Below are 57,671 nucleotides of genomic sequence, written 5' to 3' on the forward strand. Positions count from 1 at the left end.
GCTTCACCTTGCCACCCGAGCCGTTCTGTCGAGGCACCAACCCGAGATAGGCGGCAAATTCGCGTCCCGACCTGAAGGCCTGCGCGTTGCCGATGACGGCGACAGCTGCGGTGGCGGTAAGTAATCCCACGCCGGGAATCTCGGAGATACGACGGCATGCTTCATCGCCTCGACGCCATTCGGTGATGCGCTGTTCAATGCGCTGGATCTGCTCGTCGAGTACAAGTAAGCGCGAAATCTGGTCCTGAAGGCTGTCTGTCAACATGGCCGGCAACTGATCCGCGAGGGACGCAATCGATGCCCTGGCTGCCTCGATTGCTGTGCGCCGACCCTGTGGCAACACGACACCGAATTCGTATAACAGCCCGCGTAGCTGGTTGACCTGCATGACCCGGATTCTCACGAGTTGCTGGCGCATCCGGTGCAGTGCAAGCATCGCCTGCTGATCTTCCGTCTTGACGGCAACGAACCGCATGCCGGGCCGCTGGGCAGCTTCCCAGATCGCTGCAGCATCCGCGGCATCGTTCTTGTTCGATTTGACAAACGGACGGACGAACTGCGCCGCGATCAACTGGACGTCGTGACCAAGCGCGGCCAGTTGACGGGCCCAGTGGTGAGCGCTCCCGCAGGCTTCCATGACAACCCGGCATCGGGAACGATTGGCGAAGAACGGTTTGAGCTGGGCGCGCTTCAGTACCTTGCTGTGAATCGTGCCGGTGTCATGTTCAACGAAGTGCACCTGGAAGACGCGTTTGGCCAGGTCAATGGCAATGGTCGTGGGTTCCATCAGCTTTCTCCTTAACGGGATGTCCTAATGGAAACGATACTCGGGCTCGACGCCGTCGCCGGGGTCGCTGCGGCGTCTGGACGACCGCTAAGGCGGGAGGCGACCATTCCATCTACTTGGGGCCTACAGCCAGACTGTTGATAATTTATATTATGTCAAACAACAAGCACTCGACGACACCATCACGCCAAACATCTGGCATGAAGGTGTGTTCACGCTTAGAGGGACACAGCGGTAAAGCGCAGACAATCGGCGTTTTTATGCGGCGATTCGGCCATCGAGCGACCGGTTCAAACCCTCAAATCAGCCAGAATCTGTTCAGCAAGAAAATCGCAGGGTGGTCGCCTAGACCGCGCACTGCGGGCCAAAACGACTTCGAGGTCATTCAATGCCGGCAACCCTTCGTTCTGCGATACCTGAACGAGGTGCGCCGGTACGCTGCATCTTGCAAGAGGTGCGATCGCGAGCCCTGCTTCGACCATGCTGATAAGGCCCAACAAACTCGGGCTTTCGTAGGACATCCGGTATTTGATATTTTCGCGCTGGAGCGCGCTGATGGCGTGGGCACGCGCAGTACTGCCATGTGCGAAAACGGCAATCGAAAGCGGGCGCTCTTTCCACACTTTTCTTGCTGGCGACCCGACCCACACCATTGGCTCGAATCGGATGAATTCGCCCGCGACGCCCCTTGTTTTCGTAAAGCAAGCCAGGTCGAGCGTGTTGTCTTTAAGCAATGGAACAAGCTCACTGCTTGGCAAACCGATCACCCGAATTTCCACACGCGGATGAGCAACCGCGAACTTTGCCAGAACCTGCGGCAGCAACGATGAAGCGTAGTCGTCAGGAACACCGATGGTTACGCGGCCCTTCATCTCCGGGCGAACTACCGACGCCCATGCTTCCTCGCGCATCGCGAGCATTCGACGGCCATAGTCCAGGAGCGTCTTGCCCTCTGCGGTAATCGCTACGTTGCGGGTGCTACGCACGAAGAGCGGTTTTCCCAGCGCTTCTTCAAGCGCCTTTATCTGCATGCTCACCGCCGACGGCGACCGACGCACGGACTCCGCACCTCGAACAAACGATCCTGTATCGGCGACCGCCACCAACATTTCAAGCACGTCCAGATCGAGCTTTTTCACTTTAGTCAGAAAATCTGAGTAATAGATTCAGTTTAATGCGTTTTACTGGAGTATGCATCAAAGCGATACTACGTCCGATGACCACTTGGGGGAGCCCGGGAAAATGCACGGTACGGTTTCGATTTACGGATTTCTGGCGGTCGGCGGCATGCTTGCTGTGACACCGGGGCCGAACATGACTATCTGGCATGGCAGGCTGTGAAGCCTGGTGGCCGCTCTCCCCTGGAGGTTCGTGAGTTGCCTCGCGAACAACCTCGCCGGCTCTTCGCGATGGGCGCAACGACTAGTCTGCTGAATCCCAAGCTCGCGATGATCTTTCTGTCCCTGCTGCCGCAATTCATCAACTACCAGGACGGCAGCGTTCTCAGGCAATCGCTCGTGCTCGGTTCGTCGTTGATTGTCGCGTTCGCATCCGTCAATGGTTTCGTGGCGGTCTGCTCTGGGAGCATGGCGACGTTCCTCTCCAGTCGCCCGGGACTCCTGCAGGCTCAACGCTGGACTATGGGCGTTGTTCTGGTTGCCCTCGGCGCACATATGACCATCGATGCATTGAAGCTGGGCGGCATCATCTGATTGCTGCTCTCTGAATAGATTTGCCGCGAGCACGCGAGGTGGGGCATCTTCGATATAGAGCTACGCCTCGCGCCAGGTCGAGAGCGACCGCTACGCCCGGCTCTGTCAACGCCCTTCCCCGGCGACATATTGAACGCTGCGTCTGTATTGGCTGGGTGTCACGCCTTGCTGACGAACAAAGAAACGCGTGAAATTTCCCGGCGAGTCAAAGCCCAGATCGAGCGCGATATCCCGAAGTGCCATTTCCTGCTGCGAAACACTTTCGATCGACAGGTCCATCCTCAGCATGCTGCTGAAAGTCGCGGGCGTCATGCCTGTCTGCTTGTGGAATAGATGGAAGAAATGCGGACGCGATAGCCCAACCCGTTGTGCAAGATCGTCGAAGTCGGGTGTAAGGCCCATCGCCTGTTTCATTGCTTCGATCGCACGACGAATCCTGATGTCGTACGCGATACCGCCAACGAGTCCGGCTGCTGAAAGTACGTTCCCGTGGGGCGATTTGCCGACCAGTTCGCCTGTCATCTCGGCGATCAGCCCTTGGACCGCTTCAAGCGACCGGCCCTCACGGTCGGTCAGAATATCGAGCAGGTCAGAATGAAGGCGGCTGAGCTTCCCCTGCAACAGCACGGAAGAACTCGGAAAGAACCGGGGATGAATACTGTACGCGAAACGCCGGTCGACATCCCTCAACCAATCCGGCTCGAGATAAAGTGCGAGCAGCACCGTCGACTGCGATTGTGGGCGATGCTCATAGAAATGCGGCTCCCACGCATTCACGAGTAGCACGTTCTTGTCTGACAAAACATACTCACGATTGCGGACCCCGAACTGGATGTCAGGACCGCCTTCCTTGAAGATGACGTGGGAAACCCGATGTGCATGGAGGACCATGCTCTTGTCCAGCAGCAGCAACGCCACTCTTCCGAACGGCCCGTGAATGATTCGTAAAGGTTCCGACATGTAATCGCCTCCTGCCGTCCTGATGAATTCAAAGCGTTCGCAGTGTCTCGGCCGCATCGCGCAAAAAAGTCACCATACGGAATGATAAATCGGCCTCGTCCGTGACAAGTCTGCATACGGCCGGAGCCACTGCAAGTGGGACATTCGCCTACTCTGCGTACAGGCCCTCTTGCACCGCAGCTATCGAAGTACGGCCTGACGGCCGACCAACACGTTTTGAAGTCCGAACGTGAATGGCGCTTGCTGCAATGCAGGATGCCTCTCGCTACATTCGCACACTCAAGGAGACGATCATGGCTGGTGTCGGCAGTGAAAAGGTATTTGAGAATGACAAAGTTATTGTGTGGAACTTCGTTCTCGCTCCAGGCGAGGAAACGCCGGTACATACCCACACGCTTTCATACATGTGGTACGCGATCGAAGGTGCGCCCTTGCATATCTTCGACGAAAACGGCGGGGACCTCGGCATCTTCGAAGTGCCGACGGGCGCGATTTACTCACTCAAATGCGAGAACGGGTATCTGGAAGTGCTGTCCGAAATCGGCAAGGGCGCCAAGGTCCCCGCGACGCACAAGGCACGCAACGAGGGTAGCAACCCATACCGCGAAGTGCTGGTCGAGTATAAATAGCAGTACACCTGACTGAGTCTGTCTTGGCAGTATTCCCGAACGCCCCTTGATGCGAGGCGGCGTTCGGGCGATGCTGCAACTCCGCAGAAAACGCGATGCGAGCTTCACGCGCCGCTCGATGACGCGATATGGAAAACCGGTGGCTCCAGATCGGACAATGACTTAAGCGCGATGCTGCAGCAATGCGGTTATGTTGCGAGTCTCGAGTTCCGTGAACTGCTCCACGGCCTCGGCACCCTCCAGCGACAGATCCGGGTCGAGCCCGTCTGCCAGACGCTCAAGCTGCATGTTATTCCATGGCAGAAGATGAAACGGATGGAGCGCAGCCTCGGGACTAAGCGCACGATCAACTTCACCAGCGAGAATGCGTTTCGGAATCTCAGGATCGGCAATGATCGGACGGCCGAGCCCGATGACATCCAGTTCACCACGCTCCAGCGATTCGATCATGGCTGCCGTCGTGCGAAATCCGCCGACCACCATCACGGGCATCTTCGCTGCGGCACGAACGGAGGCGGCAAAATCCACGAAAAAGGCTTCACGCTTGACGGTGCTTTCGCGCGGTGCGTCTTCCCCCTCGTCCATTAGCGTAAGGCCCGCGATCTTCGGCTGCTCAAGCGAACCGCCCGATAGCTCGAGCAGATCGAGCGAAGAATCGTTGAGCTTCTTCACGAGTTCGATGCACTCGGCGTTGGTGAACCCGCCCTTCTGAAAATCAGATGAATTGAGCTTCAGCGCAACCGGAAAGTCCGGACCAACGGCGGAGCGAACCGCAGCCAGCACCTCGAGCACGAAACGGGAGCGGTTTTCAAGCGAACCTCCCCAGCGGTCCGTGCGCTTGTTGGCGAGCGGGCTAAGGAACTGCGAAATCAGGTAGCCGTGCGCCCCATGCAACGAGACACCGGTGAAACCCGCCTCGCGCACTTTCCTTGCTGCGAAGGCGAATTGCCCGATGGCCTGCTGAATCTGCTCTTCCGTCATTTCGCGCGGCGTGGCGAACGAAAAGCCGGCGCCCCGCATCACGTCGATATCCACTGAAGAAGGCGCAAGGGGTGACGTGTTGATCGCGTCTTGCACCTGCCGTCCGGTATGACTGAGTTGAGCCCAGAAATGCGCGCCTTCCGACGTCCCCGCAGCGGCGAGCCGTGCGAGTTGCTCCTGTCCACTGTCATCGTCGATCACGATATTGCCCGGGCGCTCGAGATGCCACCGGTCCACCTGAATATTGCCGGAGAGAAGCAGCCCGGCGCCAGAACGCGCCCAGCGCCTATACAACGCTTCAAGGCGCGGCGTGGAATGATTGTTAGCGTCGGCCATGCCTTCGCTCATGGCCGCCTTGACGAGGCGGTTTGCGAGAATCGCGCCGCTGGGCAGCCGCAACGATTGTGAAAGAGGATTACTCATCTGAATGTCCATCGGGAAACGGTCACATGTAAGCCGAACCCTTGCCCAGAAAGGCAAAGTTGACCCGGCACAGTAACGACAGCGGTCGCTGTCGTTTGTTGTATAGTGATCGCTGTCGTATCATTCGTCAAGCAGATAAAAGAGGGACACTTATGGTCAAAACCTGGTCGGACGACAATCCGAAAGCCGCGTTGATGTCGCGCAAGCGAACGATGATCGTCGACGCTGCGCTGCGGGCCTTCCTTGAAAGCGGCTATGCCGAAAGCTCGGTCAACCGCATTGCCGCGGACGCCGGTGTGTCCATCAAGACGCTATATCGTCACTTCGAGAGCAAGGACGATCTGTTCAGTGCAGTGATGCAGGCGGCCTGCTCGCCTTCCGGCGCACAGTCGGCTGACTCGTCGGAACCCGCAGAGCCAGGCGAACCAACCTGGTTTCGCGAACCTCCGGCCGTCGCATTGCCAATTGCGGGCAGCGATTATTTACGACACGCTCTTTCGAAAGAGCAGTTGGACCTTTATCGCGTCGTCACGCGGGACGCACCTCGCTTCCCCGAACTGGCGCGCCGCTATCGCGAGGAGGTGACGGGCACGCGCGACGCATTGTTCACGAGCTATCTTGATCGATGGCTGCCTGTCACGGGCTGGGAAGTAAGAGATAAGTACGGCGCCGGTGCAACCTTCGCGGCACTCCTGAAAGCCACGCTTTTCGACGATGCATTGCTTGGTTTAAAAAGCCCCAGCGAACAAGATATCGCCGAATGTGCGGGTGATGCGGCCGTCCAGATGCTCGCGCTCATGGAAGCCGGTCGGCTCTAGCCTAGTAATCCGCCCAACCGTCCTCACCAATTAGCGGCACGAAGCTCACTTCGCCCAACCAGCACTCGTGATAATCCTGTTCGCCGTGACGCACAAGTTTGATCAATCGTTGATGATGACGCTCGCGCCCTACCGGCATCACGATCCGGCCACCAATCGACAGTTGCAAACACCACGTCCGCGGGATACGCGGGCCGCCAGCCCCGGCAATAATCGCGTCATACGGCGCATAGTCACTCAAACCGACCGTGCCGTCGCCAAGATGAACGGTCACGTTAGAAATGCCCAACCGCGCGAGCGTCTCGCGAGCGGAGTCGGCGAGCACCGGATCGCGTTCAACGGAATGGACGTGCTGCACGATTGCCGCCGCAATTGCGGCGGCATACCCCGACCCCGTGCCGACGTCGAGAACCCGGTCGCGCGGACCCAGTTCGGCCGCCTCCATCATCTGCGCGACGATTGCGGGCTGCGAAATCGCTTGCTGGCTCGCGATAGGCAACGCGCTATCGTCGTACGCGAATTCACGGAGTTGCGCAGGTACGAATTCTTCGCGCGGCACACTGCGCATCGCGGATAGCACGTTGGAATCGCGGATGCCCCGCCCTGCGATTTGCCGTACAACCATCCGCTCCCGGGCTTCCCTGAAATCGATCATTGTGGCCTCCGTCTGAGGGTCGACGCAGACTTTGCAGCAGGCTGCGCATAGCTTCCACCGGACGATTCAATTTTGCGCCTCGTTCGACGTTGGCGAACGCGCATCGGCCTTGCGTTCAACGCGGCCAGACGAATCACGTATTCGATGGCCACGCGCCTAAGGGTCCGCACTGATGGCGTCGTATGGCACACCGGTCCGTTTTCGCCAATAATGGCCCCACATCCACTACTGGACGAGGGCGGCCATGCATTACAGCCCCGACGCCATCCGCACCATCGCTCTGGTCGGCCATGCCGGATGTGGCAAGACATCGCTTGTCGAAGCCCTGCTCCACCAGGGTGGTGAGTTACGCGCCCCCGGCAGCGTGGAACGCGGCAACACGGTCTGCGATTTCGACCCGCTCGAACGCAAATATCACCACTCCCTTAACTCCGCCGTCGCCCATCTGCACTACCGGGATACCCGCATCTATCTGCTGGATACGCCCGGCTATCCGGACTTTTCCGGGCTGTCGATCAGCGCCCTGCCCGCTGTAGAAACCGTCGCCATTGTCATCAACGCGCAGACCGGCATCGAAATGACCACCCGGCGCATGATGGCGTGGGCGGAAAAACGCAAGCTCTGCAGAATGATCATTGTGAATGGTATCGATCGCGAAAAGGTCGATCTTCCGGGGCTTCTGACGCAAATCCAGGAGACCTTCGGCAAGGAATGCCTGCCCATCAACCTGCCGACGCAAAGCGGCGGCCAGGTGGTGGACTGCTTTTTCACCCCCGCCGGCGAGGCCGACTTCCTGTCTGTTGCGGCGGCGCACAATGCGCTGGTCGATCAAGTGGTCGAGATCGATCCCGCCTTGATGGAGCTTTACCTGGAACAAGGCGAAGCCATCAGCCCGGAGCAGTTGCATGAGCCCTTCGAGCGGGCGCTGCGCGAAGCTCATCTGGTGCCGATCTGCTTCACGTCAGCGGCCAACGGTGCCGGCATCGCGGAATTGCTCGACGTGTTCGTCCGGCTCCTGCCCAATCCCATGGAAGGCAACCCACCCCTCTTCTACCGCGATGCCCGCGGCGGCCAGGAAATCGTGCGTGCCGAACCGGTCGCCGACAAGCATGTATTGGCCCACGCCTTCAAGATCGTCATGGACCCTTACATCGGCAAGATGGCCGTGTTTCGCGTCCATCAGGGCACGATCAGGCGGGATAGCCAGCTCTATATCGGCGACGCGCGCCAGCCGTTCAAAGTCGCCCATCTGATGATGCTGCAGGGCAAGGAACACGTGGATGTTCCACAAGCCGGCCCAGGCGATATCTGCGCCACGGCCAAGATCGACGAGATCGGCTTCGATGCCGTCCTGCACGACGCCCCTGAGGACGGCAACATCCACCTGACCCCGCTCGACTTCCCCACGCCCATCTATGGGCTGGCGATCGAGCCTGCGCGCCGGGGCAACGAGCAGCGCCTCTGGGAGATTCTGCAAAAGCTGAGTGCGGAAGACCCATGTCTGCGCATCGACCACCCGGCCGGCACCAACGAGACGGTGGTGCGCGGTCTGGGCGAGTTGCACCTGCGCCTCATGCTGGAGCGACTATCCGAGCAGTACAAGCTCGAGGTCGTGACGCGGCCACCGAAGATCGCCTATCGGGAAACCATCGGCGCCAAAGCCGAGGGACACCATCGCCACAAGAAGCAAACCGGTGGCGCCGGGCAATTCGGCGAAGTGATGCTGCGCGTGGAGCCACTGCCGCGCGGTACGGGGTTCGAGTTCGTCGACGCCGTCAAGGGCGGCGCCATCCCCGGCCAGTTCATGCCCGCCGTGGAAAAAGGCATTCTTCAGGTCATCGATAGCGGGCCGCTGGCCGGCTTCCCGATGCAGGACGTGCGCGTCACCGTGTTCGACGGCAAGAGCCATTCAGTCGACTCCAAGGAAGTGGCATTCATTTCCGCCGGCCGCAAGGCTTTCATCGATGCGGTGCTGAAAGCTCAGCCCGTCCTGCTCGAACCTATCGTGGACATCGAGGTCATGACGCCGGAGGCCGCGATGGGTGACATCATCGGCGACCTGTCCGCCAAGCGCGGGCAAGTCCACGGCACACGCTCGGCCGCGGGCAACGCCGTAGTCGTCGCAGGCCAGGTGCCGTTGTCCGAACTCAACGACTATCAGTCGCGGCTGAACGCCATCGCGGGCGGGCACGGTAACTACAGCATCCAGCTCAGCCACTACGATCCGGTACCTCCCGCCCAGCAGGAGCGGATGGCGTCGCAACACAAGAAACAGGGCGACGGCGCGGCGCAGTGACCGCCCGCGCGTGCCCTTCCCCATGCTTCTGCACGACAACAGAAGGTCCGCAGGTGGCCGACCTGAACATGTGGAATCGGCACGATCCGCGCGAGCGCATGTGGGCCTCGCGCACGCGTCAGTTGCAGCAAGCGCACGCGCCAGTCACAGCGCAAACAACCTCCCACGCTGAGGTTCGCGGTCTTCCACGCCCGCGAGTCGCAACGCGTGCCAGGCCATCGCGAAGTTGCTCGATATCACCGGCTTGCCGATCCTCGATTCAAGTTCTGGAACGAGTTCGGCGATCCGCAAGCTCGTGCACGACACGAAAACGGCGTCCACGTCCGGGTGCCGTGCAAGGCGCTCGACAGCAGATTGCAGAGACGCAGTGTCGATCCGTGCCACTTCGTTATCGTTTGCATGCTCGAACGACGCCATGCGCGTTATGCCGACGCCGCGCGCCTCGATGTAGTCGCGCATATAGTCGTTGATCGAACGCACATAGGGCGTCAACAGTGCCGCGCGCTGGACACCCAGCGCGCGTAGCGCAGCAAGCGCAGCGGTAATCGGCGTGGTGCACGCCACGCCCGGGCGCGCTTCGCGAATGCGCGCGAACACGTTTTCCTCGCCGATCACCATCGAGGCCGACGTGCAGCCAAACGCCACGACATCGACCCGCTCCGCCGGACGAATCAGCGCGACCGCCGAAGCGATGCGCGCGTCCATTTCCGCGAGGCGCTCCGGCGTGATGTCCGGCGAGTTGAGCACGCGGCTCTCATAGAAAGCCACCCCATCCTGAGTCAGCAGCTTGCGCCACTCGTATTCGATCGTATGGTCGGTGGCGAGCACCACCAGTCCAATCGCGGCGCGCCGGCAGATGCCGCCGTCCAGCGCGAATTCGAGCCTGACGTAGGCATCGTCCTGCTGTGGTTTCGTGCTCATTTCAGTGTCATCCCTGTCATGTCGAGTTCGGGCTGGCGACCGGCCATGATGTCGGCCAGCAGTTTTGCAGTGCCGCACGACATCGTCCATCCCATGTGCCCGTGGCCGGTGTTCAGGTACAGGTTCCGGTGACGCGTGCGGCCGATCAGCGGTATCCCTTCGGGGGTCATCGGGCGCAGACCGGCCCAGTAGGACGCGCGGCTGTAGTCGGCGCCGTCGGGGAACAACTCGCGGGCGGCCTGCAGCATCTGCGTGAAATCAGCGGGCGTGTGGCGAGTGTCGTAGCCGGTGAACTCGGCGGTCGCGGTAAAGCGCAGCCGTTGGCCAAAACGCGCCCACGCCACGAGATTGTTTTCGTCGACGCCTCCCAGATCCGGCGGACGATGCTCGGGTCCGACAGGAAACGTGGCGGAATAGCCCTTTACCGGGTACACCGGCAACCGGTAGCCCAGGCGGCGCGCCAGGATGGGCGACCAGGAACCGAGTGCGAGGACGAACTCGTCGCCCTGGATGAGGCCCGTCGGCGTGTGCACGCCAACGACCCGATCGCCGGACGCTTCGATCGCGCTAATGGGTGTATCGAATTCGAAACGCACGCCGACACGCTCACACGCCGCCTTCAGCTCGCGGGTGAACAAATGCGCATCGCCGCTTTCATCGGTTGGACAATAAATCGCGCCCGCGATCCTGTCACGGGCATGCGCGAGCGCCGGCTCGCGCGCGGCCACCTGCGCCGCATCGAGCGTTTTGAGCGGCAGTCCGTTGTCCGCCAGGATCGACATGTTCTGCGTGCCTCGCGCGAAAGAAGCTTCGTCGCGATACAGGTACAACAGGCCGCGACTGATGCGATCGTATTGCAGGTGTTCGGCCGCGGTCAGTTGCTGCAGTTGACTCTGTGCGTAGCGGCACAGCCGCACCTTACGCGTGGTGTTCAGACGTGAACGCTCCGCCGTGCAATTGCGCAGGAACTGAAAGCACCAGGCCCACATGTGAGGGTCCGCGTTCAGCTTGAGGCGCAGCGCCTGCCCGTCGACGAAGAGTGATTTCAGCAGAATTTTCGGCGCCCGCGGAGAGGCCCACGTGTACGAATGTCCGGGCGCGACCAGTCCGGCGTTGGCAAAGCTGGTCTCGAGCGCGACGCTCGGCTGGCGGTCGATCACCGTCACCTCGCGGCCCTCCCTGGCGAGGTACCAGGCGGCCGTGACGCCCGCAATTCCGCCCCCCAGCACAACGGTTTTCATGGCTGACTCAAGCCCCATGCAGAGCACTTACTCAATATAACGTGGTCGCTACGTTTTTGTACGGTGTCCTATACGCGGATACCCTATACCAGCGAAAGGTGCGGCGAGTTCTATCATGAAAAAACACGCTTTCATGGTAGCGCTGCGATGAGACCGCGAGTCGGGCCGTTGAACTGGCAGATTACAACTTGCATGCGACGTACGTTTCCATCCGTTTTCTGATGCCACCGGGATAGCCGTGTGGTGGATCGCACCGATCCCTTTCACAATAAGGAGTTTCCAACATGATTGCTCAGAAGAATGGCAGGCCGGCCGCAAGTCGCGTCCTGCGCCAAACGACAATCGCGGCATCGGTGGCTCTGGCCGCGCTCGCCGGCATGGCCCCCAGTCCGGCACAAAGCCAGACCATCAAGATCGGCGTGCCCGTGCCGCTATCGGGCAGTTCCGCCAATGCCGGCACGGACATTCTCAACGGCGCCAAGCTTGCCGCCGCCAAGGTCAATGCCGCGGGTGGTGTGCTCGGCAAGCAGATCGAACTGGTGCCCGAGGACGACGCCTGCGACGCGCAGACTGCCGTGCAGGCGGCACAGAAGCTCGTGGACGCGGGCGTCGTTGCAGTGGCTGGCGGGTACTGCTCCAGTGCGGCGCTGCCGGAACTGACGACCTTTCATCGCGCCGGGATTCCCTACGTGCTGGACGCGTCGACCAATCCCAAGCTGACCGAGATGGGCTACGACAACGTGTTCCGCACGATTGGCCGAGACGACGAACAGGGGCCGTTTGCAGCCAGTTTCATGAAAAACTCGCTACACGCGAAACGCGCGGCCGTGATCAACGACAACACGACCTATGCCAAGGGCCTCGCCGACAACACCGTGGCCGCCCTGAAAAAGGACGGTGTCGAGGTCGTCTACGACGACGCCATCACGCCCGGTCAGATGGACTACTCGCCAACGCTGACCCATGTCGCATCACTGAAGCCGGACGTGATCTACTACACCGGCTATTTCTCCGAAGCTGGCCTGCTCGTGAAAGAAGCTCGGCAACTCGGTCTGAAGATGACCCTGATGGGCGGCGACGGCACCAACGACCCAACGCTGATGAAGACAGCCGGCCCAGCGGCCAATGACATGATCATCACCACGGCGCCGCTGGCGCAGTTCCTGAGCGGCGCGCACAGCTTCGTCGACGACTATACGAAGGCCTACGGGCAAGGGCCAGGACCCTATTCGGTCTACGAATACGATGCCGTCGGCGTCACGGCGAAGGCGATCGCGGACGCAAAGTCGGCGACGCCCGCCGCGATCACGGCCGCCCTGCACAAGATCTCGAACTACCAGGGCGCGACCGGGACGATCGGCTTTAATCCGAAGGGCGACCGCAGCGTGGCGGTGTACATCACCATCATCGTTCGCGGCGACAATTTCGCGCCCTATCAGAAGCAGGATGCCGCGGGGCACTGGATGGCGATGAAATAGGCCCCGTCGCGCCGCGCGCCTCGCCATGAGCAACTTCTTCCAGTTCGTCATCGAAGGGCTGACGATCGGCTCGTTCTATGCGCTCGTCGCCCTCGGCTACACGATGGTCTACGGGATTATCCGGCTGATCAACTTCGCTCACGGCGACTTGTTCATGGTGGGTGCGTTCATCGGCTGGACCGGTCTGACGGTGCTTGCCGCAGCACACCTGCCGCTCGCGTTGGCGCTGCTGATTGCCCTTGTGGCCGCGATGACGGTCACGGGCACACTCGGCCTCGCCATCGAACGCGTGGCCTACCAGCCGCTGCTGCGCGCGCCGCGGCTATCCATTCTGATCACCGCACTCGGCGTCTCGCTGGCACTGGAAAACGGCGTGCTGCTGCTTTACGGCGCCGGTTTCAACACATATCCCCATGTGCTCAGCCAGGCAGGACTCGAATTCCAGGGCGTACAGATCACGTTCGCCCAGGTCAGCATCATCGTCGCCAGCTTTGCGTTGATGCTCGCGTTGTATTTCTTCGTTCACCGCACCTTCGTCGGCACAGCGATGCGCGCGCTGGCGATCGATCAGGACGCGGCGCGTCTGATGGGTATCAACGTTGAGCGACTGATCCAGTTGACCTTCTTCCTGGGCTCGGCGCTGGCCGCCGTGGCCGGCGTCATGGAAGGGCTTTACTACACGCAGATCAATTTCTTCATGGGCTTCGTGCTGGGCCTGCGCGCCTTCACTGCTGCCGTGCTTGGCGGCATCGGCAATATCCCGGGCGCAATGGCGGGCGGCATCCTGATTGGTCTGCTGGAGTCCTTTAGCGCGGGCTATGTCTCATCGCGGTGGACCGATGTGCTCGTGTTCGGCGTCCTGATCGCCGTGCTCGTGATCAAACCGACGGGTTTGTTCGGCGAGCGCGTCGTCGAGAGAATGTAGCGCTATGAGCGCCATGCAGGGGTTATCGCGTCGATCTCGTCCTGCCGGCGTCGCGCTGCTTGTCGCCGCCGTGGCGCTACCCGCTGTCGCCAGCAACTATATCGTCGATGTCGGCCTGACCATCGCCACCTATTCGATCCTGGGCCTCGGGCTGAACATCGTGGTGGGGTATGCCGGCTTGCTGGATCTGGGCTATGCCGCCTTCTTCGCCATCGGCGCCTACACGACGGCGCTGCTGGAAACGCTGTTGCACTTCTCGTTCTGGGAAACGCTGCCGTTCAGCCTCGTATTTGCCGGTGCTTCCGGCATCGTCATCGGCTACCCTACCCTGCGCCTGCGCAGCGACTATCTGGCCATCGTCACGCTCGGGTTCGGCGAGATCACGCGCATCGTTGCCACCAATCTCAACATCACGGGCGGCCCAAACGGGATCTACGGCATCGCCAGCCCCAGCCTGTTCGGTTATGAAATCAGCTCGCCGGCTGCGGTCTACGAACTGGGCATCGCGTTCCTCGTGTTGGTGCTCGTGTTTGCGATCCGGCTTGGCCAGTCGCGGCTCGGGCGCGCCTGGACGAGTATCCGCGAGGATGAGGCGGCTGCCGAGGCCGTCGGCGTGCCGACACTGCGCGTCAAAATGCTTGCGTACATCCTCGGCGCGTTGATCGGCGGCCTCGCCGGCAGCCTGTTCTCCGCACGCTTCGGGACCATCGACCCGACCGGCTTCACTTATCTGCAGTCCGTGACGATCCTGATCGTCGTCGTGCTGGGCGGCCGGGGAAGCATTCCGGGCGTGATACTCGGTGCAGTCATCGTCGCCGGCCTACCCGAGGTGCTGCGTTTCCTCAACCTCTGGCGCATCTTCGGTTTTGCGATCGGGCTCGTGATCCTGATGCTGCTCAGGCCGCAAGGGCTATGGCCGGCACCGCTGCGCCGGGTGGCGGCACCGCGCGCGAGTACGGGCGATCCCGAAGCCCTGCCGCCCCGGGAAAAGGTCACCGATGAAATCCTGCTCGATGTGCGCAACATGCAGCGCCGCTTCGGCGGCGTGCAGGCGGTCGGCGGTATCAGCTTCACCGTGCGCAACGGGGAAATTCTTAGCCTTATCGGCCCTAACGGTGCGGGCAAGACGACGGTGTTCAACTGCATGACCGGTGTGATCCGCCCGACCGGCGGCCAGGTGCTTTGGCGCGGGGCCTCGCTGGCAGGCGGCGCGCCGCATCGCATCGTCCACGCCGGGATGGCGCGCACCTTCCAGGGCATCCGTCTGTTTGCCAACATGACGGCCTTCGAGAACGTGCTGATCGGCATGGATCATCGCCTTCATACGCCGCTCGTCGCCGAATTGCTGGCGTTGCCCTCCGCTCGCGCCGAAGAAGCGGATCATGCGGCAGAGGGCCTGCGCTGGCTCACGTTTGTCGGGCTCGAGGCGCGCGCGGGCGAACGCGCGGCCGACCTGCCCTATGGCGATCAACGCCGGCTGGAGATCGCCCGCGCCCTTGCCAGCAACCCGCACCTGCTGCTACTGGACGAGCCGGCAGCGGGGATGAACCCGACCGAGAAGCACGCGCTGATGGAATTGATCCGGCGGATCCGGGATTTCGGCGTGACCGTGCTACTGATCGAACACGACATGATGCTGGTGATGAGCGTGTCAGACCGGATCATCGTCATGGACCACGGCGTCATCATCGCCGAGGGGACGCCATCCGAGATCCAGGCCGACCCGCGCGTGATCGACGCCTATCTCGGCACGGCCGAGGCCGACGAAGCAGCCGACGATGCCGCCGGGGAGAAATCGCTGTGGGACTCCTAGAAATACGCGATCTGCACGTGGGCTATGGGAACGTGGAGGTTCTCCATGGCATCTCGCTGGACGTCGGAGAAGGCGAGATCGTGGCGTTGCTCGGCAGCAACGGGGCAGGCAAGACCACAACACTGCGCGCCATTTCCGGCCTGATTCGCCCCCGTGCAGGACAGATCGTGATGGCCGGGCACGCTCTTGCCGGACTGCGCGCACACCAGATCGTGGCGCTCGGTCTTGGTCATGTGCCGGAAGGCCGCCGCATGTTCGGGGCACTGACGGTGGAGGAAAATCTGCGGCTGGGAGGCTATCTGATCCGGCGCGACAGCGCGGTACTCGAGCAGCGAATAATGGACGTGTATCAGACGTTCCCGCGGCTTGGCGAGCGGCGCAGCCAGCTTGCGGGGACGCTGAGCGGCGGCGAGCAACAGATGCTGGCGATCGCCCGCGCACTGATGCTGCGGCCACGCATCATCGTGCTCGACGAACCGTCCATGGGGCTGGCGCCGAAGCTGGTTCGAGCGATTTTCGGCATGATCGCCGACATCTGCAAGGAAGGTACGTCGATCCTTCTTGTCGAACAGAACGCGCGCCAGGCGCTGCGCATCGCGCAGCGGGCCTATGTGCTGGAAAGCGGCCGCATCGCACTCGCCGGCCCGGCCCACGAATTGGCACAGGACAACCGGGTTCGCGCAGCCTATCTGGGCGGCAGCGCTGTCGCCACGGAGTGACGCCGGCCCTGACGGGGTGTTGCTCCGAGTTCCACAGTGCCTGGCTGGCACTTGAGTGCCAGCCCCACCGCAGATGCGTCAGAACGAATGCCGCATCCCGATCCGCACATCGGACTGCGTATTCGACGACGACGGCGCGAAGCTATAGCCGATCACCGCGTTCACGCCATTCGACGCACGCAGATAGTCGCCGGAAATATACACATCGGTCCGTTTGGACAACAGGTAGTGCAGTCCGAGCGAGCCCTGGTTCCAGTGATTGCCTTCGAAGCTCGTGTGCTGATAGCCGCCATACAGCGAAAGCGCAGGCGTGAAGTTATACGACGCGCCCCCTTCATAAACCTGCATGTGCGAAGTCTGCCCGAAGCCCTTGATCGTCGTGTAGGTGAAATCGCCGGTGAGCATCAGGTCGCCGATCGTGTAGGCGGCGCCGACCGCAAACGCGCCTTGCTTGTCCACCGGGAATGCCGACGAGCTAAACAGATCCGTCACCGCGCCAGTGGCCGGATCGACGGAAACGGTCGGCTGGCCGAGGAAGGTGCGCGTGCCGATCATCGCGTACGGGTCGAACGCATAGATGCCGAACGGATTGTTCAACTGGGTATACGCCAAGCCCATGTTGAACGGACCGTGGTCATAATGCGCGCCCACACTCCATGCGCTCTTCTGATGGAAGTCGCCTGCGGTGTTGCCGAACGAGTACATGCCGCCGAAGGTGAAGCCGGCAAAATCATTGGACAGGAACTTCACCGAGTTCGGCAGACGGTCGCCGTTCATCCGGTCGAAGTCGCCCTGGTGAATCGCGTAGCCGCTCGCCCATGCGGAGATGTTGTACAGATAGACGAACTCTTCGGTCATATCGAGCTGGTTACCGAACGAGAAAGTCCCCCACGAGTTCTTGATGCCGACATAGGCCTGACGTCCGAATTCAGCACCGCCGAATCCCAATTGCCCATTGCCCAGGTGGAAACCCGATTCGAGTACAAAAACCGCTTGCAGGCCGCCGCCGAGATCTTCCACGCCTTTGAAGCCGATCCGGTTGCCGTACGAAATGCCGTCGTCGAATTTGAACTGGTGTGCGCCACCGGCATTGTTCACGTAGGTGATACCGGCGTCCAGAATCCCGTACAGGGTGACGCTGCTTTGCGCATGGACCGCCGTCGGTGCGCATACCGCGCTTGCCGCGAGGGCGAGTCCCGAAAGACTAACGGCATTTCTCTTCTTCATCTAATTCTCCCCTGCTCTTTGCCTGCGTATTTCGTTAGATAAAGCGATCCCTGCTGCGTGCTGTCTTCCAACGCGCGGCGCTTCTCGCATGACGGGCAGTTCGAAATCGGCTGAGACTGATTGAAACGATTGAAGCTCACTAACGCTGACCAGGCCGGCCAAAACTGACTCAGCCGGCCAGGCTGATTGAAGCTATCGGCACTGCATACGATCATCTGCATGCCTGCATCGACGGGTCAAGAATAAGTGTCCAGATTTAAGAGGATTCGACCGGATGCGACATGAATCTGTCGAGTAGCGACCTCGTAGTCAGGAATGCCGGGGTTATTTCACACCGAGTGCGGTTTGCACCGCTTGCAAGCCATTGGCGCCGCTGGCGGTGTTCACGCCGTCGAGCCATGACTTCAGCAATTCGGGGTGGCGCTTGAGCGCTTCGGTGGCGGCCGTGTCGACACCGGTCTTCCTCTCGAGCACTTCGGTGATCACGCCGTTTTCCAGATCGACATTGAATGTGAGTTGCCTGAACAGGCGGCCGACATTCGGACACTGCTCGGCGTACCCGCTACGCGCAACGGTATTGACCGTGGCGCCTCCGTAGTTCGGCCCGAAGTACCTGTCACCGCCGTCGAGGTAAGTCAGCTTGAACTTCGTGTTCATCAGATGCGGCTCCCATGCAAGGAACACGATCCATTTCTTCTCACGCACCGCGCGGTCGACCTGCGTGAGCATGCCGGTCTCGCTCGATTCGACGAGCTTCCAGTTGCCGAGCCCGTATGCCTTGTCGTCGACCATCTTCTTGATGTTCTGATTGGCCGGCGCCCCCGGTTCGATGCCATAGATCTTGCTGTCGAACTTGTCGGCGTTCTTCGCAAGGTCCGCGAATGAATGCACGCCCGCGGCCGCCACGTAGTCCGGCACCGCGAGCGTGAACTTCGCGTTGCTCAGATTCGGATGCACGACCTCGATCGATTTTTCATCCTCGAACGGCTTCACGACCGGTGCTTGCGCCGGCATCCAGTTGCCGAGAAACACGTCGATCTGCCCTTTCTTCAGGCCTTGATAGGTGATCGGCACCGACAGGTTCGACACGTTCTGATGGTAGCCGAGCGCCTTCAACAGCACACCGGTCATCGCATTGGTCGCGTCGATGTCGGTCCAGCCGGGCCCCGCCATGTTGACCTGCGTGCAGGACTGCGGTTCGGCAGCCGCGGCAAAGGTGGCTGCCGCGCACAGCAGCGCAACGCCGGATACAGCCTGTTTGAAGAGCTTTTTCATCATGTCGGCTTCCTGTAGATGGGTTGAATCGTGAGCGGAGACGTCAGCGCGTTACAGCGGGAAAACGCGCCATCGCTTCGAGCGTGTCGAGGTCGATGTGATTGCGCATGTAGCGCTGGCTCGCATCGACGTGCGGCTGCCAGTCCCATGACGCGACCGTGCCCTGCGTCGTGGCCTCGAAATGGAAGCGGCGGCGGCGCTGGCTTTTCAGTACGTCGTTGTGCAGCGCGGCGAGGTTCCAGCGTTGTGCGATCTCCTCGCGAAATGCCACGACCTGTGATGCATATTCGGCGCGCGCGGCGAGGTTCTCGCGTTCGAGCGGGTCCGTTGCCACGTCGTACAGTTGGTCAGGATCGGCAGGTGTGTGAATGAATTTGAAGCGCCCGCGTCGTAGCATCACGATTGGCGCTATAGCGCCTTCCGCCAGGTATTCACCGATCGCTTCGTCGTGGCCGCCGCGGGTGCCTTGTGTGCCACGCAGATGCGGTACGAGACTTTGGCCATCGAGCGAATCCGGCCAGACTTTTGGCTGTTCGCCGCGCGCCAATTCCACCAACGTGGGCAGCAGATCGAGATGCGAAACCGACTCGTGCACACGATGTGCGTCGAAACGCTGCGGCGCATGAACGATCAAGGGTACGCGGCAGCCGCCTTCGAAGAACGTCATCTTGTACCAGAGTCCACGCTCGCCGAGCATCTCACCGTGGTCGGACGTCACCACGATAACAGTGTCTTTCGCGAGCCCTGACTGTTCGAGCGCCTCGAGGATCGCACCGAACTGGTCATCGACGTAAGAGATCGCACCGTAGTAAGCGCGTCTTGCATTGCGGATCTGCTGGTCGGTCGGGGGCGTGCGGTCGGTTTCGCACACGTGGCGCAGGCGCTTCGAATGCGGATCGACTTCATCGAGCGAGTCGCGATGCGCGGGCAGATCGATGTCTTCATCCGCATAGATGTCCCAGTACTTCCGCGGAATTGCGTACGGATCATGCGGATGCGTCAGCGAGGCGACCATGCAGAACGGCCGTGCATCTTTGCCGGCATGCCGCTCACGTGCGATATCGAAGAGCTTCTGCCGCGTGGTGAAAGTGACTTCATCGTCGAAGTCCAGTTGGTTCGTGCGCACGCACGGACCCGCGTCGATCACCGAACTCATGTTGTGGTACCACGTGGGGCGCGTTTCGAAATCGTCCCAATTGGGTGTCCAACCGAAATCGGCGGGATAAATGTCTGTGGTGAGCCGCTCTTCAAATCCGTGCAGTTGATCGGCCCCGCAGAAATGCATTTTGCCGGACAGGATCGTGCGATACCCTTCGGCGCGAAGATAATGTGCGAACGTCAGCGTTTGCGACGGAAATTCTGCTGCATTGTCATAGGCGCCAATCGCGGACGGCAGCTTGCCCGATAAAAAAGAAAAGCGCGACGGTGCGCACAGCGGACTGGCGCAATACGCCGAGTCGAATACCACGCCCTGCTTCGCAAGGCGATCGAGATTGGGAGTCTTCGTTAGACGATGTCCGTATGCGGCAAGCGCAAACGGCGTCATCTGGTCGGCCATCAGAATAAGGATATTCTGTTTCGTGTCATGCATTGGAGCGCGCCTCGAATAGAATCGCAAATAGGGGTGCGGGTGTCGCTGCAAGCGGGAAACCGGTGTGCCGGTCCCCGCGTGAACACCACTATTGCCGTCCAATTCGCTGCTGTGAAGACGGCAAATCGTTATGTGCCTATAAGGGGGCCTTATGTCGAGGCAGGATCGCTTGCCGCCGATGCAGGCGTTGACGATGTTCGAATCCGCAGCGCGTCTCGCGAGCTTCACAGCGGCTGCACGCGAGCTGGGCTCGACGCAGCCAGCGGTTAGTCAGCGTGTGGTGCAACTCGAAGAAGCACTCGGTGTACCGCTGTTCGAACGCGGCCATCGCGGCGTCACGCTGACGGAAGACGGTGTGCGTCTATTCGAAGCGGTGCGCAACGCCCTCGACACCATCCGCCTCGCCACCGCCGAGATCCGCGCGCGGCGCACGCCGCAAACTCTCACGCTATCCACCGACTTCGGTTTCGCGACCTACTGGCTGATGCCGCGCCTTTCGCAGTTCAAAGCGTTGATGCCGGACGTCGACGTCAAGATCATCACGTCGCAGAGCGTGTTCGATCCGTCACACGATCAGGCGGACATTGCGATTGCGTTCGGCGATGAAGATGCGGACCTGAGCGCGCGAGGCGCGCTCAAACTATTTCCTGAGCGCGTCACGCCGGTGTGCAGTCCGGTTTTTCTCGCGGCGCATCCGCAATTGCGCACGCCGTCGGACCTGTTGAGCTTGCCGCTGCTGCATCTAGAACCTACCCAGCCGGCGCGCTGGCTGTCGTGGGCCGACTGGTTCGCCGCGCAGGGTCTCGATGCGCCGGCCGCACATCGCGGCATCACGTTCAACAGCTTTACGCTCGTGGCCCACGCGGCGATCATGGGCCAAGGCGTCGCGCTTGGTTGGGCGCCACTGGTCGACGAGCTTCTTGCCACGGGGCAACTCGTAGAACTGTTCGACACGCCGGTGGTGACCGAGCGCGGCTATCTGCTCGTCACCCAGCGCGCGGCGACACCCGCCGTCAGCGCATTTCGTCAATGGTTGCTCGGCGAATGTGGGCGCGATGCTGAGTGAGGGCGGCGCCTCAGAAAAGCGATGACGGGCCGTGAACCATGGTTGACGCACATGTAATCCATGGATTACACTTTCTGCATGTTGAATATCCGCACTACCGAGACATTTGATGCCTGGTTCGACGGCTTGAAAGACCGGATCGCCAAGCGCCGCGTTCAGGCCCGCATCGACCGTCTGGCGATGGGTAATCCCGGCGACACGAATTCCGCAGGCGCGCCGATTACCGAACTGCGGATCGATCACGGTCCCGGCTATCGCGTCTACTACGTGCAGCGCGGCGCAGTGCTGGTGATCCTGCTGTGTGGTGGAGACAAGTCGACTCAACCTGCAGATATCAAAGCCGCACACAAGATGCTGGCGAACCTTGAATCGGAGTGAACAATGGAAAAGATCAAAACCCGGCAGTGGAATTCGGCCGAACACCTGAAGACCGAAACGGACATGGCTGAATATTTCGAGGCCTGTCTGCTTGAAGGCGGCGACGACCCTGCATTCCTCGCGCATGCGTTGGGCGTGATCGCGCGTGCACGTGGCATGGCGCAGCTCGCCCGCGACACCGGAATTTCGCGCGAAGGTCTCTACAAGGCGCTGTCCGAAGATGGCAATCCCAGCTTCGCGACGATCATCAAGGTGATCCGCGCCCTCGGTCTGGAGCTGCACGCGGCACGTGCCCACGCCTGAGATTGATTTGCGCTTGGGGCGCGCGGCCCATCCTCCCAACCTCCCCTGACGCTCCCATTCCAGCGCGACGGCGGTTAGCTTCTATCCCCCTGTACCGCTGATTTGCTCTACTGCGATGATGCATGCCGCGTCCCGCGGCGTTGCCCTATTGCCTAAGTGGAGAGCGCATGTCCGCCGATTCCCGTCCCGATCAACTGGTTCTCACGGTCGCCTGTCCGAGCGCGGCGGGCCAGGTTGCCGCCGTCGTCGGCTTTCTCGACCGGCATCATTGCTATATCGACGAACTGACCGTTTTCGACGACGACCTCAGCGAGCACTTTTTCGTACGCTGCGTGTTTCATGGCGTCGACACCAATGAGACCCTGCACATCGCTGCACTCAGGCGCGAATTCAAATCGATCGCCGAGCGCTTTCGAATGACATGGGCGATGCATGACGTCGGCACGCGACCGAAAGTGCTGATCATGGTGTCGAAACTCGAACACTGTCTTGCCGATCTGCTGTTCCGCTGGCGCATGGGTGAGTTGAAAATGGATATTGTCGGCATCGGCTCGAATCATCGCGATCTGGAACCGCTCGCGCAACAACACGGCTTGCCGTTCCATCATCTGCCGATCAGCGCCGATACCAAACCGCAACAGGAGGCGCGCTTGCTCGATCTGTTCGAAACGTCAGGCGCTGAATTGATGATCCTTGCGCGCTACATGCAGATTCTTTCCGGCGAAACGAGCCGTGCACTCGCGGCACGCGCGATCAACATTCACCATTCGTTTCTGCCCGGCTTCAAAGGCGCGAAGCCTTATCACCAGGCGCATACGCGCGGCGTGAAACTGATCGGCGCAACGGCGCACTTCGTCACCGACGATCTCGACGAAGGTCCCATCATCGAGCAGGTTGTGGAGCGCGTCGATCATTCATACAGCCCGGAGCGACTGCTGGCGACGGGACGCGACGTCGAATGCATCACGCTTGCGCGGGCCGTGAAGGCGTTTATCGAGCGACGGGTATTCATCAACGGTGATCGGACTGTCGTGCTGCAATAAACAGAAACGCCGCTCGAGAGCGGCGTTTTTTTGCAGGGGTTGCCGCTCAAAACAAGCGGCAATTCACTCACCTGAAATACGAAATCACTTCACCCAGCTATCCACACGATCTCCGTGCGCACTAATCCACGCATCGGCAGCAGCCGTCGGCTTCTCGCCGTTTTGCGTCGCCAGCATCACGCTGTCGATCTCGCCCGGTTTCCATTGGAACTTCTTGAGGAACGCGACGACCGTCGGCGCCTTCGTCTCTAGTCCAGGATTGACGACGCTATCCACGTGCTCCGCTTCGCCGAACACCTTCTTCGGATCGTCGAGGAATTTGAGCTTGTACTTCGCGAACATCCAGTGCGGCTTCCAGCCGGTGACGATGATCGGCTTGCTTGCCGCTTCCGAACGCGCCAGTTCCGCAGTCATCGCGCTGCCCGAGCTCGGCATCAGTTGATAGTCGAGCCCGTATGCCTTGATCGCTTCGCTGGTTTTCTGCATCACACCCGCGCCGGCATCGATACCGACAATGCGTGAGCCGAATTCCGTCTTCTTCGCCTCCAGATCGCCAACGCTCTTCACGTCAACGTTATCCGGCACGATCAGACCGATCTTTGCATCGTTGAAATTGGCACCCAGGTCGACGACTTTATCCTTGAAGTTGTTCCAGTACGCGCCATGCGTGACCGGCAGCCATGCGGACAGCGTCGCGTCGAGATCGCCGCGCGCCACGCCTTGCCACATCACACCGGCCGCGACCGGCACGAGCTGCACCTGATAGCCGAGGCGCTTTTCGATCACGCGCGCAGCGACGTTTGTGGTTGCAACGCTGTCGTCCCAACCCTCCACATAGCCGATCTTGATGGTCGGCTTGGAATCGGCCGACACACTCACGCTGCTTGCCGCCAGCGCAGCACTCAACGCGCTCAACACGAATATCTTTCTGATCAGTCTCATCGCCGTTCTCCCGTTCGCCATCCAAACTACCCATTGAGCATTTAGAATCGCCAACCAGAATTGCCGGGTAGCGTTGTTTTCCGACATCCAGTTGTCCGCAGGCGACTTCGACCTCGACCGCGAGTCCAGGTCCCGCTCTTGTCTTACTTATCGACGACGAGATCGCTCAACGGCTTGCTGCAGCACAGCAGCACCATGCCCTGATCGATTTCGCGCTGACGAATCCCGCCGGCGTGTTTCATGGCGACTTCACCGGACACCAGCTTCACCTTGCAGGTGCCGCACATGCCCTGCGTGCACGAGGACGGAAGCCGTATGCCGGCCTTCTTCGCCGCATCGAGTACGTGCTGGCCGCTGCCGCATTCGATCTCGCGATTGCTTTTGGCAAAGCTCACCTTGAACTTCGTTTCTATTTCCGCCGGCGTGACCGGCACCTGCGCGGGTGCAAATCCAGCCGCGTGTTCACGCGCTTCGACAAAGCTCTCCGCGCTAGCTGTGGGTGCCTGCAATGCATCGCCGACATGCGCAGTCGTCAATTGCGCGGCCACTTCGCTGATCGTCTCGAACGAGAAGCTTTCCTCGTGGTAATGGCTGCGATCGAAGCCGCCTTCGTCCAGGAGATGACGGACTGCCTGCATGTACGGCGCCGGACCGCAGGTGAAAATCTCGCGATCGAGAAAATCCGGCGCGATGAGTTTAAGCAGCGGCAAGGTCAGAAAACCGGTAACGCCTGGCCAATTCGTGCGCGCACCAAGCCGCTCACAGACAAACGCCGTGCGAAAATTGGCCTGATTCGACGCAATCAGATCGAGTTCGCGCGCGAAGATGATGTCGTCCGGCGTGCGGGCGCTGTGCACGAACACGATGTCGCTATCTTCGCCGAGTTCGTGATGCGCGCGACTCATCGACATCAGCGGCGTAACGCCGGAACCTGCCGACAAGAATAGAAACTTACGCGCCGGATGCCGCGCACAGGTGAACTCGCCGGACGGCCCCAGCACACGAACCTCCATACCCGCGTGCAGATTGTCGTGCAGCCAGTTCGATACCTTGCCGCCCGGCACACGCTTCACGGTGATGGAGATCGTGTGCGGGCGCGTGGGCGGCGAGGAGATCGTATAGCAGCGATTTACGGCCTCGCCGTCAATCTCCAACTCCAGCGTGATGAACTGCCCCGGCTCGAACACGAACGCCCGCTCGGACGGTGCGCGAAAAAAAAAGCTCTTGACGTCGTGCGTTTCCTGACGGACCTGGCAGCACACCAGCGTTTCGTCGGTATCGCTGTTCCAACGCGCCGGCAACGTCTCCCAGAACCGCGGCCGCGTGACCCGGCTTGAAGTTTCGCGGCTTGAAGCCTCATGGTTCGGAGCCGGCTCGGGGCTGAGCTGAAGCGTCGCCTGATCGCGCATCATTATTTTCTCCCGCTCCTGGTTGCGGTATCGCGCTCAGCGCATGAAAGACACGACTTTTTCGCCGTGCGAAACCGGCGCATCGCCGGCATCATGGGTTTGGGGCGCATTGCTGTACTCCGCAATACGGCCGATGTACCACTCGCAGAACTTTTCGACGAGCCCTTCGGTGAACGGCGAATACGGACCCGGTTCGTAGGCGCTGCTGGTCGCGCCGCGTTGCGAGTACTCCACGAGTGCGCGGTCCTGGTCATTGGTGGCGCGCCACACGGCCGTGAGATTGTTCACGTCGTAATCGATGCCTTCGCGTGCATCCTTGTGGACGAGCCACTTGGTGCGCACCAGTGTCTTACCTGCCGACAATGGAATCACCGAAAAGCTGACGATATGGTCGCTCATGAAGTGATGCCACGAATTCGGTTGCGTCCAGAACGAGAGACCACCGAGGTCGGCCTGCTCGAAACCGCCGAGCAACTTCTTCGAGGCCACCTTCGCGTCCATGGTCTGCGATTCACCGTCGCGATCGAGCGGCAGGCGTTGCGTGCGGAAACCCGTCACCAGATCCGCCAGACGGTCGATTTCCGCCGACGGCAGTTTCATCGCCTCCCATTGCGCGGTACGGCGCGCCACGGTCTCTTCGAACGCGGCCATGCCTTCTTCGTTGGCGGGCGTGCGCTGATACCCAAAACCGTATTCGTAAAGCGAAATCGTCAGCTCGGGATGATTCGCGACGCAGTGGTAGCACTCGCGATTGTTCTCCATCGTGAGCTTCCAGTTGCCCTCTTCGATGATATCGATCGTCGCTGCGACCTTGCAGCCGGCGAGATCGTGCGGCAGCAGGTACGGTTCCATCGCGGCGCGCATCACGGCGAAGTCGGCGGGTGGCTCATCCGCGAGACAGATGAAGATCAGACCGGCGAGATTCTGGAGGTGCACCGCTTTCAGGCTGTGCTTGCAGCGGTCGAACTGATCGCCCATATGCTCGGCGAACATCAGATCGCCGTTCAGGTTGTAGGTCCAACTGTGATACGGGCAAACGATATTGCCGAGCGAACCCTTGTCCGTATTGCACAAACGCGCGCCACGATGGCGGCAAACGTTGTGGAACGCCCGCACCTGCATGTCGTCGTCACGTACGATCAGAATCGAATCGTTACCGATTTCCACCGTGATGTAGTCGCCCGGTTCCGGGACATCCGGTTCCACCGCGACCTGAATCCAGTGCTTGCGGAAGATCGCCTCCATGTCGAGCGCGAAAATCTCGTCGCCCGTATAGAACGGCGCTTCCAGCGTGTGATTCTTTTTGCGGCGTTCGATCATTGCGCGAACGTCTGCCGAAACTTTCATTGTGTGCTCCGTTGCATGTCACGTCTGGCGCTGCGCCAGGCCCTCCTGGTCGCATGCTGGCCCGAACCGGAAATCAGTAATCCACAAGTTGATGCTCGCGCAAATACGCGAGGATCACTTGTGCTTTTTCGACGGAACTCCCTTCAATTACGACGCTGCCACCGCGGCTTTCGGTCGTCGTCGCCGAGAGCATGCGGGCATGACCCGAGCGCTTCTCGGCGGCGGCGAGGCGCACCGGTTTGGCGGTCGCGGGACGGATTGTCCAGGCGAGATCGTCGGGGTTGGCTGAGGCCGCGCGTCCGGACGCATCTGTCGCGACTGGACGGATCGTGCCTTCGCGCAACCTTGCATAGGCGTAGCTCGGCGCCGTGTTGGCCATCGGATGCACGGCGATCAAGGCCGGCAGCCGCACTTCGACGCGGCGGCGCAAACCTTTCGGCATGAATTGCCGGACTTCGGCGCAGCCGTCGCGAATCGTCAGATCAACCGCTGCGCCGACCAACGGCATCTCAAGCGCACTCGCGACGCGATACGGCAGCATGCCACTATCGAAGGCGCCTTCGGCACGGGTGCCGGTCAATACGAGGTCGTAGCCGCGTAGACGTGCGGCGAGCGGTGCTATCGCATCGCCTTGCCATTCAGGCGTTGCCGGCACTTCCAGCACCTCGACAGTGCGCGCGCCGAGTGCCAGATATTCCTTGAGCGCCGGATTCGACGGATCGCCCGCGTGCAATACGTCGAGCGTCGCGCCGTGCGTTTTGGCGAGCGAGAGCGCTATCGTCAGCGCGGCGGCGTCGTTGCGGCTGTAGCGCGCGGTGCCGCTGACCGGGTGCCGCCCCACGGAAACCAGTACGGCGATTTTCATGCAAGCGCTCCTTCCGCAACAGCCGTTGAATTCCATAGCGCAGCCCCCGTGCCGCGTGCCGTGCGTGCAGCCGCCGCGGCTTCATTCAGCGCCGCGATGGTTTCTTGCGCGTCGGCGATGACGGTCAGATTGGCGCGTTTGGCGATTGGCGCGCTGGCGTCAAGATTCACCGCGATCACGTGCCGGCAATCCTTGATGCCCTGCAGGTGCTGAACCGCGCCGGAAATGCCGAACGCGATATAGACGCTCGCTTCGACGGTCTTGCCGGTGGCGCCAATCTGCTTGTCGCGGGTGAACTTGCCGTCGTCCACGGCGACGCGGCTTGCGCCGATCGCAGCGCCTAATGTGGCCGCAAGACGCTCGAACGCGGGCACATCGCTGACGCCGTTGCCTGCCGAGACGATGAAATCCGCCTCTTCGAGCGCGAGCTGGGCGGCGTCGATCTCCTCGATGCCAAGATCGCGCACGATGCCTTTGGACGACGCCGGTTCGCCATCGAAACGCCACACCACTCGCTCACCCGACCCGACAAAGGGCAACTTCGGATCCACCGCGTTCGGTGCGAGCAAAACGACTTCAGGAAGCGCGCGTACAGCGAACGCCGTATTCGTCTGGATATAAGCCGTGACATGGGCCGCATCGATCTCGACAACATGTGTCGCGACGCTCGCGTTCGCGGCGGCCGCATAACGGCGGCCGAGGTCGCCATCGCCGGTCGCGTTATCGGGCAGGAAAATATGCGCCGGCGCATAGGCCGCGACGCACGCGGCCAGTGCGTTCAATTCGTCGAGCGGCGCGAAAACGCGGCGGTCGAACATCGGCAACTCGATCAGCTTGTCGGCGCCGAGCGCGGCGGCGTCGCCGCTGAACTCACCGAATGCGAGCAGTACGACTTCGGTTGTCGCGTCCGCGATCAACGCGGCGGCGGCCAGGGTCTGACGCGCGTGGTCATCCAGCGCGCCGCGGTCCGCGTGAGCAGCCACCAGCAGCACGCGCTGCGCTGCAGCCGTCGTGCGGCGCGGTTTTGCGTGCTCGCGATGCGCCGCCCCCGTCGAGCCCTGCGCCGCAAGTTCCGTCGAGCCGGCAACTGCCGTCATGCCAAGCGTAATGCGCCTGAGCCCATCGGCCGTAATCGTGAACGGCCGGCGTGGATCGATTCGTTTGAGATTGTTCATGGCGTTACTCCAGCGCCGCTGCAACCAGTTCGGCGACGTCCAGCACTTCCGGACGCGGGCCGACCACGCCTTCGAGCATCGCCGTACAATTCGGGCAACCCACTGCGACGATTTCGGCGTTTATCGCGCGGGCGTCGTCGATACGGATGTCCGGAATGCGTTTTTTCCCGGGGATGTCAGTCAACGGTGCACCACCGCCGCCTCCGCAGCAACGTCCGCGCATACCATTGCGTTCCATCTCGACCACCTTGATGCCGATGGATTTCAGCAAACGGCGCGGCGCTTCCGTCTCACCGTTATAGCGGCCCAGATAGCACGGATCGTGATACGTGATCTTGCGGTCCGCGAACGCAGCGACCGCCTTCGGCGACAGCTTGCCGCTCGATACCAGTTCTTCGATCAGTGCCGTGTGATGCTGGACCTCGTAGAAACCGCCGAGTGCGCGATATTCGTTGCGCAGGCTGTGCAACACGTGCGGATCGGCGGTAACGATCTTGCGGAACGAGTACTGCGAGAGCGTGCCGATCAGCCGTTGAGCGAGTTGCTGGAAGGTCGCTTCGTCGCCGAGACGCCGTGCCGTGTCGCCAGTATCGGTTTCGACGCCGCCGAGCACCGCGTAGTCGATCCCCGCCCGGTTCAGCACCTTGATCAATGCACGCAGCGTGCGCTGATAGCGCATGTCGAACGCGCCTTCGCCGGCGATCAACAGCACGTCCACCTGCCGACCCGGTTGCGCGACCTGTACTTGCAGATCGACCGCCCAGTCGTAACGCGCGCCGATGTCATAACCGTTCGAACTGCCGGTCTCGCGCAGATTGGCGAGCGTGATCGGACCTTTGCCCGGTACGCTGCCTTCGACCAGGGTCTGGTTGCGGCGCATATCCACGATCGCATCGACGTGCTCGATCAGCATCGGGCACTCCTGCACACAGGCGCGGCAAGTGGTGCACGACCACAGCGTGTCCGCTTCGATCAGGCTCGATATGAGCGGCTTGTCCGGCGCGCCACCGTGTTTGCCGACCGGAATGCCAGGCGTCGGGCTGCCGGCATAAGCTTCGTCCGTGCCACCGACCATTCCGGTGACGAGATCCTGAATCAGCTTCTTCGGATTAAGCGGCTGCCCGGCGGCAAATGCGGGGCACGCCGCTTCGCACTTGCCGCATTGCACGCAGGCGTCGAAGCTCAGCAACTGGTTCCAGCGAAACTCGACCGGCTTGCCGACGCCGTATTCCTTCGCGTCGAGCAGCGGCGCCTTCAATGCGGTCGGCGGCACGACATCGTTATCGTTGCGCTCGGCAAAACGCTCCTGACGCGGGTGAAAGGCAAGGTGCAGCAGCCCGGCGAGCGCATGCTTCATTGGACCGCCGCGAGCCGCACCGAAGGTCATCGTGAACGCGCCGACTGCGATCAGCAACGCGACGATAATCGCCAAAGCACCCGACATCGCCGCAGCCGGCAACGCGATGAACAGCGCCAAACCGAGTGCGAATGATCCAAGCAGCAGCGGCAGATGATCCCAAGGCCCACGCGAGAGCCGTGCCGGAACCGCCTTCGCGCCATGCCGCCGGCGCCAGACGAACACCGCGCCGACCAGCATCACCAGCGCGGCCAGAAAGATCAGCTTGTCGAGCCACGGCGAGTAGATCGCAAGACCGTAGTTGACGAACACCACCGCCATCGCGAGGATCGCCCCGCCCGCCGTCGCGACGTGCGTCTTCGCGATATACGGGTCTCGCGCGACCACATGGTGGAGGTCGACGAAATAGCGCTTCGGGATCGCCAGCAGATTGGTCCAGCCGTACGCGCCCGCTGGCGTGGCGCGGCCTTCGCGCCAGTAGGCAGCGCGTTTGGCGAGCGCGAACGCGAGACCCGCTACCGACAACCACAGCAGGACGGTGATGACAAACACGGGGCTCATCGTCAGAAATCCTTGCAAAGGCGCAGCGCGTCGTAGATAGCGCCGTGAATGTTATGCATGGAAATGCAGTCGCCGACGCGGAACAGCAGGAAGCGGCCGTTGCCGAGTTCTTCGCTGAGCGACGGTTGCGGCTCCGACGCGAAGAGCTTGTGCACGTCCACCTGGCCGCGATTCACCGACTCGGGCTTGAGCGTCCAGTAGAGCTGGTCGTTCGGCGTGCTGCCGTTCTCGATCACCACCTGATCGACCGCGCGCTCTTCCTGCTCTTCCGTGTACTCGTTGCGGATCACGGCGATCTTCTTGCCGTCTTCCTCGTACACCTTGTCGAGCCAGTAGTTCGGCGTGTGAATCACACCTTGCGCGTAGAGACGCCGATAGAAAATCGGGAACGTGGTGCCGCCGACATCGTCGGCAACCTTCACGTCAGGCGTGACGATCTCGACATTCGAGCCGCGGCTCGACATGAAATCCGCGACGCCCGCGCCGGCATGCGTGCTGACGCCGTCATACACCAGCACGTTCTTGCCCGGCTCGACCTTGCCCGACAACACATCCCATGAACTGACCGCGAGCCCTTCTTCGACGCCCCACGCCGCGACTTGCGACGTGAACGACGAGCCGCCCGTGGCCAGCACGACGATGTCCGGCTTCTCGGCCATGATGGTTTTTTCGTCGGCGGCAACACCGAGACGCCGATCGACGCCGAGACGCTTCGTTTCCATATCGAACCAGCGCACGATGCCCGCCATCTGCTCGCGCTGCGGCGCTTTCGCGGCCAGCATGATCTGACCGCCGACGTAGTCGTTCTTCTCGAACAACACCACGTCATGACCGCGCGACTTCGCCACGCGCGCCGCTTCCAGTCCGGCCGGACCTGCACCGACCACGACAACCTTGCGCTTCGACCCACTTGTCTTCGCGATCACGTGCGGCATGGTTTCTTCACGCGACGTCGCGGCGTTCTGCACGCACAGCACATCCAGGCCGTTGTACTGGCGGTCGATGCAATAATTCGCGCCGACACATTGTTTGATCTCGTCTTCGCGGCCGTCGCGGATCTTGATGACCATATGCGGATCGGCGATCTGCGCGCGCGTCATGCCGACCAGATCGACCATGCCGCTTGCGAGCAGACGTTCCGCCTGGCCCGCGTCGCGGATGCTTTGCGCATGCATCACCGGCAGCTTCACCACCGACTTGATCCCGGCCGCGAGATGCACGAACGGCTCGGGCGGCAGCGCCATCGGCGGCATGCAGTTCGCCAGCGTGTTGTGCGTATCCGCGCCGGAACCGATCACGCCGAGGTAGTCGATCAGACCGCTTTCGCTCATCGCCTGGGCGATCTCTTTCAGTTGTTCGTGATCGAGACCGTCTTCATGGAATTCATCGCCACACATACGCAAACCGACGCAGAAATCCGCGCCTACCGCTTCGCGCACCGCCTTCAACACTTCCGTGCCGAAGCGCAGGCGGTTTTCGAGCGAGCCGCCCCATTCGTCGGTACGGAAATTCGTGCGCGGGCTCCAGAACTGATCGATCAGGTGCTGGTGGGCCGCAGAAATCTCGATGCCGTCCATGCCGGCATCTTTCACACGCTTGGCAGCCGCGGCAAAGTCCGTGATGATGCGGCGAATCTCTTCCACTTCGATGATCTTCGCATTGCCGCGGTGTACCGGCTCACGCACGCCGGATGGCGACATCAAATGCGGCCAATGCTCGCCATGAAACGCCGAGCGGCGGCCCATATGCGTGGCCTGAATCATGATCTTTGCGCCGTGCTGATGCATGGCTTCGGCGAGCCGGGCGAGCGGGTCGATGATCTTGTCGGTCGAGAGATTCACCGATTTCCACCAGCCTTGCGGGCTGTCGATCGACACCGGGCTCGAACCGCCGCACACGGCGAGGCCGACGCCGCCCTTGGCCTTCTCTTCGTAGTAACGGATATAACGATCGCCGGGCAGGCCGCCCGGCTCCGCATACACCTCGGCGTGCGCGGTGCTGACGATGCGGTTGCGCAAAGTCAGTTTGTTCAGCGTGAGAGGCTTGAAAAGGTTCGGGTAACGCATCGCGATCGACCTCGGAATGAATAGGCTGTGTGCGTCGTTGTTACGACGCGAGCGGCGACACTTCGAACACGCAGTGATCGTGGCCTTCGGCCGCGCAGCGCGCTTCCTTCGAATGGGACGGCGGACCTTTGCGCTGTCCATCCGGCGCGGTGTCGTTGACCCAGTCCATCGCGCCCGCGAACCAGCCGGCGAACATGTAGCAAAGCTTGCCTTCCTTGCCCGGCTGCGCGAGCACGAACGACGAGTGGTGCAATTCAATGCGGGCGCGCGAGCTGGACGGATCGGCTTCCGTAATCGTGAAGAGGCCCCAACCGCGTTGCGACAGGCGGTTCAGGTAATGCTCGAACACCGCCATGCCCGCAATGCCGTGCTGTTTCGCTTCCTTGTCGCACCAGAAATACGCGGACTTGTAGCCGGCCTTGTAGAGAATCTCGGCATACGTGTCGATGCCGAGCGCTTCCTCGACAGCCGTGTGGTTATTCGTGAAGAAGTGACGCGGCACGTAAAGCATCGGCAGCGCGTCGGTGGTCCAGACGCCGGTGTTCGGATCGACGTCGATAGGCAGTTGGGGTTGCATGTGGGGCTCCGTTTTTTATGGGGTGACGTTCGATAACGTGGAAAATAAGGTGGAAATCAAACTTTCCAGACTTCGCCGAACACGCGTACCCAGTTTTCACCCATGATCTTCTTGATGCGCGTCTCGCTCCAGCCGGCGCGTTCCATCGCGGCCGTCAGGTTCGGAAACTCGCCGATCGTGCGGATGCCTTCCGGATTCACCACCTTGCCGAAGTTCGTCAACTGGCGATAACGGCCCTTGTCGTGCGTGATCCAGTCGAAGAACTCAGTGCTATAGCCTTGCGTGAAGTCCGTACCAATGCCGACCTGGTCTTCGCCGATCAGGTTCACCACGTATTCGATCGCTTCGATATAGTCTTCGACGGTCGCGTCCGGGCCACGCTTGAGGAACGGCGCGAACATCGTCACACCCACGAAACCGCCTGCGTCGGCGATCTCTTTCAGTTGCTCATCGCTCTTGTTGCGCGGATGCTCTTTGAGCCCCGACGGGCAGCAATGCGAGTAGCACACCGGCTTGTTCGAGGCCGCGATCGCTTCGGACGACGTCTTGCCGCCCACATGCGAGAGGTCGACCATGATGCCGACGCGATTCATCTCCTGAATCACTTCGCGGCCATAGCCCGACAGACCGCCGTCGCGTTCATAGCAGCCCGTGCCGACCAGATTCTGCGTGTTGTAGCAAAGCTGGACCACGTTCACGCCGAGGTCTTTGAAGGCCTCGATATAGCCGAGGTTATCTTCGAACGCATGCGCGTTCTGGAAGCCGAAAATGATGCCGGTCTTGTTCTCTTTCTTGGCGCGCAAGATGTCGTCGGTGGTGCGCACGAGCGTCAGGATCTCGCCGTATTCGCGGATCTGTTGCTTCATTTCGGCGATGTTGTCGACGGTTTTCTGGAAGCTTTCCCAGACCGACACCGTGCAGTTCACTGCGGTTACGCCGCCCTTGCGCATGTCCTCGAACACCGAACGCTCGAACTTCGAAATGTTCAGGCCGTCGATGATGATGCTGTTGTCGTGCAGAGTGCTCATCGTTTGCTCCAGGCGTGCTTAGTAGATGGGAAAGCGTTCGCACAGCGCGAAAATTTCGCGGCGCACGCGTTGTTCTGTTGCGGCATGGCCTTCCGGATGATCGCGCAGCGCATCGAGCACCTCGACGATCAGCCGCCCGACTTCGCGGAACTCGCTTACGCCAAAGCCGCGCGTGGTGCCCGCCGGCGTGCCGAGGCGAACGCCGGAGGTGACCGTCGGCTTCTCGGTGTCGAAAGGAATGCCGTTCTTATTGCAGGTGATGCCCGCGCGTTCCAGCGCCTGTTCGACCTGATTGCCTTTGAGGCCCTTCGGGCGCAGATCGACTAGCAGCAGATGGTTGTCCGTGCCGCCCGTGACCAGATCGACGCCACCCGCCTTCAACACTTCGCCGAGTGCCTGCGCATTCGCGAGCACGTTATCTATGTAGGTTTTGAAACCCGGTTGCAGCGCCTCGCCGAACGCCACCGCCTTGCCGGCGATCACATGCATCAGCGGGCCACCCTGCAAGCCCGGGAACACGGCGGAGTTGATCTTCTTGGCGATGTCTTCGTCATTCGTCAGAACAAAGCCGCCGCGCGGCCCGCGCAACGTCTTGTGCGTGGTCGACGTGACGACATGCGCGTGCTCGACCGGATTCTGGTGGCGGCCGGCCGCGATAATCCCGGCGATGTGCGCCATATCCACCATCAGCTTCGCGCCCACGCCATCGGCGATCGCGCGCAACCGTGCGAAATCCAATGCGCGCGGATAAGCCGAAAAGCCCGCGATCAGCAGCGCCGGTTTGTGCTGCTGCGCGAGTTCCTCGATCTGCTCGTAATCGATCAGCATCGTGTCGCGATTCACGCCGTATTGGACCGCGTTGAACCACTTACCCGACATTGCCGGCTTGGCGCCGTGGGTCAGGTGGCCGCCCGCGTCGAGCGACATGCCGAGCACCGTGTCGCCCGGCTTCACCAAGGCGAGCATCACGGCGCCGTTGGCCTGCGCGCCGGAATGCGGCTGCACGTTGGCGAATTTCGCGTTGAAAATCTGCTTGATGCGATCGAGCGCCAGCGTTTCGATCACGTCGGCGTATTCACACCCGCCGTAATAGCGCTTGCCCGGATACCCTTCCGCGTACTTGTTAGTCAGCACCGAGCCTTGCGCTTCGAGTACCGCGCGCGACACGATGTTTTCCGACGCGATCAATTCGACTTGCGACTGCTGGCGCTCCAGCTCTTTCAAAATGGCGCCGCGCACCGCCGCGTCACGCGTGGCCAGCGATTCTTCGAAGAAAGGATTCGGGTTCGACATGGAAGGTCCGTGGGGTGGTTGGCGAAGGACCGGAAGCGGCTGTGAAGCCTGGCTATGAAGCGGGCTGCTGATCGGGCTGTGAAGCCCTGCTGCCACCGGTCTGCATTGGGTCTATTCTTGACTCTCGCCCCGCGCGCCAATTTACGAATTCAGACGCGTTCTTTGCCTTTTCCGCCATGAGCGACCTTTTTCGACAAGTCGCGATGGCAGGTTTCGAACGATCGTTAGCTGTTCGCGCTTTTGCTGCACTGCGGCTGATCGTTGTGCGCAGTTCGGGTGCGCGTGTGGACTCACATAGCTCCGTTCTGGTGCCGTTCGCGTAGCGATCCGACTGTATTGATGCGCAACCGAGGGTTTAGCCTGATGGCACGTTAGTTGCGCTCGTCCTCAAAATTGCAGGAGTCGCCGCCCCCCACGGCGACGCGACATTACAGATTCGAAGGATTCATTTCCCCCATGTCCACCGATCGCACGGCGTCGCTGTCGCACTTTGCATTCATGCCGGTGCCGAACTTCACGATGATCGCGTTCACCAACGCGATCGAAGTTCTCCGCATGGCGAACTACCTGACTGGACAAACGCTTTACCGCTGGTCGATTGTGAGTCCCGAAGGCGGCCCGGTGATGGCGAGCAACGGCCTCTCGGTCGATACCGGTCCGGTCGAGTGTGTCGGTCAGCCGGATATCGTGTTCGTGGTCGGCGGTATCGACGTGCAGCGCGCCACCACCCCTGCCCACCTCGTCGCGCTGCGCCGCTTCGCCCGCATGGGCAGCGTGCTCGGCAGCCTGTGCACCGGCACCTATGCGCTGGCGCGTGCCGGCTTGCTGGCCGGTTACGCGTGTGCGATTCACTGGGAGAACATGTCGGCGCTCAAGGAAGAGTTTCCCGACACGCGCTTCCTGAAAGAACTGTTCGTGATCGATCGCGATCGCGTCACGTGCACGGGTGGCGTGGCGCCGCTCGACATGATGCTCAACCTGATCACGCCGAGGGTCGGTACAGCGCGCGTCACACAGATCGCGGAGCAGTTCATCGTCGAACACGTGCGCGATAACAGCGCCCAACAGAAAATGCCGCTGGTGGCGCGACTTGGATCGGCCAACAAGTCGCTCTTCGAAGTGATCTCGCTGATGGAAAACAACATCGAAGAGCCGCTTTCACGCGAAGAGCTCGCACGGCTCGCCGGCATGTCGCAGCGGCAATTGCAGCGCCTGTTCCGCGAACATCTGGGGATGACGCCGACGCATTACTATCTGACGCTGCGCTTGCGGCGCGCCCGCGAGTTGCTGCTGCAGACCGACATGTCGATCATGCACATCACGATGGCTTGTGGCTTCCAGTCGGCTTGCCACTTCTCGAAGAGCTATCGCGACGCGTTCGGCACCGCGCCGACGCGCGAACGGCGCAAGCAGGCGCCGTCGCTGGCGGCAGCGCCCGTGATGGCGGCTTGAGTCGATTGCCTCACTGATTGATAACTTCACCGCCTGAGAACACAACACATGCGTCGAACGGGAACCCGCTCAACGCATGCGTCGTGATCGCGCTGTTCTGCCTTGCGTGACAAAGTCTCAGGCAGGACCGCGAAGGCGGTCCCTTTCCGCCCTCAAGCCGCTTTCAACAGCCCGTGCGGGTCGATCACAAACTTCTTCGGCGCGCCGCCATCGAACTGCCGGTAACCGTCCGGGGCCTGGTCGAGCGAGACAACCGTCACGTTCACGATATCCGCAATCGGCAAGCGGTCCCACAGGATCGCCTGCATCAGATTGTGGTTGTACTTCATCACCGGCGTCTGCCCGGTGTGGAACGAGTGCGACTTGGCCCAGCCGAGGCCGAAACGGATGCTCAGGCTGCCTTTGCGGGCGGCGGCATCGGTGGCGCCCGGATCGTCCGTTACATACAGACCCGGAATGCCGATCGCGCCCGCAGCTCGCGTGATTTCCATCAGCGAATTGAGCACCGTGGCCGGCGCTTCCTCATGCGAGCCGCTGCTGCCATGGCCGTGCGCCTCGAAACCGACGCAGTCCACCGCGCAATCCACTTCGGGCTTGCCAAGAATCTGTTCGATCTGCTCGCCTAGCGTCGCGTCCTTCGACAGGTCGATGGTCTGGAAACCCATCTTGCGAGCATGCGCGAGACGCGCCTCATTCATATCGCCGACGATCGTGCAGGCCGCGCCCAGCAGGCGCGCGGATGCGGCCGCCGCCATCCCTACCGGCCCTGCGCCCGCAATGTAGACGGTGGCGCCCGGCTTCACGCCTGCCATCACCGCGCCGTGATAGCCGGTCGGTAGGATGTCGGACAAACACGTCAGGTCGCGGATTTTAGACATCGCCTGGGCGTAGTCGGGGAATTTCAGCAGATTGAAGTCGGCGTACGGCACCAGCACGTACTCGGCCTGGCCGCCGATCCAGCCGCCCATGTCCACGTAGCCATAAGCCCCGCCGGCCCGCGACGGATTCACATTCAGGCACACGCCGGTGTGCTGCGCCTTGCAGGTCGGACAGCGTCCGCAAGCGACATTGAACGGCACCGACACCAGGTCGCCAACCTTCAACGTTTCAACGTCGCGGCCCACCTCGATCACCTCGCCGGTGATCTCGTGACCGAGTACGAGGCCGACCTCGGCGGTCGTGCGGCCGCGCACCATGTGCTGATCGGAGCCGCAAATATTCGTGCTTACCACCTTCAGGATCACGCCGTGGCCGATTGACCGGCCACGCGGATCGACCATCTTCGGAAAGTCGATCGACTGAACTTCCACCTTGCCCTGCCCTAGATACACGACGCCGCGATTGCTGCTCATTTGTCTGTCTCCATGTCTCGTGAGCGGCGCGTCTGACTCTACGTGACGCGCCGTTCAACGAGCGTAGCGCCCGCTGAAACAAAGGACATGTACCGAACACGACACCGGTTTGGCAGGAACCGACACGCCGGGCGCAACCCACGCCCACGCTGATGCAACCCGGTTTTTATTGATTGACCGTTCAATATAAAAAAACTAGTATTCCCCATCGAACACTTGGGCGGCCGGCCTGCGCCTGCCGCCTCCAGCACCATGCCCAAACTTGGAATGCGCGAAATCCGCCGCGCCCAGTTGATCGACGCGACCCTGCTGACCATCGACCAGACGGGCCTCGCCGGTGCAACGCTCGCTTCGGTCGCGCAGCGCGCTAGCATTTCCACCGGCATCGTCAGCCACTATTTCGGCGACAAGGACGGTTTGCTCGAGGCCACCATGCGCCATGTGCTGCGCGATCTGTGGCAAGCCACGTCAAGACGGCGACGCGCGGCGAAGGCGGATCCTCGTTCGAAGCTACGCGCGGTCGTCGCGGCAAATTTCGACGCTGAGCAGACCAGCGGCCCGGTCATGAAGACGTGGCTCGCCTTCTGGTCCGAGAGCATGCACAAGCCGCAATTGCGGCGGCTTCAATACGTGAACACGCGGCGTTTGAACTCGAACCTGTGTGCGGATTTTTCTAAAGCGCTGCCGCGTCCGGCGGCGCGCCGTGCGGCGAGCGGCCTCGCGGCGTTGATCGACGGGCTGTGGCTGCGCGGTGCTTTGTCCGGTGAGCCGTTCGATACCAAGGCGGCGCTGCGCGTCGCAAACGAATACATCGATCTGGTGCTGGAAGCACGCAGCTAGACCGGTGACATTTACAGAAAAGGAGCAACTCATGGCGGTATTCGAAACGCAACGTCTCTACATAGGCGGCGCCTACGTCAACGCGACCAGTGGCGAGACCTTCGACACGCTCGACCCCGCCACGGGCGAAACGCTCGCCGCCGTGCAACAAGCCTCCGCGGCCGACGTCGATCGCGCGGTGCAATCCGCACGCAACGGCCAACGCGAGTGGGCCGCGCTCACGGCGATGCAGCGCTCGCGCATCTTGCGCCGCGCGGTCGAGATCCTTCGTGAACGCAATGACGAACTCGCCGCACTCGAAACACGCGACACCGGCAAGGCGATTGCGGAGACCCGGGCGGTCGATATCGTCACCGGCGCGGACGTGATCGAGTACTACGCAGGGTTGGCGACCGCCATCGAAGGTCAGCAGATTCCGCTGCGGCCTTCGTCGTTTGTTTATACGCGGCGTGAACCGCTGGGTGTGTGTGCTGGAATTGGTGCATGGAATTATCCGATCCAGATTGCGTGCTGGAAATCGGCGCCCGCCCTGGCAGCCGGCAACGCGATGATCTTCAAGCCGAGCGAGATCACGCCGCTGTCCGCGTTGAAACTCGCCGAGATTTATACCGAAGCCGGTGTACCGGCCGGCGTGTTCAACGTCGTGCAAGGCGACGGACGCGTGGGGGCGATGCTCGCTGGACATCCGGACATCGAGAAGATTTCGTTCACCGGTGGTGTTGAAACGGGCAAGAAGGTGATGTCGCTGGCAGGCGCCTCGTCGCTGAAAGAAGTGACGATGGAACTGGGCGGCAAATCCCCCCTGCTCGTCTTCGACGACGCCAACCTCGAACGCGCTGCCGACATCGCGATGAGCGCCAATTTCTTCAGCTCCGGTCAGGTCTGTACGAACGGCACACGTGTATTCGTGCAGCGTAGCGTGCTGGAACGGTTCGAAGCGCTGGTGCTGGAACGTGTGAAGCGGATTCGCGTCGGCGCGCCCACGGACGTCGACACCAACTTCGGCCCGCTGGTCAGCGCCTCGCAATTGCAGAAAGTGCTCGGCTACATCGAGAGCGGCGTGCAGGAAGGCGCGCGGCTCATTGCCGGCGGCAAGCGGCTGACGGAAGGCCATTTCGGCAACGGCCAGTACGTCGAACCGACGGTTTTCACTGGCTGCCATGACGACATGCGTATCGTGCGCGAAGAAATCTTCGGCCCGGTGATGAGCATCCTCGTTTTCGACGACGAAGACGAAGTGATCTCGCGCGCCAATAACACCGCTTACGGTCTTGCTGCGGGCGTTGTCACCGAGAACCTGGCGCGTGCGCATCGCGTAATTCATCGACTCGAAGCAGGTATCTGCTGGATCAACACCTGGGGCGAGTCGCCCGCGGAAATGCCGGTGGGCGGCTACAAGCAATCGGGCGTCGGCCGTGAGAACGGCATCACCACGCTCGAACACTACACGCGCATCAAGTCCGTGCAGGTCGAACTCGGCCCGTATCAACCGGTGTTCTAAGGAGTGTTGGCGATGGCTTCGAACGAATACGACTACATCATCGTAGGCGCGGGTTCAGCGGGTAACGTGCTCGCCTCTCGCCTGACCGAAGACGCGGATGTGACCGTGCTGCTCCTCGAAGCAGGCGGCCCCGACCACCGCTTTGATTTCCGCACGCAGATGCCCGCGGCCCTCGCCTATCCGTTGCAAGGTCGGCGCTATAACTGGGCGTATGAAACCGACCCCGAGCCGCATATGAACAACCGTCGCATGGAGTGCGGACGCGGCAAAGGGCTCGGCGGTTCGTCGCTGATCAACGGTATGTGCTATATCCGCGGCAACGCGCTCGATTACGACGGGTGGGCCGGCCGCCCCGGGCTGGAAAACTGGACCTATCTGGATTGCCTGCCGTACTTCCGCAAAGCCGAGACACGCGATGTCGGCGCGAACGCGTATCACGGCGGCGACGGCCCGGTCCATGTGACGACGAGCAAGCCCGGCAACAATCCCTTGTTCGCGGCAATGGTCGAGGCCGGCGTGCAGGCGGGTTTTCCGCGTACCGACGACCTCAACGGCTATCAGCAGGAAGGCTTCGGCCCGATGGATCGCACGGTCACAGCGAACGGCCGACGCGCCAGCACCGCGCGCGGCTATCTGGATCGCGCCAAGACGCGCCCGAATCTCACCATCGTGACGCATGCCATGACCGATCGCGTGCTGTTCCTCGGCAAGCGTGCGATAGGCGTCACGTATCTGCATCACGGTAATGCCGAAACTGCGCATGCTCGCCGCGAAGTGCTGGTGTGCAGTGGCGCGATTGCCTCGCCGCAATTGTTGCAGCGCTCGGGCGTAGGCCGTTCGACGTGGCTGCGCGAGCTCGACGTGCCGCTCGTGCACGATCTGCCAGGCGTCGGCGAAAACCTGCAGGACCATCTGGAGATGTACATCCAGTACGAATGCAAGGAGCCGGTTTCGCTGTATCCCGCGTTGCAATGGTGGAATCAGCCGGCCATCGGACTTGAATGGATGCTTAACGGCACGGGTATTGGCGCGAGCAATCAGTTCGAAGCGGGCGGCTTCATCCGTACCCGCGATGAGGATCTGTGGCCGAACATCCAGTATCACTTCCTGCCCGTCGCGATCAACTACAACGGTTCCAACGCGATCAAGATGCACGGTTTCCAGGCGCATGTCGGCTCGATGCGGTCGCCAAGCCGTGGACGCGTGAAGCTCACGTCACGCGATCCTGCCGCGCATCCGAGCATCCTGTTCAATTACATGGCCGATCCGCTCGACTGGCGGGAATTCCGTGACGGGATTCGTATTACGCGCGAGATCATGCGGCAGCCGGCTTTGGATCGCTATCGCGGCCAGGAGCTGAATCCGGGCGCGGAGTTGACGACGGATGAACAGCTCGATGCTTTCGTGCGCATGCGTGCGGAGACCGCGTTTCATCCGTCGTGCTCGTGCAAAATGGGTTATGACGATATGGCTGTGGTGGATAACGAGGGACGAGTGCATGGCATGGAAGCGCTGCGCGTCGTCGATGCGTCGATCATGCCGCAGATCACAACCGGTAATCTGAACGCGCCGACGATCACGCTCGCGGAGAAGATCGCCGATCGGATTCGCGGACGGGAGGCGCTGGCGCGGGTGGAGACGCCGTACTTCGTGGCGAATGGGATCGCTTCGCGGAAGCGGGAACTCAAGACCGACGTTTTCGGAGTGTGGACGAGCAAGGAATCCGATAGCCTCGAACTCCAGAAGGAGTTGCGCTCGGAATGGTAAGCGTGCGCGCCGACATATGAATTCATTCACTATCTCAGCGAAGCAAAGAAAGACCGGCACGCCGAGCGTACCGTTCGATCAGCAAGAGCACATAGCGTAGGTCTTCTCTGGAGCAGCAGTAGAAGGACGCTTAAGGCCGCGAACTAGTCGCGGCCTTTTTCGTCGTGCCGAGCAAGCACTCATTCTCGCGCAGGACTCAACACCCCCTGCGCGTCCGGCTCAACCGCTTCAGATACCAAGGTCTCCAGCGCCAGCCCACGCGTCTCAATCCCCATGATCCATACGGCTGCCGCAGCGATCACAAAACACATCGCGCCAAGCGAAAACACGCCACCTTGCCCGAACATCGGCAGCACCACGCCGACCACATAAGGGCCGATCAACGACCCCACGCGGCCAATCGCCGATGCGAACCCCGACCCCGTAGCCCGCGCTCCCGTGCCATAAAGCTCAGGCGTATAGGTGTAAAGCACCGCCCACATCGCAAACATAAAAAACTGCATCGCAAGACCGGCGCAGATTAGCAGCGTCGGCGTTTGCGCGTGCAGCGCGGTTTGTCCGTAGACATAGGCCATCACCGCGCTGCCGGTCAGCGACGCGATACAGGTCGGCTTACGTCCCCAGCGTTCGACCAACCACGCTGCGCAGATGAAACCCGGAATCCCGCCGAGCGAAATCAGCACCGTGTACAGCACCGACTTCGTCACCGCAAAGCCCGCTTGTTGCATCAGCGCGCCGAGCCACGACGTCAGCCCATAAAATCCCAACAATGCGAAGAACCACAGCGTCCACACCATGATCGTGCGACGGCGGTAGGCCATGCTCCAGATCTCACGGAATGCACTCGTGCGCTTCGCGGCCGGCGGTTCCTGCAACATCACCGGTGCGCGCAACTGGCTCAGTCCGGTCGCTTTCATGACCTTCACTTCGACTTCGGCGAGGATTTTGTCCGCCTCGGCGAGGCGCCCGCAATGTTCCAGCCAGCGCGGCGATTCCGGCACGACGCGGCGCACGATCAGCACGAACACGGCGGGAATCGCGAGCAGCGCGAACTCTGTGCGCCACCCGAACGTCGGCAACACGAAATACGACACCACGCCTGCCGTAATAAATCCAAGCGGCCAGAAACCGTCCATCAGCGCGATCAGTCGTCCACGTGACCTGGCAGGCACGAATTCGGACAAGAGCGTCTGCGCGATAGGAAACTCCATGCCCATGCCGAAGCCAAGCAGCACACGATAGAAAATCAGCGCCTCGACGCTCTGCGCGGTCGAGCACAGATACGACGCGAGCCCCCACAGCACCATACTCCACTGAAACACGGGGCGCCGTCCGAAGCGATCGGCCAGTAATCCGGCAACCGCTGCGCCGATCACCATGCCGAAGAAGCTCGCACTCGCGACCAAGCCCGCCGTCGCGCTCGACAGATGGAATTCGCTCTTGATCGAACCGAGCACGAAGGTCATCGTGCCGAGATCGACCGAGTCGAAAAAGAAGGCGATCGCGATGATGATGAAAATGGTCCGGTGGTATCCGGAGAACGGCAGTCGTTCGAGTCTGGCGGCTGCGCTCGCGCGAGGCTGAAAAACGGTAGACATGTCATGCCCTCGTTGATGCGGCGGCTGCCGCGTGGACGTTCCGATCAGTGCGTATTCAGTAGACGCCGACATAAATCGGCCACATAGAAGGAATACGTCATCGGGATGGAACGAGGGCGTCGTTAGGGCCGCAACCGCGCACGCGCAGCGCCGGCAATCCGCGCAAGCGCGTCCGCACTCAAGCGAGCGGCGATCTTCTCAACGTATTCGTGATGCCGCGACTGCAGCGGCGCGCCCAACTGCTGCGCAAGGAGATAGCGGATCAACGCGATGCGCCGGTGCCGCAATACGATGCTCTGATCGAGCAGCGCGAGCGCGGCATGGGCATCGCCCTGTTGGCACGCGCGTTCGGTGAGACGCGCGGTGGCTAGACGTGTCGACGTCATGTCAGTTGGCGCTCAGGAGAGCCGCGAGCGGTGCCTCACTAGCAAGACACCGCCCGCCGCACTTCACGACATCAGCGGCTCAGCCGCATCGAGCATGATCTTCACGAAGTAGTCCGCAAAGCTGCGGCGCACGACGATATCGAAACTGTCCACGCCGGTGGGCAACAGCGTCATCGACGCCTTGAAGTAGTGACTCTGCGCGCACTGCCCTTCACCGAACAGTTTCGGATGCAGATCGAGCGGGCAACCGCGCGCCAGCACCTCACGCGTACGCGTGCCGCTGATCTCGAGCACCGTATAGCCGCTGCCGATATCCACCGCCGACGCGAACACGCCCACAAATGCCGCACCGAGCTTCGCCTGTAACGGCGCGGTATGTGTCGCGTCGTGCGCCATGGCCGAACGCACCAGCCACTCATCAGGACCGAGCCACAGCATGTCGTAACCATTACCGCGTGCAATGGTGTTCGCCTTCTCGGGCGGCCGGCAGCCGATCACGCTTTCCACCGCGCTCACGAACGCCGCGTCACGCGTGTCGCCACGCACATTCACGAGTTCGAGAAACGGCCGCTCGCTCAATCTAAAGGCCGCCGACACCGTCGCCTGATGCTTCTTCAGCAGCGCATCCGCGCCCACCAGCGGCGACTCCTGCCACACGCCCGTTTGCTGGCCGACAGCGCGATCCATTGCCGACACCGTCCCTCTTGTTTCATTCCACATGTTGACGTGCTCCTTCGCTGTCGTAGAACACCGAGCTGGTGACCTTGGCCGCTATCTGTCTGCCGCTCGCGAGCGGAATCGTGACCGTTTCGCCGATCTTGTCGAGACCGCCCTTCACTACCGCCATTGCAATCGAGCGCTTCAGGATCGGGCTGTAATAGCTCGACGTGACGTGACCGAGCATCGGTGCGGTATCGCCCTGGAACGGACCCGCGACAATCTGTGAGCCTTCGGGGATGACGAACGACGGATCGTCCGCGAGCAGCCCGACCAGTTGCTTACGCCCGGCCTTCGACGTATCCGAGCGCGTCAATGAACGCTTGCCCAGAAAGTCTTTCGACTTCGCGACCAGCCCGCCCATGCCGAGGTCGTACGGCGTCATCGACCCATCCGTGTCCTGCCCGACGATGATGTAGCCCTTCTCAGCACGCAGCACGTGCATGGTTTCCGTGCCATACGGCGTGATGTCGAATTCCGCGCCCGCGGCCATCAGCGCCTCCCACACCGCGCGGCCGACGTTCGCAGGAACGTTCACTTCATAAGCCAGTTCGCCCGAGAAGCTGATCCGCATCACGCGCGATGCCGCACCCGCCACCGTGCCTTCGCGATAGCTCATGAACGGGAACGCCGCGTTTGCAAAGTCGATGTCGTGACAGACCTTCTGCAAGACCTTGCGGCTGTTCGGGCCGACCACGGCAAACGTCGCCCAATGATCCGTCACGGAAGCGAGCCGCACGCGCATGTCCGGCCACTCGGTTTGCAGCCAGCGTTCGAGCCAGGTCAGCACGCGGGCTGCGCCGCCCGTGGTGGTCGTCATCATGTAATGCTGGTCGGCGAGACGCACGGTCACGCCGTCGTCGAAAATCATGCCGTTTTCGTCGAGCATCAGGCCGTAGCGGCACTTGCCGACTTCCAGCTTGCTCCACGGATTCGTGTAGACCCAGTTCAGCAGCTTCGCCGCATCGGGGCCCTGGATGTCGATCTTGCCGAGCGTCGAAGCGTCGAGAATGCCGACGCTCGTGCGCACCGCGAGCGACTCGCGCGCCACCGCGGCATGCATGTCCTCGCCGGCTTTTGCGAAGTACCAGGGGCGCTTCCAGTTACCGACGTCCTCGAACGCCGCACCGTTTTCCACGTGCCATTCGTGCACGGCGGTCTTGCGCACTGGATCGAGAAACTCACCCAGCTCGCGGCCTGCAAACGTGCCGAACGTAACCGGCGTGTAGTTCGGACGGAAGGTCGTCGTGCCGGTTTCGGGAATCGTCTTGCCGAGTGCCTGCGCGAGAATCGCCATGCCGTTGATGTTGCCGAGCTTGCCCTGATCGGTACCGAAGCCCATTGCCGTATAGCGCTTCACGTGCTCAACCGATTCGAAACCTTCGCGCGCCGCCAGAAAAATATCGGCCGCCGACACGTCATTCTGGAAGTCGACGAATTGCTTCGGCCCGCGCGTCGCGAGTTCGCGGCCGCCGACGAGCCACAGCGGTTGCATCTTCGTTTCGGTAATCTCGACCACGTGCACCGGATTCGGCCGCGCAACGATGTGACCCGCCGCGCGCGCCGCCTCGACACCGGCATCGACTGCGAAGCGAATCCCCTGTCCCAGCGTGAAATCGCCGGCGCACGCGCCAACGCTCGTCTCCGCCTGCATCGCCTTGCCCGGCACGAAGCACGCCTTGTCGTCATGCCAGTGCGCCTTACCGCCCGATTGCGCAAACAGATGCAGCACCGGACTCCAGCCGCCGGACATCGCGAGCAGATCGCAGGGCAGCTCACCCTGCTTCGCACCGACCTGTCCGTTCGAATATGACGCCACTTCGACCGAGGCAACCCGCAGCTTGCCGTGTGCCGCTGTCACAGCCACACCGTTCATCACCTTGACGCCATAGCGCCGTGCGAGCGCGGGCAGCGTGCCCTTCGACTCACCGGCGCGCGGATCGACGACCGTCACCTGGGCACCGGCCGATTTCAGGTCGAGCGCACATTGATAACCGTCGTCGTTGTTCGTGAACACCACGGCATTGCGGCCCGGCAGCACCGCGTAGCGATGCAGATACGTCGACACGGCCGAGGCCAGCATCACGCCCGGCAGATCGTTGTTGCCGAACACGATCGGCCGCTCGTGCGCGCCCGTTGCGAGAATCACGCGTTTCGCACGGATCTTCCACATCAGTTCGCGCGTACCCTTTCTCTGCGACACCGGCAGATGCTCGGTGAGCCGCTGCGTGACGGTGATGAGGTTATGGTCCTGATAACCGAATGCGGTACTGCGGCACAGAATCTTCACGTCAGGCATCTGCCGCAGCTCGTCCTCGATCTTGTGGACCCATTGCAGCGCAGGTTTGCCGTCGATCTCCGCGCGGCACGACAGCAGCGAGCCGCCGAGCTCCGGCTGATCGTCGATCAGCGTCACGCGTGCGCCGGACAATGCCGCCGCATGCGCGGCCGCCAGCCCCGTCGGGCCACCGCCGACCACCAGCACGTCGCAATGCGCAAAGCACTTGTCGTAGCGGTCCGCATCGGTTTGTTCGGGAGCCTTGCCGAGACCGGCCGCATCGCGGATCACTTCCTCATATTTCGGCCAGAATTTGCGCGGCCACATGAAGGTCTTGTAGTAGAAGCCCGCCGGAATGAAGCGCGCGAACTTCTGGTTGATCGCCATGCGGTCTTTCTCGATGCTCGGCTGCGCATTCACGCTGGTCGCGACGAGTCCCTGATACAACTCCACTTCAGTCGCGCGCGCGTTCGGCACCGTGTATGCCCCGGTTTCGAGCTGCACGACCGCATTCGGCTCTTCCACACCCGCCGTCACGATGCCGCGCGGCCGGTGGTACTTCCAGCTACGTGCCACGAAGTGCTCACCGTTCGCGAGCAGCGCGGACGCGAGCGTATCGCCTTGGTAACCCTGGTACTTGCGGCCGTTGAACGTGAAGTTCAGTACGATCGCGCGGTTGATGCGCCCGCCGCTGGGGAGTCGGTCTTTCTGGCTCATGGTGCCTTGCCCTCGTGTGCCTTGTCTTGTGCGTTAGCCTCGTTGCTGTCCATCGCGAGCAGCGGACGTTCGAACGTCTCGTAGCCCTGAATCTCGTAGCTCACGGTGTCGCGCTGGGCCTTGAACCAGCGGCGGCATCCTTGCGTGTGCATCCATTGCTCGCGATGCACGCCGCGCGAATTCTTGCGCATGAACAGGTAGTCGCCCCATTCCTTGTCGGTGAGCTTGTCGGTGTCGAGCGGACGCGCAATATCGGCTTCGCCGCCGCAGGAAAATTCGGTTTCGGCGCGTGGCCCGCACCAAGGGCATTCGATCAAAAGCATCTGGTTCTCCTCTGTCGGCCAGAGTTGGCGCTTTAGCGCTTACTCTGGCCCCACGCAATTCATTGCGAAGTTAGTGGGCAACGGCAGCGGCGCCGTGTTCGTCGATAAGGTGGCCGGTGTAAAAACGATCCAGCGAGAACGGCGCGTTCAGCGGATGCGGTTCGTCCTTCGCGATCGTGTGTGCATAGGCCCAACCCGAACCAGGCGTCGCCTTGAAGCCGCCCGTGCCCCAGCCGCAATTGAAATAAAGCCCCTTCACGTCGGTCTTGCTGATGATCGGGCACGCATCCGGCGACACGTCCACGATGCCGCCCCACTGGCGGTTCATCCGCACACGCGAAAACACCGGGAACATTTCAACGATCGCTTCGAGCGTGCCTTCGATGATCTGAAAGCTGCCGCGCTGACCGAAGCCCGTGTACTGATCGACGCCCGCACCGATCACCAGATCGCCCTTGTCGGACTGGCTGATGTACGCGTGCACCGCGTTCGACATCACCACCGTATTGACGACCGGTTTGATCGGCTCCGAGACCAACGCCTGCAAAGGATGGCTCTCCAGAGGCAAGCGGATACCCGCCATATCGGCGAGCGACGAAGTATTACCCGCCGCAACCACCGCAACCTTCTTCGCCTTGATGAAACCCTTGGTGGTATCCACGCCGACCACCTGGCTGCCGTCGCGGCGAATCCCCGTGACCTGGCAGTTCTGCACGATATCGACACCATGCTGATCCGCCCCGCGTGCGAAGCCCCACGCCACCGCATCGTGGCGCGCCACACCGCCACGGCGTTGAATCGACGCCCCGAGCACCGGATAGCGGCTGTTCAGATTGATGGTCGGCTCGATTTCCTTGATCTGCTCCGGCGTGAGGAACTCGGCATCCACCCCATTCAGCCGGTTTGCATTCACGCGGCGTTCGGTGTCGCGCACGTCCTGCAATGTGTGCGCGAGGTTCATCACGCCACGCTGGCTGAACATCACGTTGTAGTTCAGGTCTTGCGACAGACCTTCCCACAGCTTCATCGCCTTCTCGTAGAGCGCGGCCGATTCGTCCCACAGGTAATTCGAGCGCACGATGGTCGTATTGCGCGCGGTATTGCCGCCGCCGATCCAGCCTTTCTCCAGCACGGCGATATTGCGCACGCCATGCTCCTTCGCGAGGTAATAGGCAGTGGCGAGGCCATGCCCGCCGCCGCCGACGATCACGACGTCGTATTCACGCTTGGGCTCCGGGCTCTTCCACTGACGCTCCCAGTTCTCGTGATACGACATCCCGTTGCGCAACAGGCTGAATATCGAATAGCGGCTCATTGTTGGTCCTTTGGGTCCTGTTGTTACTCTTTGATTCTTAACTTGTTCAACACTCGATGACGTTCACGGCGAGTCCACCGCGCGACGTCTCCTTGTATTTGGTCTTCATGTCCGCGCCGGTTTCACGCATCGTCTTGATCACGTTATCGAGCGACACGTAGTGCTGGCCGTCGCCCTTCATCGCCATGCGCGCCGCGTTCAGCGCCTTGATCGCGCCCATCGCGTTACGTTCGATGCAGGGGATCTGCACGAGTCCGCCGACTGGGTCGCAGGTCATGCCGAGGTTGTGTTCCATGCCGATCTCGGCGGCGTTTTCGACTTGCGTCGGTGTGCCGCCCATCACGGCGGCCAGCGCCGCGGCGGCCATCGAGCACGCAACGCCGACCTCGCCCTGACAGCCCACTTCGGCGCCCGAGATCGAGGCGGTTTCCTTATAGATGATGCCGATTGCCGCGGCCGTCAGCAGGAAGGTGACGATGCCCTCGTCGTTCGACGCATGCATGAACTTCACGTAGTAATGCAGCACCGCGGGAATCACGCCGGCCGCGCCGTTGGTCGGCGCAGTGACGACGCGCCCGCTCGCAGCGTTTTCTTCGTTCACGGCCATGGCGTAGAGATTGACCCAGTCGAGCATCGACAGCGGATCGCGCAGCGATTCTTCCGAACGGAAACGCAATTGCGCGCACAGGTCGGCCGCGCGGCGCTTCACGTGCATCGGGCCGGGCAACTCGCCACGCACCTTGCAGCCACGTTCGACACAGGCGGACATGACGCGCCAGATCGTCAGCAGCCCTTCGCGCACTTCCTGTTCGGTGCGCGAAGCGCATTCGTTGCGCAGCGTGACCTCGGCGATCGACAAACCGGTTTCGCGGCACACACGCATCAGATCGTCGCCGGTCCGAAACGGGAACGGCACTTCCGCCCCAGCACGCAGGCCATTGACGCGATCGCCTTCGCGATTGATTACAAAGCCGCCGCCGATCGAGTAATACTCCTTCTCCACCAGCAACTGGCCGTTTTCGTCGAAGGCCTGAAAGCGCATACCGTTCGGATGCACGATGCTCGAGCCCGGCGCGCCCGGCATCAGCTTGCGAAAGAAGCCGAGCTGCTCGCGCTCGTCGAATTTGACCGGATGCTTGCCGAGCAGCACCAGTTGCTTCGTTTCGCGAATCGCCTGCAGGCGTGGTTCGATCACGTCCGGGTCGATCAGATCGGGCAGATTGCCTTCGAGGCCGAGCAGCACCGCCTTGTCCGTGCCATGCCCTTTCCCGGTCGCGCCGAGCGAGCCGAACAGCTCGACCTTGACGCGCCGCACGAAGCTCAGCAGATTGGCGTCTTCGATGTGCGAGGCGAAGCGGCACGCAGCGATCATCGGCCCGACGGTGTGCGAGCTGGAGGGACCGATGCCGATCTTGAACAGATCGAAGACGCTGACGTTCATGGCGTGCCTTATACGTTGCGATACTTAGGGTGCCGGGTTTGGCTTGAACTAGCCCCTATTGCACCGCACGTCAAATCGGACCGATAGAATAAAAACGGCATGACAGTGGGATAGTGGCGTCAAGCGGGCCGCCGGCCAAGCGCTGCGGCGGATTTGCGATGACTTCTGACGCATTTGCGACAGGGGCCGCTTAAGCGCCCCTGTCCCCGGTGCTATGCTTGTTTCAACCCTTTTCCCTTGCTGGCTGCACGCATGAATTCCGCTGAACCGCTTCCCCTTCAATCGATCGACGGCACCTCGAAGCAACGCATCCGCTTCGGCATCATCCTGCTGCCGAACTTCACGCTGACGGCGTTCTCGGGTTTCGTCGACCTGTTGCGCCTGTCCGCGGACGAAGGCGACTTCAGCAAGCCCGTACGCTGTTCGTGGAGCGTGATAGGGGAAACCCTCGCTCCGGTGCGTGCCAGTTGCGGGATTCAGATCACGCCGTGGGAGACGTTCGACAACGCCGAGCCCTTCGATTACGTCGTCGTGGTGGGCGGCCTGCTGCATTCGGGGCCGGCCGCGAACGATGCGACGCTGGCCTTCATCCGCCGCGCCGCCGCTACCGATGCGACGTTGGTCGGCATGTGCACCGGCGTGTTCTCGCTGATGCGCGCAGGCGTGCTGGAAGGCCACCGCATCTGCGTAAGCTGGTTTCACTACTGGGATTTCATCGAGCGCTTTCCGTCGGTCAATGAGGAGGCGTTGGTGGCGGATCGGCTGTTTGTGATCGACCGTCGGCGCATTACGTGTTCTGGTGGGCGGGCGTCGATCGACGTGGCGGCCGCGATTCTGCTGCGCCACTTTGAAACGGCCACGGTGCAGAAGGCGTTGCGGATTCTGCTAGTGGACGATATGCAGAAGGGCAATGCGCCGCAGCCGCATCCGCCGGGGTTGGCGCCTGCTGCGCATCCGAAGGTGAAGCGCGCGATTCTGCTGATGGAACAGCATGTAGGGCGATCGTTATCGCTCGATGAACTGGCACGCAAACTTGATCTGTCGCCGCGTCAGCTCGAGAGGCTCTTCAAGGCGCAAACCGGTAAGGCGCCGCAGGCCTATGCGAAGCAGGTGCGTTTGCGCACTGCCGCCTGGCTGCTGACAAGTTCGGATAAAACGGTAGCGGATATCGCGTCGAGTTGCGGCTTTTCCGATGCATCGCATCTGGGCCGCGAATTCCGCAAGCAGTTCGGTTTGCCGCCGATGATGTACCGCGAGCAACGCGGTACGGCGGCAGAAGTCGATGATGGCTCCGGCTATGACGAAACTTTCCCGGGACGGGCTCAGGCGATTTGAGGGCGGTATTTATTGTCTGACATAGTTGCACCCGGTTCAACTACGCGGCGTGCGGCAAGGGTGACGCGCGCACCGACGTCGTGTTCGTGTCGCTTACACCTCGGCGGAAGAAGCCTCTGAAATGGATTCGAGCAGCGCGAGCCGCAGACTTTCGCCCGCATAACGGGTGCGAAACTTCAGGTAACCGCCGCTTTCCCACGGCGCATTGCGCGAAAGAGCGCGGCCAGACCAGTTGTCGAATGGTTTGAAGCCTGCGAAAGAGTCGTGACAGTATTCGCTGAAGAAATCGAGTTCGACCGGGCTGAGCTTGCGGGTCCTGACCAGTTCGTAAATGTGCCGTCTATCACGCGGGATGCTGGCGTGCGCTTCATGCGCCTGGGTCAGATGATTTTCAGCAGCCGATTGCCGGAAGATTTGTCCGCTCAGGGAGAGTTTCGACGTGGCGACGCCTTCGCGTGCGTAATAGACCCGGTGCTCGGCATCGTCGATCTCGCGGATGTCCTTCAGGAACACATTGTGTGCGCCGAGCAGGTCGCTTTGCTCGGTTTGCGTTGCTTGCTGAACGAACGGCAATGTTCCGTAGCTGTCGCGGAAGCGGAAGCGCCACGCGAGGATGTCGATGAGGCAGTCGGCGATTTGGCGGGTGGTGGTGCCGTTGGCCCTCATGAAGGAGAGATAGGCCGACCTGAGCCTGTCACTGATCAGAAACGGATCCCACCGATCGCTTCGCGAAAACGCTATGTCCATGTCCAGCGGCACACCCGCGGCACGGCCCGCGTCATACATCATATTCAACGGTACCTGCGAAAGCTTGCTGTCATCCGCACGCTTGTTCTTGCCCTGCTCGTCCGGAAGATAGCCACCACCCAAGTCTGAATGCATGCCCGGGAAACGGAACTGCCGGCAGTTCGGAGGCATCGCATCACGAGGCGCCTGCACATCCTCAAGTGGGAACGATTCACGCTGCTCGTGCATGGCGACGTAATGCTCACAGTGACGAACCCGCGGCGAAATCCGCAGATTTTTGGGCTCTCCCCAGGCATTGTGGCCGTTGGCCCATCTGCCGGCGGCGGGCCCCAGTCCAACGGCGGCCACCGTGTCGAAAATGCCGAGAAAGCGGATATGGGAGGTCACGCCCGCCAGTGTGTCACCCTCGAAGCATTCGTCCAGCCAATTACAAAACACGCGTGCTTGCGCTGCACCGCGGCTGAAGCCGAACACGTCGATGAAGACCTCAACCAGTTTCGGGTACTGAGTGTCACTGATTTTCTGTGCGAGTTGGGCGAACTGTGCCTTGAGAAACTTCGTGCGATACGTGAAGCCATTCATCGTCAGCAGACCACCCTGATCTTTCATGCCGACCTGGTCAAGCGCGAACTGGTCGGACGGAGATAGCGGGTTAGCGTTCTCTCCATTGCCCGTCTGCTGCGGTAGCCAGTTGTTTCTGGACAGCGCCTTGACGCTCTCTGCGGAAATCATTGGCCGATTGCCGCTGTCGATTGAACCGTGCAGCGCGTTTAGCACCGACAGCAGTGCAAACACAATGCGCGCATCGCCTCCAGCGCCGAAACCCATGCCCCACGTGCTGGATGAATCTTCGCCAATTTTGTCGAATGGTGTGCCGACGCCGGGTATGTAAACGGGGCAAAAGCCGGCCAAAGGCTCGTCACGATACGCACGGAACAGACGTGCGACATTGCTGTCTTTGTGGCGTTCCAGTTGGGTTCCTCCTGTCCCCGGTTCGACCCAGTCCTGGTTGTTACCGGTACCGTCGAAAAACAAACCGATATGCAGTGAGAATTCGCACTTCTCCGCATGGCACCGCATGGTCGGCACGGTCGCTTTCACGCCAGTTGTAGTCATGGGATGCGCTGCGGCGCGCAGCAGACTTACACTATCTGTCATCAATTGGGTTCCTTACTAACCTCTGCTTACCTTCAGGGCTGGCGGGAGTTTGCGGTTTTGGTTGCATATCCATATTTTTAAGGCGTTCGGATACCGATCGACGGTCCACCCAAGATTGCGGAAAGTCATTCCACGGTTGTTTCTGCGGAATCGGATCGTGCGGACCAGGGTACTTCGGACTCCAGGGGTAATAGTTCGACACTACGACGCGGACGTTGCCATCGGCCAGAAAATGCACGTAGACGTTCCCAGGTTCGGCGTATGGATCGACTGGCACGTCAGCTTCATAGTTACCGCCACCACCGTGCTTCCAGTCGCTGACTGTCCATTTCACGTGGACGGTCAGACCTGGGCGCCACTTGCGAGGCATCGATGGGCTGGGGACGCTAACGTTCCCGTCAGCCGCCTGGAAACCCGCCGCGCGGTTAACCGAAAAATTCGACACGCTCAGGTAATCTGGCAGATGGTCGATGCCCCCCATCGACGCAGAAGCCGAGGAGGCCATAAGCACGATTGCGACAATGAATCCGAACCTCATGACGCGCCGCCACCGTATGATTTTTTTCATCCTTAGCTCCAAGCCCAGTCTTTCTGAACAGCACGCCACGTAATCCGTTCGTGCGGTTCTAACGACAGTGGCGGACGATTCCGTACAGCCACATGCTCGGTACGGTCTCACCGCACCATCGGTATTCATCGAATGTTCTGCGGCGCATGGCAGGCCTTTGTTGTCAGTCATGGTCAGAGTCCTGCTAACGCAGGTTGTACTTTTCGAGTTCGTCTTCCGAGAATGTCGGTCCTTTACGAGTAGGCGGTGGGTACTGCTTCCACGGATATTTCTGCGGAATCGGGTCGTGCGGCCCGGGATAGTCAGGCGCATACGGCCCGATATCTGACACAACGATCCGCACCGAACCATCGGCGAGGAAATGGACCCACATATGACCCAGCCTTGAGTACTGGTCGACCGGCACGTCAGCCTCATGGAAATCACCGCTACCGTGCTTCCAGTCGCTTACGCTCCACTTCACATGCGCCTTTAAGCCCGGATGCCATTTCTCTGGAATGACAGCGCAACAAGTCGTACGTCCCCCCTTACCTGCCTGAGCGCCCCATGCGCCATTCACCGAAAAATCAGACACGCTAAGGTAATCGGCCAGATGATCGATGCCGGTCAGGTCTGCCCCGAAAGTCGGCTCCTTGCCCAGCGACTGGCAGGCAGCAAGCGCACTCAGCAAGGCCAGCCCGAATGCGCCTACCACGCTTCGGCAAAGGCAATTTGTCATCGCTAAATCCAGTTTCAAGTTAGATGCCGCGGATCAATTCGAGCCGTCACTGGCCGGCTCAACCAGGCTGGGACGCTTCTTGACCCAAGATTGCGGATAGTCGTCCCACGGATGTTTCTGCGGAATCAGATCGTGCGGCCCGGGATAATCAGTTGCATACGGCCCGATATCTGACACAACGATCCGCACCGAACCATCGGCGAGGAAATGGACCCACATATGACCCAGCCTTGAGTACTGGTCGACCGGCACGTCAGCCTCATGGAAATCACCGCCACCGTGCTTCCAGTCGCTTACGCTCCACTTCACATGCGCCTTTAAGCCGGGATGCCACTTCTCTGGAATGACAGCGCAACAAGTCGTACGTCCTCCCTTACCTGCCTGAGCGCCCCATGCGCCATTCACCGAAAAATTAGACACGCTAAGGTAATCCGCCAAATGATCAATTCCGGTCAGGTCTGCCCCAAAAGTCGGCTCCTTGCCCGGCGACTGGCAGGCAGCAAGCGCACTCATCAAGGCCAGCCCGAATGCGCCTACCACGCTTCGGCAAAAACGTTTTCTCATCCTCAACTCCAAGCCCAGGCTTTCTAAACACCGCGCCACTTCATCAATTCGTGCCAACGCCCTGAAGTACGCGCCGACCTGACCGCCTCCAGAAATCGCGCATCCGTCAGCAGTGCACCACCGGTCTTCACAGTGACAGCAGCAACATGCCGCTGCACTTCGAACGGTTCGATACCCTGCTCCAGGACGAACAACGCGGCCACCTCAATCTGCTGGTATTGCGCGGCAACGAGATGCGGGGCAAGATCGCCGCCGCTACTCGCGTGCACATCGTCAGCCAACGCCTGAGCGAACTGCAGTTCGAGCAGACGCTCGCCCTGCACCTCCGACAACACGATCATGTTTTGACGACGCGGCTCGCTCGACACCGCTTCGCCGAACTCCCGCTCCGCGTCAAAGCGGTCCAGGTACCGCCAATGGGCAACCGGTCCTTTCAACTGCCGGGTCTGCCCGGATGTCAGGACCCGCTCCAACGTGGCAAGCGCGCGCGTGTCGGCAAATCTCAAGTAGTAGCGGTCACCGGCAGCCATCGCGATAGTGCGTTGCGATTCGAAGTGCGCGACGAGCTCACTCAGGTCTGCCCCAGTGGTCAATCGACTGATGCCGTATCGCCACGGGACCACGAGCGATGTATTCGCTGGCACGATCGCATCAAAAGTGCTGCCCTCGAGCAGCCACGGACCGAACCGGTGCGAATCGTATGAAGACAAATCACCGTACAGGGAGACCGCAGCTCGACAGCGAATCAATGCGTCGAAGTGCGCCGATGCTTGCAGGATTGCGGCGTCGAACAGGACAAATTCGCGGATAGAGTCGTTCATGGCGGGCGCTCGTATCACTGCGGCACGATCGCACTACCCGATCGCGCGGCGATCAGGAAGCAGCGCTCGCAGAATCGTTCGGGACGCCCCGGAAAGACGATGGGTTTTGTCATCGGCCCCACACAAGCGTGGCTGGCCGCATGCACCAGTGACCGGCCCTCGGTAGAGCCGACAATGCCGTTCCGCGTGATCTCCACTTCCGAACCGCCACC

General features: G+C 61.3%; 50 protein-coding genes and 2 pseudogenes (2 of these 52 cut by a window edge). 18 read left to right on the forward strand and 34 right to left on the reverse strand.

The features are described from left to right. Together M0D64_RS21680 and M0D64_RS21685 are read right to left on the reverse strand one after the other, a co-directional pair. A protein-coding gene (locus M0D64_RS21680; protein WP_266259171.1) for an IS110 family transposase crosses the window boundary here: on the reverse strand, positions 1 to 787 show its 5' portion. 230 nt of this gene lie to the left of the window's left edge; 787 of the gene's 1,017 nt are visible here — the first part of the coding sequence; the start codon lies at positions 785 to 787; the stop codon falls past the left edge of the window. A gap of 290 nt (positions 788 to 1,077) precedes the next feature. Next, entirely contained in the window at positions 1,078 to 1,926 is an 849-nt protein-coding gene (locus M0D64_RS21685; RefSeq protein ID WP_266259172.1) for a LysR substrate-binding domain-containing protein, read from the reverse strand. Positions 1,927 to 2,029: 103 nt separating this feature from the next. Here M0D64_RS21685 and M0D64_RS21690 point away from each other — a divergent pair. After that, positions 2,030 to 2,499 (forward strand): annotated as a pseudogene (locus tag M0D64_RS21690) (LysE family translocator). 105 nt (positions 2,500 to 2,604) lie between these two features. Here M0D64_RS21690 and M0D64_RS21695 read toward each other — a convergent pair. Continuing rightward, positions 2,605 to 3,411, reverse strand: coding sequence for an AraC family transcriptional regulator (locus tag M0D64_RS21695; RefSeq protein WP_166618194.1), 807 nt, complete (start codon positions 3,409 to 3,411; stop codon positions 2,605 to 2,607). A gap of 281 nt (positions 3,412 to 3,692) precedes the next feature. Between M0D64_RS21695 and M0D64_RS21700 the strand changes: the two genes are divergently transcribed. Next, positions 3,693 to 4,088 carry a hypothetical protein gene (locus M0D64_RS21700; protein WP_234486884.1) on the forward strand — a complete coding sequence of 132 codons (396 nt, stop codon included), beginning with the start codon at positions 3,693 to 3,695 and terminating at the stop codon, positions 4,086 to 4,088. A gap of 162 nt (positions 4,089 to 4,250) precedes the next feature. Here the strand turns inward: M0D64_RS21700 and M0D64_RS21705 are convergent, their stop codons facing one another. Then, a complete protein-coding gene (locus tag M0D64_RS21705; protein WP_266259173.1) occupies positions 4,251 to 5,492 on the reverse strand; it encodes an NADH:flavin oxidoreductase/NADH oxidase family protein in 1,242 nt (413 codons plus the stop codon). Between the two features lie 212 nt (positions 5,493 to 5,704). Between M0D64_RS21705 and M0D64_RS21710 the strand changes: the two genes are divergently transcribed. After that, positions 5,705 to 6,310 carry a TetR/AcrR family transcriptional regulator gene (locus tag M0D64_RS21710; RefSeq protein WP_266259174.1) on the forward strand — a complete coding sequence of 202 codons (606 nt, stop codon included), beginning with the start codon at positions 5,705 to 5,707 and terminating at the stop codon, positions 6,308 to 6,310. 1 nt (position 6,311) lies between these two features. Here M0D64_RS21710 and M0D64_RS21715 read toward each other — a convergent pair whose 3' ends face one another. Then, positions 6,312 to 6,965 carry a protein-L-isoaspartate(D-aspartate) O-methyltransferase gene (locus tag M0D64_RS21715; RefSeq protein ID WP_266259175.1) on the reverse strand — a complete coding sequence of 218 codons (654 nt, stop codon included), beginning with the start codon at positions 6,963 to 6,965 and terminating at the stop codon, positions 6,312 to 6,314. A 244-nt stretch (positions 6,966 to 7,209) separates the two neighbouring features. On the opposite strand from M0D64_RS21715, the gene fusA reads away from it, so the two are divergent. Next, complete coding sequence (fusA, locus tag M0D64_RS21720; protein ID WP_266259176.1) at positions 7,210 to 9,261, forward strand: elongation factor G; 2,052 nt, start codon at positions 7,210 to 7,212, stop codon at positions 9,259 to 9,261. A 35-nt stretch (positions 9,262 to 9,296) separates the two neighbouring features. After that, positions 9,297 to 9,398: pseudogene (locus M0D64_RS21725) on the forward strand (DUF1989 domain-containing protein); the annotation flags it as partial. A 7-nt stretch (positions 9,399 to 9,405) separates the two neighbouring features. Here the strand turns inward: M0D64_RS21725 and M0D64_RS21730 are convergent. Beyond that, complete coding sequence (locus M0D64_RS21730; protein WP_266259177.1) at positions 9,406 to 10,182, reverse strand: aspartate/glutamate racemase family protein; 777 nt, start codon at positions 10,180 to 10,182, stop codon at positions 9,406 to 9,408. Continuing rightward, positions 10,179 to 11,423 carry a D-amino acid dehydrogenase gene (locus tag M0D64_RS21735; RefSeq protein WP_266259178.1) on the reverse strand — a complete coding sequence of 415 codons (1,245 nt, stop codon included), beginning with the start codon at positions 11,421 to 11,423 and terminating at the stop codon, positions 10,179 to 10,181. Before M0D64_RS21735 ends, M0D64_RS21730 begins: the two co-directional genes overlap by 4 nt. A 284-nt stretch (positions 11,424 to 11,707) precedes the next feature. Between M0D64_RS21735 and M0D64_RS21740 the strand changes: the two genes are divergently transcribed. The 4 genes from M0D64_RS21740 to M0D64_RS21755 are packed head-to-tail and all read left to right on the forward strand — an operon-like array spanning position 11,708 to position 16,358. Further along, positions 11,708 to 12,901, forward strand: a complete 1,194-nt coding sequence (locus M0D64_RS21740) for a branched-chain amino acid ABC transporter substrate-binding protein (RefSeq protein ID WP_154560682.1) — start codon at positions 11,708 to 11,710, stop codon at positions 12,899 to 12,901. A gap of 25 nt (positions 12,902 to 12,926) precedes the next feature. Continuing rightward, entirely contained in the window at positions 12,927 to 13,826 is a 900-nt protein-coding gene (locus M0D64_RS21745) for a branched-chain amino acid ABC transporter permease (protein WP_266259179.1), read from the forward strand. A gap of 4 nt (positions 13,827 to 13,830) precedes the next feature. Continuing rightward, positions 13,831 to 15,639, forward strand: a complete 1,809-nt coding sequence (locus tag M0D64_RS21750; RefSeq protein ID WP_266259180.1) for an ATP-binding cassette domain-containing protein — start codon at positions 13,831 to 13,833, stop codon at positions 15,637 to 15,639. After that, a complete protein-coding gene (locus tag M0D64_RS21755) occupies positions 15,627 to 16,358 on the forward strand; it encodes an ABC transporter ATP-binding protein (RefSeq protein WP_168435708.1) in 732 nt (243 codons plus the stop codon). Before M0D64_RS21750 ends, M0D64_RS21755 begins: the two co-directional genes overlap by 13 nt. A 78-nt stretch (positions 16,359 to 16,436) precedes the next feature. Here M0D64_RS21755 and M0D64_RS21760 read toward each other — a convergent pair whose 3' ends face one another. The 3 genes from M0D64_RS21760 to betC form a co-directional block, all read right to left on the reverse strand. Continuing rightward, on the reverse strand, positions 16,437 to 17,585 hold the full coding sequence (locus tag M0D64_RS21760; protein ID WP_266259181.1) for a porin: 1,149 nt from the start codon (positions 17,583 to 17,585) through the stop codon (positions 16,437 to 16,439). A 324-nt stretch (positions 17,586 to 17,909) separates the two neighbouring features. After that, the gene (locus tag M0D64_RS21765) at positions 17,910 to 18,863 is read right to left on the reverse strand and encodes a choline ABC transporter substrate-binding protein (RefSeq protein WP_266259182.1); all 954 of its coding nucleotides are present in this window, start codon (positions 18,861 to 18,863) and stop codon (positions 17,910 to 17,912) included. A gap of 40 nt (positions 18,864 to 18,903) precedes the next feature. After that, entirely contained in the window at positions 18,904 to 20,451 is a 1,548-nt protein-coding gene (gene betC / locus M0D64_RS21770; protein WP_266259183.1) for a choline-sulfatase, read from the reverse strand. Between the two features lie 151 nt (positions 20,452 to 20,602). Between betC and M0D64_RS21775 the strand changes: the two genes are divergently transcribed. The 4 genes from M0D64_RS21775 to purU all read left to right on the forward strand — a co-directional run bounded on the left by M0D64_RS21775 (position 20,603) and on the right by purU (position 23,241). After that, on the forward strand, positions 20,603 to 21,517 hold the full coding sequence (locus tag M0D64_RS21775; RefSeq protein ID WP_266259184.1) for a LysR family transcriptional regulator: 915 nt from the start codon (positions 20,603 to 20,605) through the stop codon (positions 21,515 to 21,517). A 60-nt stretch (positions 21,518 to 21,577) separates the two neighbouring features. Then, the gene (locus M0D64_RS21780) at positions 21,578 to 21,895 is read left to right on the forward strand and encodes a type II toxin-antitoxin system RelE/ParE family toxin (protein ID WP_266259185.1); all 318 of its coding nucleotides are present in this window, start codon (positions 21,578 to 21,580) and stop codon (positions 21,893 to 21,895) included. Positions 21,896 to 21,898: 3 nt separating this feature from the next. Then, positions 21,899 to 22,198: an addiction module antidote protein gene (locus M0D64_RS21785; protein WP_266259186.1), complete on the forward strand. Its 300-nt coding sequence runs from the start codon at positions 21,899 to 21,901 to the stop codon at positions 22,196 to 22,198. 167 nt (positions 22,199 to 22,365) lie between these two features. Further along, positions 22,366 to 23,241 carry a formyltetrahydrofolate deformylase gene (gene purU / locus M0D64_RS21790; RefSeq protein WP_266259187.1) on the forward strand — a complete coding sequence of 292 codons (876 nt, stop codon included), beginning with the start codon at positions 22,366 to 22,368 and terminating at the stop codon, positions 23,239 to 23,241. Positions 23,242 to 23,325: 84 nt separating this feature from the next. Here purU and M0D64_RS21795 read toward each other — a convergent pair whose 3' ends face one another. From M0D64_RS21795 to M0D64_RS21840, 10 genes are all read right to left on the reverse strand, one after another. After that, entirely contained in the window at positions 23,326 to 24,183 is an 858-nt protein-coding gene (locus tag M0D64_RS21795) for a glycine betaine ABC transporter substrate-binding protein (RefSeq protein ID WP_154560690.1), read from the reverse strand. Positions 24,184 to 24,326: 143 nt separating this feature from the next. Then, on the reverse strand, positions 24,327 to 25,592 hold the full coding sequence (locus M0D64_RS21800; RefSeq protein ID WP_266259251.1) for a hybrid-cluster NAD(P)-dependent oxidoreductase: 1,266 nt from the start codon (positions 25,590 to 25,592) through the stop codon (positions 24,327 to 24,329). A gap of 36 nt (positions 25,593 to 25,628) precedes the next feature. Beyond that, positions 25,629 to 26,939: an aromatic ring-hydroxylating dioxygenase subunit alpha gene (locus tag M0D64_RS21805; protein WP_266259188.1), complete on the reverse strand. Its 1,311-nt coding sequence runs from the start codon at positions 26,937 to 26,939 to the stop codon at positions 25,629 to 25,631. A 73-nt stretch (positions 26,940 to 27,012) separates the two neighbouring features. Beyond that, complete coding sequence (locus M0D64_RS21810; RefSeq protein WP_266259189.1) at positions 27,013 to 27,804, reverse strand: electron transfer flavoprotein subunit beta/FixA family protein; 792 nt, start codon at positions 27,802 to 27,804, stop codon at positions 27,013 to 27,015. Continuing rightward, entirely contained in the window at positions 27,801 to 28,979 is a 1,179-nt protein-coding gene (locus M0D64_RS21815; protein ID WP_266259190.1) for an electron transfer flavoprotein subunit alpha/FixB family protein, read from the reverse strand. The genes M0D64_RS21810 and M0D64_RS21815 overlap by 4 nt, the downstream gene beginning before the upstream one ends. A gap of 4 nt (positions 28,980 to 28,983) precedes the next feature. Beyond that, positions 28,984 to 30,897 carry a (Fe-S)-binding protein gene (locus M0D64_RS21820; protein ID WP_266259191.1) on the reverse strand — a complete coding sequence of 638 codons (1,914 nt, stop codon included), beginning with the start codon at positions 30,895 to 30,897 and terminating at the stop codon, positions 28,984 to 28,986. Positions 30,898 to 30,899: 2 nt separating this feature from the next. After that, a complete protein-coding gene (locus M0D64_RS21825; RefSeq protein ID WP_266259193.1) occupies positions 30,900 to 32,963 on the reverse strand; it encodes an NADH:flavin oxidoreductase in 2,064 nt (687 codons plus the stop codon). Positions 32,964 to 33,003: 40 nt separating this feature from the next. Continuing rightward, complete coding sequence (locus M0D64_RS21830; protein ID WP_154560696.1) at positions 33,004 to 33,540, reverse strand: DUF5943 domain-containing protein; 537 nt, start codon at positions 33,538 to 33,540, stop codon at positions 33,004 to 33,006. Between the two features lie 56 nt (positions 33,541 to 33,596). Beyond that, a complete protein-coding gene (locus M0D64_RS21835) occupies positions 33,597 to 34,568 on the reverse strand; it encodes a dipeptidase (protein WP_007177107.1) in 972 nt (323 codons plus the stop codon). A gap of 18 nt (positions 34,569 to 34,586) precedes the next feature. Continuing rightward, positions 34,587 to 35,861, reverse strand: coding sequence for a serine hydroxymethyltransferase (locus M0D64_RS21840; protein ID WP_200620507.1), 1,275 nt, complete (start codon positions 35,859 to 35,861; stop codon positions 34,587 to 34,589). Positions 35,862 to 36,317: 456 nt separating this feature from the next. Between M0D64_RS21840 and M0D64_RS21845 the strand changes: the two genes are divergently transcribed. Beyond that, positions 36,318 to 37,313: a GlxA family transcriptional regulator gene (locus M0D64_RS21845; RefSeq protein ID WP_154560698.1), complete on the forward strand. Its 996-nt coding sequence runs from the start codon at positions 36,318 to 36,320 to the stop codon at positions 37,311 to 37,313. Between the two features lie 152 nt (positions 37,314 to 37,465). Here M0D64_RS21845 and fdhA read toward each other — a convergent pair whose 3' ends face one another. Then, positions 37,466 to 38,665 (reverse strand): formaldehyde dehydrogenase, glutathione-independent, encoded by a 1,200-nt coding sequence (gene fdhA / locus M0D64_RS21850; RefSeq protein ID WP_093644447.1) that lies wholly within the window; start codon positions 38,663 to 38,665, stop codon positions 37,466 to 37,468. 252 nt (positions 38,666 to 38,917) lie between these two features. On the opposite strand from fdhA, the gene betI reads away from it, so the two are divergent. Genes betI through betA form a run of 3 tightly spaced genes read left to right on the forward strand, consistent with a single transcriptional unit; the run spans position 38,918 to position 42,773 of the window. Further along, a complete protein-coding gene (gene betI, locus M0D64_RS21855) occupies positions 38,918 to 39,505 on the forward strand; it encodes a transcriptional regulator BetI (RefSeq protein ID WP_154560700.1) in 588 nt (195 codons plus the stop codon). Positions 39,506 to 39,536: 31 nt separating this feature from the next. Beyond that, on the forward strand, positions 39,537 to 41,006 hold the full coding sequence (gene betB, locus M0D64_RS21860) for a betaine-aldehyde dehydrogenase (protein ID WP_266259195.1): 1,470 nt from the start codon (positions 39,537 to 39,539) through the stop codon (positions 41,004 to 41,006). A 12-nt stretch (positions 41,007 to 41,018) separates the two neighbouring features. Continuing rightward, entirely contained in the window at positions 41,019 to 42,773 is a 1,755-nt protein-coding gene (gene betA / locus M0D64_RS21865; RefSeq protein WP_266259197.1) for a choline dehydrogenase, read from the forward strand. Between the two features lie 179 nt (positions 42,774 to 42,952). On the opposite strand, the gene M0D64_RS21870 is transcribed toward betA, so the two are convergent. The 7 genes from M0D64_RS21870 to M0D64_RS21900 all read right to left on the reverse strand — a co-directional run bounded on the left by M0D64_RS21870 (position 42,953) and on the right by M0D64_RS21900 (position 51,548). Next, positions 42,953 to 44,371 (reverse strand): MFS transporter, encoded by a 1,419-nt coding sequence (locus M0D64_RS21870; protein WP_266259199.1) that lies wholly within the window; start codon positions 44,369 to 44,371, stop codon positions 42,953 to 42,955. Between the two features lie 122 nt (positions 44,372 to 44,493). Then, on the reverse strand, positions 44,494 to 44,757 hold the full coding sequence (locus M0D64_RS21875; RefSeq protein ID WP_063499004.1) for a hypothetical protein: 264 nt from the start codon (positions 44,755 to 44,757) through the stop codon (positions 44,494 to 44,496). Between the two features lie 63 nt (positions 44,758 to 44,820). Continuing rightward, complete coding sequence (locus M0D64_RS21880; protein WP_266259201.1) at positions 44,821 to 45,477, reverse strand: sarcosine oxidase subunit gamma; 657 nt, start codon at positions 45,475 to 45,477, stop codon at positions 44,821 to 44,823. Next, positions 45,467 to 48,469: a sarcosine oxidase subunit alpha family protein gene (locus tag M0D64_RS21885; protein ID WP_266259203.1), complete on the reverse strand. Its 3,003-nt coding sequence runs from the start codon at positions 48,467 to 48,469 to the stop codon at positions 45,467 to 45,469. Before M0D64_RS21885 ends, M0D64_RS21880 begins: the two co-directional genes overlap by 11 nt. Continuing rightward, a complete protein-coding gene (locus M0D64_RS21890; RefSeq protein WP_154560707.1) occupies positions 48,466 to 48,792 on the reverse strand; it encodes a sarcosine oxidase subunit delta in 327 nt (108 codons plus the stop codon). Before M0D64_RS21890 ends, M0D64_RS21885 begins: the two co-directional genes overlap by 4 nt. A 70-nt stretch (positions 48,793 to 48,862) precedes the next feature. Further along, positions 48,863 to 50,107 (reverse strand): sarcosine oxidase subunit beta family protein, encoded by a 1,245-nt coding sequence (locus tag M0D64_RS21895; RefSeq protein ID WP_054038698.1) that lies wholly within the window; start codon positions 50,105 to 50,107, stop codon positions 48,863 to 48,865. A gap of 46 nt (positions 50,108 to 50,153) precedes the next feature. Continuing rightward, positions 50,154 to 51,548, reverse strand: coding sequence for an L-serine ammonia-lyase (locus M0D64_RS21900; RefSeq protein WP_266259205.1), 1,395 nt, complete (start codon positions 51,546 to 51,548; stop codon positions 50,154 to 50,156). Positions 51,549 to 51,800: 252 nt separating this feature from the next. Here M0D64_RS21900 and M0D64_RS21905 point away from each other — a divergent pair, with 252 nt between their 5' ends. Then, positions 51,801 to 52,883: a GlxA family transcriptional regulator gene (locus tag M0D64_RS21905; RefSeq protein WP_200567154.1), complete on the forward strand. Its 1,083-nt coding sequence runs from the start codon at positions 51,801 to 51,803 to the stop codon at positions 52,881 to 52,883. Positions 52,884 to 52,976: 93 nt separating this feature from the next. Here the strand turns inward: M0D64_RS21905 and M0D64_RS21910 are convergent, their stop codons facing one another. The 6 genes from M0D64_RS21910 to M0D64_RS21935 form a co-directional block, all read right to left on the reverse strand. After that, a complete protein-coding gene (locus tag M0D64_RS21910) occupies positions 52,977 to 54,731 on the reverse strand; it encodes a DUF2235 domain-containing protein (RefSeq protein ID WP_266259207.1) in 1,755 nt (584 codons plus the stop codon). A 46-nt stretch (positions 54,732 to 54,777) separates the two neighbouring features. Continuing rightward, a complete protein-coding gene (locus M0D64_RS21915; protein WP_266259208.1) occupies positions 54,778 to 55,356 on the reverse strand; it encodes a DUF3304 domain-containing protein in 579 nt (192 codons plus the stop codon). 184 nt (positions 55,357 to 55,540) lie between these two features. Continuing rightward, positions 55,541 to 56,074 carry a DUF3304 domain-containing protein gene (locus M0D64_RS21920; RefSeq protein ID WP_266259209.1) on the reverse strand — a complete coding sequence of 178 codons (534 nt, stop codon included), beginning with the start codon at positions 56,072 to 56,074 and terminating at the stop codon, positions 55,541 to 55,543. Positions 56,075 to 56,107: 33 nt separating this feature from the next. Next, entirely contained in the window at positions 56,108 to 56,638 is a 531-nt protein-coding gene (locus M0D64_RS21925) for a DUF3304 domain-containing protein (protein WP_266259210.1), read from the reverse strand. A gap of 23 nt (positions 56,639 to 56,661) precedes the next feature. Continuing rightward, a complete protein-coding gene (locus tag M0D64_RS21930) occupies positions 56,662 to 57,459 on the reverse strand; it encodes a DUF4123 domain-containing protein (protein ID WP_266259211.1) in 798 nt (265 codons plus the stop codon). Between the two features lie 14 nt (positions 57,460 to 57,473). Continuing rightward, positions 57,474 to 57,671, reverse strand: the 3' end of a protein-coding gene (locus tag M0D64_RS21935) for a type VI secretion system Vgr family protein (protein ID WP_266259212.1). 2,349 nt of this gene lie beyond the right edge of the window; 198 of the gene's 2,547 nt are visible here — the last part of the coding sequence; its start codon lies beyond the right edge, outside the window; the stop codon is at positions 57,474 to 57,476.

It is taken from the genome of Paraburkholderia sp. WS6 (assembly GCF_030464835.1).
Lineage (GTDB): Bacteria > Pseudomonadota > Gammaproteobacteria > Burkholderiales > Burkholderiaceae > Paraburkholderia > Paraburkholderia madseniana.

Excerpts from the sequence above, each read along its gene's own strand:
- betB (WP_266259195.1), top strand. The coding sequence starts at position 39,537 with ATGGCGGTATTCGAAACGCAACGTCTCTACATAGGCGGCGCCTACGTC.
- M0D64_RS21810 (WP_266259189.1), bottom strand. The coding sequence starts at position 27,804 with ATGAAAATCGCCGTACTGGTTTCCGTGGGGCGGCACCCGGTCAGCGGC.
- M0D64_RS21895 (WP_054038698.1), bottom strand. The coding sequence starts at position 50,107 with ATGAGCCGCTATTCGATATTCAGCCTGTTGCGCAACGGGATGTCGTAT.
- fdhA (WP_093644447.1), bottom strand. The coding sequence starts at position 38,665 with ATGAGCAGCAATCGCGGCGTCGTGTATCTAGGGCAGGGCAAGGTGGAA.
- M0D64_RS21815 (WP_266259190.1), bottom strand. The coding sequence starts at position 28,979 with ATGAACAATCTCAAACGAATCGATCCACGCCGGCCGTTCACGATTACG.
- M0D64_RS21890 (WP_154560707.1), bottom strand. The coding sequence starts at position 48,792 with ATGCTTTTGATCGAATGCCCTTGGTGCGGGCCACGCGCCGAAACCGAA.
- M0D64_RS21830 (WP_154560696.1), bottom strand. The coding sequence starts at position 33,540 with ATGCAACCCCAACTGCCTATCGACGTCGATCCGAACACCGGCGTCTGG.
- M0D64_RS21740 (WP_154560682.1), top strand. The coding sequence starts at position 11,708 with ATGATTGCTCAGAAGAATGGCAGGCCGGCCGCAAGTCGCGTCCTGCGC.
- M0D64_RS21710 (WP_266259174.1), top strand. The coding sequence starts at position 5,705 with ATGATCGTCGACGCTGCGCTGCGGGCCTTCCTTGAAAGCGGCTATGCC.
- M0D64_RS21735 (WP_266259178.1), bottom strand. The coding sequence starts at position 11,423 with ATGAAAACCGTTGTGCTGGGGGGCGGAATTGCGGGCGTCACGGCCGCC.
- M0D64_RS21805 (WP_266259188.1), bottom strand. The coding sequence starts at position 26,939 with ATGAAAGTTTCGGCAGACGTTCGCGCAATGATCGAACGCCGCAAAAAG.
- M0D64_RS21905 (WP_200567154.1), top strand. The coding sequence starts at position 51,801 with ATGAATTCCGCTGAACCGCTTCCCCTTCAATCGATCGACGGCACCTCG.
- M0D64_RS21880 (WP_266259201.1), bottom strand. The coding sequence starts at position 45,477 with ATGTGGAATGAAACAAGAGGGACGGTGTCGGCAATGGATCGCGCTGTC.
- M0D64_RS21930 (WP_266259211.1), bottom strand. The coding sequence starts at position 57,459 with ATGAACGACTCTATCCGCGAATTTGTCCTGTTCGACGCCGCAATCCTG.
- fusA (WP_266259176.1), top strand. The coding sequence starts at position 7,210 with ATGCATTACAGCCCCGACGCCATCCGCACCATCGCTCTGGTCGGCCAT.
- M0D64_RS21870 (WP_266259199.1), bottom strand. The coding sequence starts at position 44,371 with ATGTCTACCGTTTTTCAGCCTCGCGCGAGCGCAGCCGCCAGACTCGAA.
- M0D64_RS21845 (WP_154560698.1), top strand. The coding sequence starts at position 36,318 with ATGTCCACCGATCGCACGGCGTCGCTGTCGCACTTTGCATTCATGCCG.
- betI (WP_154560700.1), top strand. The coding sequence starts at position 38,918 with ATGCCCAAACTTGGAATGCGCGAAATCCGCCGCGCCCAGTTGATCGAC.
- M0D64_RS21760 (WP_266259181.1), bottom strand. The coding sequence starts at position 17,585 with ATGAAGAAGAGAAATGCCGTTAGTCTTTCGGGACTCGCCCTCGCGGCA.
- M0D64_RS21915 (WP_266259208.1), bottom strand. The coding sequence starts at position 55,356 with ATGAAAAAAATCATACGGTGGCGGCGCGTCATGAGGTTCGGATTCATT.
- M0D64_RS21785 (WP_266259186.1), top strand. The coding sequence starts at position 21,899 with ATGGAAAAGATCAAAACCCGGCAGTGGAATTCGGCCGAACACCTGAAG.
- M0D64_RS21900 (WP_266259205.1), bottom strand. The coding sequence starts at position 51,548 with ATGAACGTCAGCGTCTTCGATCTGTTCAAGATCGGCATCGGTCCCTCC.
- M0D64_RS21730 (WP_266259177.1), bottom strand. The coding sequence starts at position 10,182 with ATGAGCACGAAACCACAGCAGGACGATGCCTACGTCAGGCTCGAATTC.
- purU (WP_266259187.1), top strand. The coding sequence starts at position 22,366 with ATGTCCGCCGATTCCCGTCCCGATCAACTGGTTCTCACGGTCGCCTGT.
- M0D64_RS21800 (WP_266259251.1), bottom strand. The coding sequence starts at position 25,592 with ATGCGCGATCAGGCGACGCTTCAGCTCAGCCCCGAGCCGGCTCCGAAC.
- betA (WP_266259197.1), top strand. The coding sequence starts at position 41,019 with ATGGCTTCGAACGAATACGACTACATCATCGTAGGCGCGGGTTCAGCG.
- betC (WP_266259183.1), bottom strand. The coding sequence starts at position 20,451 with ATGCATGACACGAAACAGAATATCCTTATTCTGATGGCCGACCAGATG.
- M0D64_RS21795 (WP_154560690.1), bottom strand. The coding sequence starts at position 24,183 with ATGAGACTGATCAGAAAGATATTCGTGTTGAGCGCGTTGAGTGCTGCG.
- M0D64_RS21885 (WP_266259203.1), bottom strand. The coding sequence starts at position 48,469 with ATGAGCCAGAAAGACCGACTCCCCAGCGGCGGGCGCATCAACCGCGCG.
- M0D64_RS21780 (WP_266259185.1), top strand. The coding sequence starts at position 21,578 with ATGGATTACACTTTCTGCATGTTGAATATCCGCACTACCGAGACATTT.
- M0D64_RS21825 (WP_266259193.1), bottom strand. The coding sequence starts at position 32,963 with ATGCGTTACCCGAACCTTTTCAAGCCTCTCACGCTGAACAAACTGACT.
- M0D64_RS21705 (WP_266259173.1), bottom strand. The coding sequence starts at position 5,492 with ATGAGTAATCCTCTTTCACAATCGTTGCGGCTGCCCAGCGGCGCGATT.
- M0D64_RS21835 (WP_007177107.1), bottom strand. The coding sequence starts at position 34,568 with ATGAGCACTCTGCACGACAACAGCATCATCATCGACGGCCTGAACATT.
- M0D64_RS21840 (WP_200620507.1), bottom strand. The coding sequence starts at position 35,861 with ATGTCGAACCCGAATCCTTTCTTCGAAGAATCGCTGGCCACGCGTGAC.
- M0D64_RS21750 (WP_266259180.1), top strand. The coding sequence starts at position 13,831 with ATGAGCGCCATGCAGGGGTTATCGCGTCGATCTCGTCCTGCCGGCGTC.
- M0D64_RS21875 (WP_063499004.1), bottom strand. The coding sequence starts at position 44,757 with ATGACGTCGACACGTCTAGCCACCGCGCGTCTCACCGAACGCGCGTGC.
- M0D64_RS21715 (WP_266259175.1), bottom strand. The coding sequence starts at position 6,965 with ATGATCGATTTCAGGGAAGCCCGGGAGCGGATGGTTGTACGGCAAATC.
- M0D64_RS21925 (WP_266259210.1), bottom strand. The coding sequence starts at position 56,638 with ATGAGAAAACGTTTTTGCCGAAGCGTGGTAGGCGCATTCGGGCTGGCC.
- M0D64_RS21920 (WP_266259209.1), bottom strand. The coding sequence starts at position 56,074 with ATGACAAATTGCCTTTGCCGAAGCGTGGTAGGCGCATTCGGGCTGGCC.
- M0D64_RS21820 (WP_266259191.1), bottom strand. The coding sequence starts at position 30,897 with ATGAGCCCCGTGTTTGTCATCACCGTCCTGCTGTGGTTGTCGGTAGCG.
- M0D64_RS21700 (WP_234486884.1), top strand. The coding sequence starts at position 3,693 with ATGGCGCTTGCTGCAATGCAGGATGCCTCTCGCTACATTCGCACACTC.
- M0D64_RS21765 (WP_266259182.1), bottom strand. The coding sequence starts at position 18,863 with ATGATGAAAAAGCTCTTCAAACAGGCTGTATCCGGCGTTGCGCTGCTG.
- M0D64_RS21745 (WP_266259179.1), top strand. The coding sequence starts at position 12,927 with ATGAGCAACTTCTTCCAGTTCGTCATCGAAGGGCTGACGATCGGCTCG.
- M0D64_RS21775 (WP_266259184.1), top strand. The coding sequence starts at position 20,603 with ATGTCGAGGCAGGATCGCTTGCCGCCGATGCAGGCGTTGACGATGTTC.